The following is a 57,671-nucleotide window of genomic DNA, read 5'->3' as shown; positions in this document are numbered from 1 at the left end:
GCCCCGCCCCTGCGGGCCACGGCGCAGCAGGTCGCGCAACGCCTGCCGCAGGCTGCCGCCGGCCAGCACCTCGGCGCCGACCGCGTCCACCGCCGCTCGCACGTCGTACGGGGGTGCCAGCGGATCGGGGCCGCCGTTCCACTGGCCGTACCGGAACCGGTTGCCGGCCACAGTCAGCCCCGGCCGCCGTAGACGGTGCGCCCGGATTCGGTGACGTCCTTGCCGAGCCGGCGGGTCAGGTGCAACCCCTCCAGCACGAACTCCACGGCCGCCGCGGCCTCCTCCGGGGTGGGCGCGTCGCCCAGGCCGAGCCGGTCGAGCACCTTGGCGAGGCCGGGCACGGTGCCCACCTGCCGCAGCAGCTCGGCGGAACCGACCAGTTCGCCGGTCTCGATCGCCGTTCCGTCCTCGACGAGGGCGGTGAACCCGGACAGGTCGAGGCCGGCCAGGTGGGCACGGAACGTCTCGGCGGTCGCGGTCCGCAGCAGGTGGGCCAGGATCTCGACTTCCCGTCCCTCCTCGCCGCTCTCGAACTCCACCTTGCCGCGCAGCGTGCTGGTCACCGACACCGCGTCACCGACCCGGGCCACCGGGGCCTCGGGTCGACCGTCCGGCTCGGCGGAGGCGGCGAGCAGGCCGGCGCGGCGCAGCGCGGCGCCGGCCACCGTCTCGGCGGCGGCGATCGCGAACCGGGCGGAGACGCCGGAGCGCGGGTCCACCGACGGGGATTCCCGTACGGCGCGGGCGAAGCGGGCCAGCACCTCCAGCACGTGCTCCGGGACGGCGGCGACCAGGTCGGCCTCCTGGCGGATCAGCGCCAGCTCCAACTCCAGGTCGACCGGGTAGTGGGTACGGATCTCCGCGCCGAACCGGTCCTTGAGCGGGGTGATGATGCGGCCCCGGTTGGTGTAGTCCTCCGGGTTGGCGCTGGCCACCAGGAGCAGGTCCAGCGGCAGCCGCAGCTGGTAGCCGCGGACCTGGATGTCCCGCTCCTCCAACACGTTGAGCAGCGCCACCTGGATGCGTTCGGCCAGGTCGGGCAGCTCGTTGACGGCGAAGATGCCCCGGTTGGTACGCGGCACGAGCCCGAAGTGGATGGTCTCCGGGTCACCGAGGGTGCGGCCCTGGGCGATCCGGATCGGGTCGACGTCACCGATCAGGTCGCCGACGCTGGTGTCCGGCGTGGCGAGCTTCTCGCCGTAGCGCATCGAGCGGTGCAGCCAGCCGATCGGCAGGTCGTCGCCGGCCTCGGCGACCTGGGCGACCGAGGCGGGGGTGAGCGGGCGCATCGGGTGTTCGTTGAGGACCGAGCCGGCGATGACCGGGGTCCACTCGTCGAGCAGCGAGCCCAGGGCGCGGATCAGTCGGGTCTTGCCCTGGCCGCGCTCGCCGAGCAGCACCATGTCGTGCCCGGCGAGCAGCGCACGCTCGACCTCGGGCAGGACGGTGTCGTCGTAGCCGACGATGCCGGGAAAACGGGTCTCGCCGGAGCGCATCCGGGCGAGGAGGTTGTCGCGGAGTTCCTGCTTGACGGTGCGGTACTGGTGACCGGCCGCCCGCAGCGCGCCGAGCGTGCCGGGCAGGTCGGCCGGTGGAACCGGGATTACCGGGGTAGGCGCAGTCACCCGAGTAACGCTAGCTCACATTTTCGGGGGCGCCGCCGGCTTCGGGTGGCACCCCCACGGCCACCGTCAGCCCCGGCCGCAACGCCGGCAGGCACCCCGGCGGCGCAGGTGATACGCGTACGCGGCCGCGCCGAGTGCCACGCCCCACAGCGGCCAGAGGAGCATCGGCGCCCCGGTCAGACTGGTCCCGCCGGTCAGCTCCCAGAACTTGGGGTTGCTGAGCAGGCCGAGGCTCGCGGCGGTGACGGAGATGGCGACCAGGGTGGCCGGCACCACGGCCAGCTTCACCGGCACCCGCCGACCGGCGAGCCCGACCATCCAGCGGGGGAACCGCTCCCCCCAGCGCTGCACCAGGCCGAGGGTGAGGATCGCACCGACGGTGGCGAAGGCGGCCAGCCCGAACCCCGCCCAGACCAGTCCGTCGTCCTGCATCTCGGTCAGGAATTCCCGGGAGATGCCCAGCGGGATGCCGGCCGCCCAGGCGAACCGGACCACCGCGTACGTCAGTGGGATGATCGCGGCGATGCCGGCGGCCCACCGACCCCAGCGGGCGGCGGCGGGCGGGGTGGTCCAGCCGCGGTCGGCGTCGTCCCGTCCGCAGGCAACGCAGCTCCCGGCGGTGCGGCGTTGCCAGGCGAGCACCGCCCCGGCCAGCAGCAGCCCGCCGAGCAGCGCGGCGAACCGGCCGAACAGGGCCCAGTTGAAGACGTCGGAGTAGTCGATCGGGGGCCAGCGGAACGGCGCGCCGACGATCAGGATCGGCAGGTAGCCGAGGACGACCAGCACCCGCGCGTCGGGGACGACCACGGCGAGCACGAAGGCGACCGCCCAGCCGTAGCCGGCGAGCAGCGCCCGGAACGGGCCGGGCGGGCGGACCGCCGGGCGGCTCATGGCCAGGGCCGCCACAGCGGCGGTCAGCAGGACACCGGCGAAGAGCGGAGTGGCGACGTCCACCGGCACCAGGCGCAGCAGGTTGACGTCGCCGCCGTGCGGGTCGTTCGCGCCGAACGGATAGCCAGCGCCGGTGAGCGTGCTGACCAGGGCGAGTACGCCCCACAGGCCGAGCCAGCCGGCGGCCAGCGGGGCGAGCCGGTCGGGCCAGCGGGAGTCGGTACGGACTCGAAAGTCATCGATCGTCGTCATGCTCCCAGCCTCGACCGATCGGCGGCCGGTTCCCTCCCGGGCGGCGGTGAACCCGCTCCCCCGGCCGAGGGAACGGCCGGGGGAAGCGGCGGGGGAACCGGCCGGTCAGCCGGACGGGGTGACGAAGCCGGACTCGTAGGCGGCGATGACGGCCTGGGTGCGGTCGCGGACGCCGAGCTTGGCCAGCACGTTGCCGACGTGCGTCTTGACCGTCTCCACCCCGACGACCAGGTGCGCGGCGATCTCCGGGTTGGAGCGGCCGGTCGCCATCAGCCGCAGCACCTCGGCCTCCCGCTCGGTGAGCCGCGCGGCGCGCAGCCGGTCCCCACCCACCGGCCCGTACGCCCCGACGAGCTGGCGGATCGCCGCCGGGAACAGCAGCGACTCCCCGGCCGCGACGACCCGTACCGCCTCGACGACCTCCGCCGGCCGGGCGCGTTTGAGCAGGAAGCCGGACGCACCGGCGCGCAGCGCCTCGTAGACGTACTCGTCGTTGGCGAACGTGGTCACCACCAGCACCCGGGGCGGGTCGGCGGAGGTGGCCAGCAGGTGCCGGGTGGCCTGGATGCCGTCGATGCCGGGCATCCGGACGTCCATCAGCACCACGTCGGGGCGGTGCCGGGCGACCAGGGGCGGCACCTCGGCCCCGTCGGCGGCCTCGGCGAGCACCCGCAGGTCGGGTTGCGCGTCGATGATGGCCCGCAGTCCGACCCGGATCAGCTCGTCGTCGTCGACGATCAGCACGCCGGTGGTCATCGCGCGTCCTCGTACGGCAGTCGGGCCTTGACGAGCCAACGGTCGCCGTCCGGGCCGACGCTGAGCCGGCCGCCGAGCAGCAGCACGCGTTCCCGGATGCCGTCCAGCCCGCGCCCGCCCCGGCCGGGCTCGGAGCGGCGCTGTCGGCCCAGGGCGTTCGCCATCTCCAACTCCAGGGCGTCCGGTTGCAGGTCCAGCCGCAGCGTCACCGGCCCGTGCCCGTGGCGGGCGGCGTTGGTCAGTCCCTCCTGGACGATGCGGTAACCCTCGCGGGAGACCACCGCGGGCACCACCGCGGGATCGCCGGCGCGGCTGTCGTAGACCGTCAGCCCGGCCGCGCGGGCGTCGGTGACCAGCCGGTCCAGGTCGGCGAGCGTACGCTGCGGTGCCACCGACGGACGGCCGGACCCGGTCTCGCGGAGCAGCCCCAGCACGTGGTCCAGCTCGTCCATGGCGGTCCGGCCGGCGTCCTCGATGGCGGTCAGCGCGCGCCGGACGAACTCCGGATCGGTGTCCAGCACCTCGCGGGCCGCGCCCGCCTGCAGGGTCGCCACGGTCAACGCGTGACCGACGGAATCGTGCAGTTCGCGGGCCAGCCGGTTGCGTTCGGCGAGCCGGGTGGCCCGCGCTTCCAGGGCGGCGATTCGCTCGGCCTGCGCGGGGCCGAGCAGCACCGGGGCCATCGACACGGCGAGCGCGCCGAGACCGGCCACGGCGTAGCCGAGCCCGACCAGCAGGGCGACCCCGGCCAGCGTGAGCCACCCGCTGTCCCGACCGTTCAGCGGCCCGAACCGTTCCTGGCTGGTCAGCTCGTCGCCCACACCGAACTGCTGCGCGATGAACGCCAGCGCCATCGGCAGGGCGCTGAACAACGCGGTCATCACCACCGCGCCGACGATGAGGTGCGTGGCGATCCAGAGCGCGCTGCGCAGGCGGCTCTCCCGGTCACCCCGGTGCCCCGGCGCGGGGTCGGGCAGGTCGACGCCGAGCAGCGCCCGTACGGCGGCGATCTCCAGCGCCCGGCTGCCGTCCAGCAGCAGCGGCACCACGGCGATCAGCGCCGCGACCACCAGCAGGACGTAGACCAGCGGGCGGGGGATCTCCGAGTCGGTGAGCATCTGCGCGAAGGTCACCGCGAGGACCCCGTACGGCAGCGCCAGCACGCCGCCGAGCAGCAGGAACACGCCGCGTCGCCAGGTGCTGCCGGCGACCAGCGGGGCGAGCGCCGCGCGGAGGGTCATCCGGTCATTCTGCTGGCGTGGACCGGGTACGCGACTCCCCCGCAGCGGGGAGATCTCAGCGGTGGTCGGCCACGTACCCCTGCGGGTCCTTGTCGCGGAACGGCAGGTCGCGCCCGTTCTTGTGCTCGCCGTAGAAGGTCAACCAGCGCTGGCCCAGCTCGGCGCGCAGCTCGAAGCTGGCGTGCCGGCGGAAGTCGGGCAGCGCCTCGTCCTCCTCCTCGGCCAGGTGCTCGCTGTTCTCCCGCCGAGCCGTGCCGACCGCCTCCCACCAGGGCTTCGAGCCGACCGGGTGCAGTTTGGACTCGGCGATGGCGTCCCGGATCTTGTTGTGGTCGCCGATCGCGTCCTCGGTCTCGTCCTCGCCGTCGTCGCCGTGCTTGACCAGGTGCGGGTAGAGGATCGCCTCCTCCGCCTCGGCGTGGATGTCCAGGTGCAGGGCGAGGGCGTCCCAGATGGCCAGCAGCTCCTGCTCGTCGCGGGCGTCGTCGAGGCGGGCGAAGCCGCGCCGGAAGGCGGCGTGGTCGTCCAGGATCAGTGCGGTGATGTCGTCCACGTCGCTCACTTTCCGCGGTGCTGGGCCGGTCGTCGGGTCGAAACTACCCCGATGTCCGGCTTTCCACGCCCGATCTCGGGCAGGCCGGACCGGGGCTAGGCTCATGATCGTGACCTACCTCGCCGCGGAAGACCGCTACGACACCATGACCTACCGGCGCAGCGGACGCAGTGGCCTGCGGCTGCCCGCCGTCTCCCTCGGGCTCTGGCACAACTTCGGCCCGGACCGCCCGTACGAGCGCCAGCGCGACATCGTCCGGCGCGCGTTCGACCTCGGCGTCACCCACTTCGACCTGGCCAACAACTACGGCCCGCCGCCCGGCTCGGCGGAGGAGAACCTCGGCCGGATGCTCGCCACCGACCTGAAGCCGTACCGGGACGAGCTGATCATCTCCAGCAAGGCCGGCTATCTGATGTGGCCCGGCCCGTACGGCGAGTGGGGCTCGCGCAAGAACCTCATCTCGTCGCTCGACCAGTCGCTGCGTCGGATGGGCCTCGACTACGTCGACATCTTCTACTCGCACCGGTTCGACCCGGACACCCCGCTGGAAGAGACGATGGGCGCGCTGGACGCGATCGTCCGCTCCGGCAAGGCGCTCTACGTGGGCATCTCCAACTACAACTCGGAGCAGACCGCGCGGGCCGCGGCGATCCTGCGCGAGCTGGGCACGCCGCTGCTGATCAACCAGCCGTCGTACTCGATGCTCAACCGCTGGACCGAGGACGACGGCCTGCTCGACACGCTGGAGCAGGTCGGCGCGGGTTGCATCGCGTACAGCCCGCTGGCGCAGGGCCTGCTGACGGACCGGTACCTGAAGGGCATCCCGGCCGACTCGCGGGTGCGCACCAGTGTCTTCCTCAACGAGAGCGACCTCGGCGAGGAGAAGATGGCCACCATCCGGGGGCTCGGCGCGGTCGCCGAGCGGCGCGGTCAGTCCCTGGCCCAGCTCGCGCTGGCCTGGGCGCTGCGCGACGCGCGGATGACCAGCCTCATCATCGGGGCGAGCAGCGTCGAGCAGTTGGAGACCAACGTCGCCGCGGTGCACAACCTCGACCTCGACGCCGAGGACCTGGCCGAGATCGACCGCCTGCTGGGCTGACCGCCGGGTCGCGGGCGGGCCGGGTCACCAGATCCGGCGCCGCCCGGCCCGGTGGTTGCGCACCTCGCACCGTGGTCCCGTCGGCGCGACGGTGTCGCGCCGCCGCCGACCCACGCCGACCAGCACCGCCACGACCAGCACGACGGCGACGCCGGCCAGCACCGGCCACCGGCCGTCGAGGTCGCGCACCGACGCCACCGGCACGCCCGGGTCGGCCGCCGCCGCCACCGCCGACTCGGTCGCGACCGGCCGGCTCGCGGGGGTACGCGCCGACGCCTTCGCCGACGCGCGCGTCCCGGTACCGCCCGGGGCGGCGAAGACCACGTCCGAGCAGGAGTAGTAGGTGTCCGGGGTGGTGGAGTTCTGCCAGATCGTGTAGATCAGGTGCCGGCCGGTGCGGCCCGTCGGCAGCCGCCCGGCCAACTGGTACGCGCCGGCCCGCACCGGCGGGTCGGTCCGGGTCAGGAACGGACGTGGCTCCAGATCGGCCCAGGTGAGCCGTTTGCGAGGGTCGTAGTCGGGCGTGGTGACGTAGAGCCGGAAGGTGCCCCGGTGCTCGATGGTGGTCCGGTACCGGAAGGTGAACGTCGCGCCGGTGGTCAACCGGGTGCTCGGCCAATCGGTACGCGGCAGGTCCAGCCCTCGGTACGCGGAGAGCCCTCCGCTGCACAGCTCGCCGTCCGGGATCCGTTCTCGGTCCCGACCGTTGATGGCCGCGACGCGTACGTTGTCCCATTCGCGCACCGCCGCGCCGGCCGCCACGGCCGCCCGACAGGCGTCGGTGGACGCGTACCGGCCCTCCGGCCCGCAGGCCGCCGCCCGGCTGACCGGGTCGGTGGGGGCGCCGTGCGCCCAGCCGGGCACCGCGCCCAGCGGTGCCGCCGCCACGGCGACGAGCACCACGACGAGCATCCGACGCACGCTCATGGCTTGAACCTCCCGCGCACTGGTACGGGCGCGGGAGGGCAAAGGTTCGACGTCGGGGGCCGGGGAATCGCGCGGGGGTCCCCGGCGTTCCGATAACCGGTACCGATACAGGCCAGACCCCAGGCCGAGGAGGCAGACATGAAGGTACGTAGCTCGTTGCGTTCCCTGAAGCAGAAGCCCGGTTCGGTGGTGGTCCGTCGTCGCGGCCGGGTGGTCGTGGTGAACCGCGCGAACCCCCAGTGGAAGAGCCGCCAGGGCTAATTGGCATCTTAACGGACAGACCGTCGACAACGCCCCGACCGGGACCATCCGGTCGGGGCGTTTCGCGTTCCGGTCCTCGCCGCGCGAAGCGGCGTCGTCGATGGCATCATCCCCCTTGATCAAGCATGTTCATCGATCGAGGGGGCGACGGTGCACGGAGCAGACAGAAGGGCCACCCGACGGCGTACGCGACAACTCGCCGCCGGTGTGGTCGGAGCGTTGGCCCTGCTGGCGGCCGCTCCGGCACCCGCGTGGGCGGCCACCTGGTCGCCGATCCAGGTGGTGTCGGAGCCCGGCTGGAGCGGGCTGGACCAGCCCTTCGTCGCGGTCGACCGGCAGGGCGACTCGCTGCTCGCCTGGGCGGGCTGCGACAACAACGCGAGTAGCTGCAACGACCAGGTGCAGGCACAGCTCGTCGCGGTCGACGGCACGGCCGGCCCGGTCCAGACGCTCTCGCCGCTCGGCCCGTCCGCCTTCTGGCCCAAGGTCGCGTCCGACGACGACGGTGACTCGGCGGTGGTGTGGACACAGGACGGCCTCGTGGCCGGCCGGCGGGTGTCCGCCAGCGGCGAACTTGGTCCGTTACAGATGATCGCCACGTGGCACGGGGCCAGTCCGGCCGTCGCCGTCGACCCGTCGGGACTGGCGCTGGTCACCTGGACCGAGATCCGGGACGGCACGTACACGACGAAGGCCCGCTACTTCGGCGCGGACAGCTCCCTCGGCCAGGAGCTGACCCTCGGTGTCGGCGCGGACCAGCCGGTCGTGGGCATCGACCGCACCGGAACCGCCGTCGTCGCCTGGACGGAGAGCTACGAGCGGGTCGTCGCGCGCCGGGTGCGCCCGGAGGGGGTCGGGCCGCTGCGCGTCATCGCTGGGCGGGCCACCGACGTGCGGTACGCCAGCGTCTCGCTCGCCGTGGACACCGACGGCGACGCGGTGGTCAGCTACCGGTGGTCAAAGGCCGGTGAGCCACCCCGCCTGCGCGCGCGGCACCTCAGCCGGACCGACACGTTGGGCAGCGTCCTCAGCGTCTCGCCGGCCGCCCACGAGCTGAGCCTCTTCGACGAGCTCGCCGGCGACCTGGACGGCGACGCGGTGCTGACCTGGGGCCGCTGGACTCCCGAGGGCCGGCAGGTCTTCGCCCGCTCGATCTCCAACACCGGAGTCCTCGGCACGGTCACCCGGCTCGGCGACGGTGACTGGCCGAAGATCACCTTGGACGACGACGGCGACGGCCTGGTCACCTGGCAGGCGCCCAGCCCGGACTTCTCCACCACTCAGGTGCATGCCCGGACGATCGGGCAGGACGGCACGGTTGGGGCGGACGAGGTCATCGCCCCCGACGGGCGCTACGCGCAGCCGGCGACGAGCCCGACCGGTCGCTTCTCGGTGATCTGGCAGAAGGCCTCCTACGAGTACGACATCCGGGCGCGCTTCGGCCAGTAGCCCGGCGAAGAGACGCCCTGACCGCCGCCTCGGTCAGGGCGTCTCGCACAAACCCCGCTACCGGAGCTGACTCTTGTCGGGTTTGCCGCTGGCGGCGAGTGGGACCCGGTCGATGACCGTGACGGTGCGCGGCACCGCGAGGTCGCCCACCTGCGCGGCCACGAGCTTGCGCAACAGCTCCGGATCGGGCGTCCTCCCGGCCGCCGGCACCACGAAGGCGTGCACGGCCTCGCCGGTCACCTCGTCCGAATCGCCGACGACGTACGCCTCGGCGATCGCGGCATCGGAGGCGAGCGCCCGCTCCACCACTCCGGCGTGGACCAACTGCGCGTTGACGATGATCACATCCCGGGTACGACCGAGCAGCCGCAGGTAACCGTCGGCATCGAACTCACCCAGGTCCCGGGTCCGCACCCAGCCGTCCACGAACACCTCGGCCGACTCGTCCGGGTCCTGCCAGTACGACGATGCCTGCGCGGGTGTGCGGACGTAGATCTCCCCGTCGTGAAGGGAGACCTCGACGGCCGGACGACCGACAGTGGCGAGCGTCGCCGCGTTCGTCACCATCTCGGCTGGCGTCACCATGGCGATCATCGACGTCTCGGTCTGGCCGTAGCCGTGGAAGAGCACCGGACCCAGCACGTCGAGGGCCTCCGCCAGTCGGCCCGGCTGAAGTGGCGACCCGGAGACCATCAGCGCCCGCAGGTGGCGCAGGTCCACCGGGTGGGCGCGCTGGTCCCGAATCAGCTGGTGCAGCTTGCCGACCGTGATCACGCTGGCCGTGGCCCGGTGTTCGACCAGGGCGTCCGGGAAGACCGGTCGGGGCGCCACGACCAGGGTGCCACCCGCCACGAGGGTGAGGATGCCGTACTCCAGCATCACCTGACTGGCCAGCGATCCGAAGACCAGGTAGCGCTGCATCCGGGTGGCCAGTTCGGCGATGGCCGGAGGCCACCGGTCCGGGTAGGGGACCCAGGACGCCGACATGGCGGCGTACGTCTGCACCACACCCTTCGGAGTTCCCGTGCTCCCGCTGGTCCAGATGACCCGTGCGGGATCCTCGGCCCGTCCCGCCGCGACGAGAGGCAGCCCGTCGTCCGGCTGCTCGATGAACGAGGCCAGCCGAGCCGGGTCGACCACGAGGGATCCGGACAGTTGGGCCGGGCTCAGGTCGGCACGCCAGCCGGACACCCGCGCCCCCACGGCGAAGGCGGCGAGCGTGGCGGCGAAGGCTGTGGCGGTCACCGGCAGGTCGAGCGTGACACCCACGCCGGGTCCGGCGCCGGACGAGCGCAGCCCGGCCGCGATGCGCCGGACCAGGCCCGCCATCTCCGACGCGGTCGTCACGACCGACCCGTCCTCGAAGACCGGCCGGTCCCCGCCGACGCTCAGGAGGTCGAGGACGGGCTGCGGCCAGACGTCAGCGGGCATCGGCGAGGACGCCCTTGACGAACACCTCGAGGGGTTGCTGGTGCACGGTCGGCAGGTTCCAGGTGTTCTCCAGGTTCTCGGCCAGGTGGTGCTCGGCGACGACCTGCCCGGAGCGCCAGACCCGCACCACGGGGTGGAGATAGGTGGCGTCGTGGGCGGCTGTCGCGTCGTTCTCGGCCGGGCGCGGCACGGTGATGTCGAACGGGTCGACGTTGTCGTGGTCCGGGCCGTACTCGAGGGTGACCACGAACGCGAACACGTCCGGCTCCGCGTCCCGCAGATAGGCGACCGGCACCTCCTCCCGATAGCGGGCGGCCTCCCCCTGCACCGTGATGACGTCGCCCAGCACCGCGAACTGCTGCCACAGCGCCGAGGTCACGTTGATCCGGGCGATGATCGAGTCGGCGATCGCCTCCGGCGTCAGCGGGATCTGCCGGGACGGCCAGGGCTCACCGTGGTGTCGCTCGCGGATGATGTGGTGCAGTGCCCGGGTCGCGTAACGGAACCCGTGGATGAAGCCGTTCGTGGACTTCTTGAAGTCCCGCTGCTGGCTGAGGGTGCCGGCGAAGTAGAGGCCGGGAACGTTCACCGACTCGAAGGCCGCGGTCTGCGCCGGGAACCGGTCGTTGATCACCAACTCCGGCCGGGCCGACTCGGCGAAGAGGGACGCGTCGAAGCGGAACCCGGTGCAGAGGATGATCCGGTCGTACTCGAGTTCGCGCAGATTCTCGACCGTCCGGGCGTACCGGAAGAGCACCCGGTACCCGCCGCCCTCCCGCTGACTGATCCGCTCCACCGTGCCGTCCAGGACGGCGTTCTGCGACTTCAGCTGATAGGTGTCCAGGAAGTTGTTGTTCACCGCGCGCAGGTGCCCGACGTAATGGGTCTGCCAGGCCAGCCTGATGGAGTGCGGTCCGGCGACATGAATCGTCGCGGCGGTCTCGATCAGCGCGTCGGCGGTCTCGAAGGCCGAGTTGCCCTTGCCGACGATCAACACCCGCTGGTTGACGAAATCGGCGGGGTCGACGCTCACGGTGTCGTACCGCTCGGCCATCTCCACACCCTCGATCGGCGGCACGTAGAGCTGGGAGACGCCGGTGGCCACGACGACCCTGTGGGCCGTGAAGACCTGGTCGCCGGCCTGCACCGTGAAGACGTCACCGGTCTTCGACACCGCTGTCACCCGGGTGTCGTAACGGACGCGCAGCCCTCGCGCGAAGTCGGCGAGGTACCGCAGCAGATCGTCGGCGGCGGGGAAGTAACGCGTGCTGTAGTTCTTGAACAGCAGCGCCGGATCGTCGGACAGCAGCGAGTTCCAGTCCGACCGTAGATTGAACTCCGGGTCCTCCGAGCCGGTCCACACCTTGTTGATTGAAATCAACTGGCGGTGCCGGGGATACGTCTCGAAGAACATGCCCGGCCGGGGGCCGCCCTCCAGCACCACATAGTCGTGACCGTCGCGCTCGAGCAGGGCCGCGAGCTGCAGACCCGCCGGCCCGGCTCCGATGATCAGGCAATCGTGCGTCATGCGGCGCAATGTACTGAGGCGATTTCAGAGCGCTCTGAGAAACTGTTTCTAGCATCCGCTTCCATGACGATTCAGGTGGATCTGGCAGCACCGCTGCACCCCGCCGACCTGCGCCTCGCGGCCGGCCCGGTCACGCTCGTGATCAGTGACGAGGTGCGCGGCCGGGTGACGAGCGGCCGGACGTTCCTCGGCAAGGCACTCGGCGACGACCGGGCCATCTACGGCGCCACGACCGGCTTCGGGGCGCTCGTGGGGTACGCGGGCCGAGCCGACCAACGCGACCAGGCCGACAACACCCTCGCTCACCTCGGCGCGGGTCAGGGACCCGACCTCGCCCCGGATGTTGTACGCGCGACGCTGCTGGTCCGCGCCTGGTCCCTGGCCCGGGGCGCGTCGGGAGTCTCGCCGCACGTCATCGACGCGCTCGCAGCCATGCTCGGCACGACGTTCACCCCGGCGATGCCCCGGCTGGGCTCGGTCGGCGCCAGCGGTGATCTGATTCCGCTCGGTGCGGCCGCCCAGGCGCTGCGCGGGCGTGGACACGCCTATCTGGACGGTGTCCGGATGCCTGCCGCAGCTGCGCTGACCAGGGCCGGGTTGGAGCCGCTGCCGCTCGACGGGCGGGACGCGCTCGCGCTCGTCAACGGCACGTCGCTGACCACCGCGGCGCTGACCCTCGCCCTGGACCGGGTCCGTGCCTCGCACCGTGTGGTGCAGACGCTGACGTGCCTCCTCGCCGACCTGCTCGGCAGCGACCCGCAGTTCCTCGACCCCGCCCTGCTGGCCGCCTACGGTCACCGGGGCGCCATCGACGTCGGCGCCGCGATGCGGGCGACCTGCGTCGGCCTGCGGCCGTCCGGCAGCAGACCGTTGCAGGAGCCGTACAGCCTCCGCTGCGCGCCGCAGTTGCTCGGGGCGGCCGAGGATGCCCTGCGCTACGTGGACGGCGTGGTGGCGGCCGACCTCGGCGGGGTGAGCGACAACCCGCTGTTCTTTCCGGACGACGACAAGGTCGTGCACGGCGGCAACTTCTTCGGCCAGCCCGCCGCCTTCGCCGCCGACGTCCTGTCCATGGTGATCGCCCAGGTCGGCAACCTCGCCGAACGCCAGCTCGACCTGCTCGTTGACCCGGGTCGTAACGGCGGGCTGCCGCCGATGCTCGCGGCGGGACCGGGCCAGCAACACGGGCTACAGGGCGTCCAGCTCGCGTCGACGGCGCTCATCACCGAGATCCGGCGCGACACCGTGCCCGCGAGCGCGCAGAGCCTCCCCACCAACCTGCACAACCAGGATGTCATCCCGCTCGGCACGCAGGCCGCGCTCCGCGCCCTGGACCAGGCGGAACTCCTGCGGTTGATCACCGGCTCGCTCGGGCTGGGGCTGCGCCAGGCGGTGCACGTGGGGGCACGCCGTCCCACGGCGGCGGGGTGCGACCGCGCACTCCGTGCCCTGGAAGAGGCAATCGCGCCGATCGATCCGGACCGACCACTCGACGGCGACGTGCGAACTGCGGTCGCGATTCTGGAGGAGCTTGAAAAATCTCTGATTTCCCGCTCGTACGGTGAGCGCCGTGATGCTTGATTACCTGATCATCGGGGCCGGGCCGGCGGGTCTTCAGCTCGCGGCCCTGCTCGAGGCCGACGGCAAGCGCGACTATCTGGTGCTGGAGGGTGCCGACGGGCCGGGGGCCTTCTTCGCCACCTATCCGCGGCACCGGACACTCATCTCGATCAACAAGCCGCACACCGGCACGGACGATCCGGAACTGAACCTGCGGCTCGACTGGAACTCCCTGCTCACCGACGATCCGGCGCTGCTGTTCACGCAGTACACCGAGCGGTACTTCCCGGACGCCGACGTGATGGTGCGGTACCTCGCCGACTTCGCGGCGAAGACGGGCGTCAAGGTCAGGTACGGCACCCGGGTGACCCGCGTGTCCAAGCACGACGACGTCTTCACGGTCGAGGCCGACGACCAGCGCTGGGCGGCCCGCGCGGTGATCGTCGCCACCGGCGTCTCGAAGACCTACGAGCCGGACATTCCCGGGTTCGAGCTGGCCGAGGGGTACGACGTGATGAGCGTCGAGCCGCGTGACTATCTCGACCAGAAGGTCCTGATCATCGGCAAGGGCAACTCCGCCTTCGAGACCGCCGACAACCTCATGGAGACCACGACGCTGATCCACCTCGCCGGGCCCAGCTCGGTCCGGATGGCGTGGCGTACACACTACGTCGGGCACCTGCGCGCGGTGAACAACAACTTCCTGGACACCTATCAGCTCAAGTCGGCGAACGCGATCCTCGACGGCACGATCAAGAGCATCGAGCGCGACGGTACGGGCTACAAGGTCACCTTCAGCTTCTCCCGGGCCAACGAGGTCGTGAAGGAACTGCACTACGACCGGGTGCTGGCGTGTACGGGATTCCGCTTCGACGCCTCGATCTTCGACTCCTCGGCTCGACCCCAGCTCGCCATCAGGGACCGCTTCCCGGCGCAGACCGAAGCGTGGGAGTCGGTGAACGTACCCGGGCTGTTCTTCGCCGGAACGATCTCGCAGGAACGCGACTTCAAGAAGTCCACGAGCGGTTTCGTGCACGGCTTCCGCTACGCCGTACGCGCTCTGCACCGGATCCTCGCCCGCCGGTACGACGCCACGGACTGGCCGTCGGACAAGCTCGCCGCCGAGCCGGCGGCGATGACCGCGGCCGTCATCGAGAGGGTCAACCGCAGCTCGGCCCTGTGGCAGCAGTTCGGATTCCTCGCCGACGTGCTCACCGTCGCCGGCCCGGAGGCCCGCTACCACGAGGAGGTACCGGTGGACTACCTCGTGTCGACCGGCCTACACACCACCGACCACGAGTACGACCAGGCATTCGTCGTCACGCTGGAGTACGGGCCCGAGCACGACCAGGTGGACCCGTTCGACATCACCGTCACCCGCGTCGCCCAGGATGCCGTGGGGCAGGCGCACGACGCGGCGTACCTGCACCCGGTGGTGCGTTACCGCCGCGCGGGCCAGCTGATCGGCACGCACCACCTCGCCGAGAACCTGGAGAACCGGTGGGATCGGCCCGACGTCCACGTACGGCCGCTACAGGAGTTCATCGGTCGTTGCCTGTCCGGTGCCGAGGGCTGACGTGGACCCCGTCCACCGGGACTTCTTCGAGGGCGGTGCCGGGCGGGAGCGCACCCTGGCCGCCAACGAGGAGGCCTTCGCACGACGGTGGCTCGTGCCACGGGTGCTCCGGGCGACCGGCGAGCGCGACCTGCGGACCACGGTGGCCGGCACGTCGCTTGCCGCACCGGTGCTGGTCGCTCCGACGGCCTTCCATCGGCTCGCGCATCCCGAGGGCGAGGTGGCCACCGCGCGGGGAGCTGCGGCGGCCGGCACGACCATGGTGGTGAGCATGGCCGCCACCCGGCCGGTCGAGCAGATCGCGGCGGCCGGCGGCACGCTGTGGTTCCAGCTGTACGCGCAACCCGACCTCGACTTCACGGAGTACGTGGTCAAGCGCGCCGAGTCGGCGGGCTGCCGGGCGCTGGTGCTGACCGTGGACTCCCCGGTGTTCGGGCGACACGAGCGTGACCTGCGCAACGGCTTCACGGACCTGCCGCCCGGCTACGCCTGCGAGAACATGCGCGACGCGACTGGCCGAGTGCGTTCGATCGCGATGGACGCGACCGCGGGGTGGGACCGGATCGCGTGGCTGCGCGGTGTCACGGGACTACCGATCCTGCTCAAGGGCATCCTGCATCCCGCTGATGCCCGCCTCGCGGTCGAGCACGGCGTCGCCGGCGTGATCGTGTCCAACCACGGCGGACGACAACTCGACGGCGCGGTTCCCACGCTCGACGCGCTGCCAGCGGTGGTGGAGGCCGTGCAGGGGCAGCTCCCGGTGCTGCTCGACGGGGGTGTGCGCGGCGGCACCGACGTACTGATCGCGCTGGCGCTCGGGGCGCGGGCGGTGCTGGTGGGGCGTCCGGTGGTGCGCGGGCTCGCGGCGGGCGGATCGGCGGGCGTACGGCAGGTTCTCGAACGACTCACCACCGAACTGGATGAGGCCCTCGCGCTGGCCGGAGCGCGGCGACCGGCCGACCTGACGCCCGATGCGGTGGTGACCAGGTGAAGGCCGTGGTCGACCTCCGGGAGTGGATCTTCGAGCGGGTCAACGGGACCGAGGGCATCGCGGTGCCCGGGCCGCTGGTGGGGCCGGAGGACTTCGAGCGGGTCTACAGCCACCCGGCCGCCGACGGGCGCAGCCGCGGGGCCGGCCTGTCGGACCTCTTCTGGTACTGGCTCGCGCCCGGTCCGCAGATGCACCAGGAGCACCTCGAGCCCGGCGAGTCGTACCGGACGGTCGCGCGGACGACACGTCAGGTCCTGGCCGTCCCACACGCGCGCTCCGACGAACTGGCGACGGCCGCGACCCGGCGGATCCTCGACCCGCTCCCGACCGACCGGATCAGCCACGTACGACTCCGGGACCTGATGATGCCGATCTGGGCCGAGGTCTCGTACGAGTTGGTGTTCGGCGCATCCTGCCCGCGCGACGTGCGGGAGCTCATCGTGGCGAACGCGGACGACGTGGTCACCGCGCTCAAGGGCATGAGTCTGCGGCACATGTCCCGGCGGGATCGCCTGACGCGCTACCTGCTGGACCGGATCGACGCGGGAACCTGCCCGGTCGTGCTGCCGCCGCCGTTCACCGCCCTGGAGACCGCCTGGTACCTCCAGGGCGCGTTCTTCAACACGGCCGTGGTGCAGATGTCCGAGGCCATGACGCACATCCTGCTGTGCGCCCGGTCCGTCGAGGACACGTCGGACGGATCCCTGGACCGGGTCATCGACGAGACGCTTCGCATGTACCCGCTGTTCGGTATCGCGCACCGGATCACCTCCGGACCCATCGCCGTGGGCGATCACGTCCTGCCCACCGGATCGGTGCTGCTCTTCAACTACCGGGCCTACCAGCGCACCGGCCCCGCCGCCGACGACGAGTTCAACCCGGACCGCTGGCTGTCGCTGCGTCGGCAGGACGCGCACTTCATCCCGTACGGCGTGACCGCCAACCGGGCCTGTCCGGCGCGCGGTTCGGCGCCGGTCCAACTCCGCGCGGCGACCCGGGAGGTACTGCGGCGCTTCTCGGTCGCGTCGTCGGCAGCGCACACCCGTTCGTTGCCGAGTCGCGGTCCCGCGTACCTGACGCCCCGGGGTGTCCCCGGTCCCGGCCGCCGCCGGCTCGCCCTGATGCGGCAGCGCGACCGGATCTTCGACGTGGGGCGCTCGCTCACGCAGTTGGTCTGCGGTACCTGGATGGTCGTCGACGCCCGGCGACAGAAGTTGTGCACCCGATTCTTCGAGGAGGCAGGCGCGTGACCCCCACTGAGCTCGCCCCGCGGTTCTTCATCGCGGTCGCGGTCATTCTGCTCTTCTGCAAGCTGGTCGCCTGGCTCCTCGGCAAGGTGGGCCAGCCCCCGGTGGTGAGCGAGATGCTCGCCGGAGTGCTGCTCGGTCCGTCGCTGCTCGGTCTGCTCTGGCCGGGTGCGCAGGCCGCGCTCTTCCCCGCGCCGCTGCTGCCGATCCTGTACGTGGTCGGCCAGGTCGGCCTGGTGCTCTTCATGTTCCAGGCCGGGTACGCCTTCACCTCGCACCGGGTCACCGGGCTCGCCGGCACCGCGGGAGCGGTGTCGCTCGCGGGTGTCACCGCTCCGCTGGTGCTGGGAATCCTGCTGGTCGTGGGCATGGCGGGCTTCGTCCCGATCCGCGCGGAAGGCGTTTCGCTCGGTGTGTCGGCGGCGTTCGTCGGCGTGGCGCTGGCGATCACGGCCTTCCCGATGCTCGCCCGGATCATCACCGAGCGCGGCCTCGCCGGCACCCGCTTCGGGTTGCTCGCCCTGGCCAGTGGCGCGGTCGACGACATGGTCGCGTGGATCATGCTGGCCGTGGTGCTGTCGTTCGCCTCGGGCGCCGTCGGGCCGGCCCTGGTCACCGCGGGTGGCGCGGTGCTGTTCGCGGTGGCGCTGTGGCTGGGTGGACGGCGGGTGACCGGGTACGTGATGGGGTTCCGAGGCGACCGCGCGCGGCTGCTCGGCACGGTGGCGCTGCTCTTCCTGGTCGCCTGGTACACCGACGAGATCGGGCTCTACGCGGTCTTCGGCGCCTTCGCGGTGGGCGTGGTGATGCCGCGCTCCGAGCAGACCGACAAGGTGGTCGACACGCTGACACCGATCGCCGCGACGGTGTTCCTGCCGCTGTTCTTCACCTACTCCGGGCTGCGCACCGAGTTCGCGCTGCTGGGCAATCTGGCCGTGCTCGGCTTCGCCGCCGCGTGCGTGGCCGTGGCGATCGTCGGCAAGTTCGGTGCCTGCTGGGCTGCGGCCCGGATGCGCGGTGAGCCGAACCGGGTCGCGCTGCGCGTCGGCGCGCTCATGAACGCCCGGGGCCTGATGCAGCTGATCGCGCTCAACGTGGGTCTGGAGGCGGGCATCGTCAACTCGTCGCTCTTCACGGTGCTGGTGCTGGTCGCGCTCGTCACGACGCTGATGACGACACCGCTGCTGAGCTGGATCGAGCGACGCGAGACCCGCGCTCCCGCCGCTGAACCGTCGCTCGTGACCGCCGGCGTCCCGTAGATTGTTTGTTTGAGGCGACAAGTTTTCCGATACATAGAGACTTCTCGATGTCTCGGTGTCACTATCTACCCATGACTCGACTCCTGCTCGTCGAGGACGACTCGGAACTTCGCGGCATGGTGGCCGAGACGCTCACCGGCGAGGGATACGTCGTCGACCAGGCCCCCGATGGCCAACGCGGCCTGCACCTGGGGCTCACCCGGCCGTACGACGTGATGGTCATCGACCGCCGCCTACCCGCCCTCGACGGGCTGGACCTGGTCGTCCGACTGCGCTCCCGAGCGGTGGCCGCCCGGGCGCTGCTGCTGACCGCGCTCGGCACCGTCGAGGACCGGGTCGCCGGCCTCGACGCGGGTGCCGACGACTACCTGACCAAGCCCTTCGACCTGGACGAGCTGAGTGCCCGCGTCAGGGCACTCTGCCGCCGGATCACCGACGCCACCGAGGTGCTGCGATTCGGGGCGGGCCAGCTGGACCTCTCCGCGCGCGACGCCGTCCTACCCGACGGCACCCGGATCGCCCTCTCCGCACGCGAGTTCGAGCTGCTCCGGGTGCTCGCGGCCCGGCCGCTCACCGTCCACTCCCGTTCCGAGCTGCGCAGCCGGGTCTTCGACGAGGCCGCCGCGGCGTCCCTGGTCGACACCTACGTCTACTACCTGCGTCGCAAGCTCGGCCGCTCGGTGATCCGGACCGTCCACGGCCTCGGCTACAAGCTGGGAACGCTGTGAGCCCCGAGGACACCATGCTGCGCCGCGCCAGGGCGCGGGTCAGCCTGCTCGTCGGACTCACCATGACGGCGCTGCTCGCCCTGGGCGCCGCCATCTCCTACGCCGCCCTGCTCCACAACCAGCAGGAACAGATCGAACGCGAGCTCAGCTACGGCGTGACCCACGGCACCATCGACGGGCCGCCCGCCTGTAGCTGGATCATCCTGTACGACGGCGGCCGCACCGACGTGGGCCGGAACCCGCCCCCACCCGGCTTCCCCCTACGGTCCGCCATCGACGCGGCGGCCCTCGACCGACAGGTCCACAGCGACAAGGTCGACCGCAACGGCACGACCTACTACGTCCGCACCCAGCCCCGGGGCACGGGGGTCGTGCAAGCGGTGTTCGACGCGCGTTTCCAGCTCTCCGACCGACGTCACCTGCTCGCCGCCTTCCTCCTCGCCGCGATCGTCGGCCTCGCCGCGGCAGCGCTCACGGGCATCGCCGTGGGCCGCCGGGCCGTGGCACCGCTCGCCGAGGCGCTCGGCCGGCAACGCCGGTTCGTCGCCGACGCCAGCCACGAATTGCGCACCCCCATCGCCCAGGTCCACACCCGCGCGCAGATCCTGGCCCGCCGCGCCGGTGCCGACCGCGCCGAATACGACCGCCTGCTCGAGACCACCGGCCGGCTCGGTGAGATCGTCGACGAACTCCTGCTCTCTGCCCGCCTCGCCGCCACCCCGGTCGACCGACAACCCTCCGAGCCGGTCGACCTGGCCCTTCTCACCGCCCAGGCCGTCGACTGCGAGGCCGACCGCGCCGCAGAGCAGGGCGTCCAGCTGCACATGACCGTCCCGGACACCCCGGTCCTCGTCCCCGGCATCGCCTCGGCCCTACGCCGCGTGGTCGGCGAACTGCTCGCCAACGCCCTCACCCACACCCCGACCGGCGGACGCATCGACGTCGCCCTGCACACCGCCCGCCGGAGCGCGGACCTGGTGGTCACGGACAGCGGAGCCGGCTTCGACCCCGCCGACGCACCTCACCTCTTCGACCGCTTCCATCGCGGCGCCGGGGCGGCGGACCGCCGCTTCGGTCTGGGGCTGGCCCTCCTGCGCGAGGTGGTCACCAGCCACGGCGGGACGATCTCCACCGACAGCCGGCCGGGTGCCGGGGCGACCTTCACCGTCCGGCTGCCGACAGTTCCCCCGCCGGCACCCCTGACCGCCTCGATCGGGCGGGAGGTACGACGCGAAACAGCTCAGCGGCCTGACCGGTATTCCCGACCAAGCCGCTGAGCTGAACAAACAAGGGTGGAGCCGAGGGGACTCGAACCCCTGACCCCCACACTGCCAGTGTGGTGCGCTACCAGCTGCGCCACGGCCCCTTGCCGTCGTCCCGGTCGCCCGGGCACTCGGAAACTATACACAGACCCGCCGGCATGGTCATCTCGCGGGGTCCCCACCCGGTCGGGTCAGTTCAACGCCACGTCCGGCGGGAAGTGGGCGACGGCGGCCATCATCCCGCCCTGCCGGCGCAGCACCATCGGCCACAGGTCGTCGGGGCGGTCGACGAAGGCGTCGCCAGGCAGGGCGTCCAGCACGAACCAGGACCCGTCGGCGATCTCCTGTTCCAACTGGCCGCTGCCCCAGCCGGAGTAGCCGGCGAACACCCGGATGCCTCCGATGCTCTCCCGCAGCTTCTCCGGGTCGACGGAGAGGTCGATCGTGCCGACCGCCCCGGACACCTGGTGGAAGCCCTTGAGTCGCCGTAGCGGTTGCCGCATCCGGGCCAGGCAGATCGCCGAGTCGGGTTGCACCGGGCCGCCCTCGAAGAGCACCGCCGGGTGGCGAGCCAGGTCGCTCCAGTCGCCCAGCACCTCGGCCACCGGCACCTCGGTCGCCCGGTTCAGGACGACGCCGAGCGCGCCGCCCGTTTCGTGGGCGACCAGCAGCACCACCGTACGGTCGAAGTTCGGGTCCTTGAGCGCCGGAGTCGCGACCAGCAGCCGCCCGGTCATCGACTCCATCGCTCGTCCGCCGATCGCCTGGCCCTCTCCCTGCATCCCACCTACCCGTCAGCCGTGAGCCCGCACCCGGGATCCGTCATCCGCCGCCTCCGCACGGTGCATCGGTATCAGCCGCGCTGTCAACGCCATGCCTGGCACCATAGCCTGCGTCCCGGGCGCTGGCTAAGGTCTGAGCGGCGGGTGATCCGACAGTTGCGACGGAGGTTCAATGGCACCGAAGGCGGACCTCGCGGTGATCGGCGGCTCGGGTCTGTACGCGCTCCTCGACGGCACCCCCCATGAGCTGGGCACCCCTTACGGTCCACCGTCCGATGCGGTGACCATCGCGGAGGTGGCCGGGCGACGGGTCGCGTTCCTGCCCCGGCACGGTTCCGACCACCGGTATCCGCCACACCGGATTCCGTACCGGGCCAACCTGTGGGCGCTGCGCTCACTGGGCGTACGCCAGGTGTTGGCCCCGTGCGCGGTCGGCGGACTGCGCCCGGAGCTGGGCCCCGGCACGTTCGTGGTGCCGGACCAGCTCGTCGACCGCACCAGCGGACGGGTGCAGACCTACTACGACGAGGGTGCGGTGCACGTGCCGTTCGCCGACCCGTACTGCCCGACGGGCCGCCACGCCCTGCTCGCCGCCGCGGCCGGACGGGACGTCACGGCGGTGGACGGCGGGACGGTGGTGGTGGTCGAGGGCCCCCGGTTCTCCACCCGCGCCGAATCCCGCTGGTACGCCTCGGTCGGCGGCACTGTCGTGAACATGACTGGCCACCCGGAGGCGGTGCTCGCCCGGGAGTTGGCGCTCTGCTACTCCTCCATCGCGCTGATCACCGACCTGGACGCCGGGGTGCAGGCGGGCGAGACGGTGACCCAGGACGAGGTGTTCCGGGTGTTCGCAGCCAACACCGACCGGCTGCGGGACGTGCTGCTGGACGCGTTGGCCGCGCTCCCCGCCGAGCAGGACTGCGCGTGTGGGCGGGCGTTGGACGGCATCAAACTGCCCTTCGCGCTCCCCTGAGCGCTCCCGGACGATCTCCTCGGACGCCGGAAAAGCCCGAAAGGTCTGTCACATCCCGATAGATTCGGCTGATCGGGAGGGCGGCCACGGTCGCCCCTGCGCGTGAGCGGAGGCAGGCGACGATGGCAACGGTCCGGGACGCGACGTACGACGTGCTCCGCACCCTGGGCATGACCACCGTCTTCGGCAACCCCGGCTCCACCGAGGAGCCCTTCCTGCGGGATTTCCCGGCCGACTTCCACTACGTCCACGCGCTGCACGAGGCCACGGCCGTGGCGATGGCCGACGGGTACGCCCAGGCCGCCGGCCGGCCCGCGCACGTCAACCTGCACACCGCGCCGGGCCTGGGCAACGGCATGGGCAACCTGGTGACCGCCTGGCACAACAAGACGCCACTGATCGTCACCGCCGGGCAGCAGACCCGGGAGATGCTGCTGCTGGAGCCCCGACTGACCAACCGCCGGGCCGTCGAGCTGCCCGAGCCGTACGTCAAGTGGAGCTACGAGCCGGTCCGCGCGCAGGACATCCCGGCGGCGCTGCTGCGGGCGTACGCGACCGCCGTGCAACCCCCGGTCGGGCCGGTCTTCCTCTCCCTGCCGATGGACGACTGGGCCAAACCCGCCGAGGCGCCGCCCGCGCCGCGCTCCGTGGCGACCCGCTTCGGGCCGGACCCGCAGCGGTTGGAGATGTTCGCCCGGATGCTGGCCGACAGCCGCGACCCGGTCCTGGTGTTCGGGCCCGGTGTGGACCGTTCCGGCAGTTGGTCGGCCGCCGTCGCGCTGGCCGAGCGACTTGCCGCACCGGTCTGGTCGGCACCCGCACCCGAACGGGCCGTCTTCCCGGAGGACCACCCGCAGTTCCGGGGGGTCCTGCCGTTCGCCATCGGGCCGTTGGCCGAGGCGCTGCACGGGCACGACACCGTCCTGGTCGTCGGTGCCCCGGTGTTCCGCTACTACCCGCACGTGCCGGGCAACCACCTGCCGGAGGGGGCGCGGCTGCTGCACGTCACGGACGACCCGGACGAGGCCGCCCGAGCCCCGGTCGGGGACAGCCTGCTCGGCGACCCCGGACTGGCCCTCACCGCCCTGCTCGACCTGTTGCCCGCCGCCGGCCGGCAGCCCCCGGCGCCCAAGGCCGTCCCGCCGCCGCCGGAGGTCACCGTGCCACTGAGCGCCGACGCGATGTTCGCCGCGCTGGCGGCGCACTGGCCGGCCGACGGCGTGCTGGTCCAGGAGTCGCCGTCCAACCTGGCCGCGCTGCGCCGCAATCTGCGCATCACCCGACCCGCCTCGTACTTCACCATGGCCAGCGGCGGCCTCGGTTACGGTCTACCGGCCGCGATCGGCGTGGCCCTGGCCGAGCGGGACACCGGGCGCGGCCGGCCGGTGGTCGCGGTGATCGGCGACGGCTCGTTCCACTACTCGGTGCAGGCGCTCTGGACCGCCGCGCGCCTGTCGCTGCCCGTTGTGGTCGTCGTTCCGATCAATCAGCAGTACGCGATCCTCAAGGCGTTCGCCGAGCTGAAGGACACCCCTGGCGTACCCGGACTGGACCTGCCGGGCTTGGACGTCACGGCGATCGCGGCCGGCTACGGCTGCGCCACCGAGGTGGTACGAACTCCCGACGAGTTGGGCGCGGCCCTGGCGGCCGGGCTGCGGGCCGGGGGTCCCACCGTGCTGCCGGTGCCGATCAGCACCGACGTGCCCACGATCCTCTGACCGAACGCCCGGGGCCGATCACCGTGGGGCGATCGACAGCGGGGCGCCACTGACCACGTCCAGCACGGGCCGGGCCGCCAGCGGCGCGTCCAGGGTGACGGTGACCGGTTGCAGCTTGAGCATCATGTTGCAGACGCCGGTGGCGCGGGTGACCGTGCCGCCGATGACCACGACGTCCGCCCGTTCCGACACCAGTGGGGTGATGCCGGTGTCACACGAGCCGACGCCCAGGTGGACGGTCACCCGCGCGCCGTCCACCGCCGCGAGGTCCTGTGCGGCGACCACGCCGTCCGGTGGCGGCTGCGTCGGCGGGGCCACCGAGGGGACCGGCGTGACCGCCGTCGGCGCGACGGCGAGCTGGGCCACCGGTGTGGCCAACTCCTCCACCGTGAACAGCCACGCCGGGACCTGCGCCTCGCCCCGACTCGTGCGGACGGGCACGGCACCGAGGGTCACCCCGGTGACGGTCAACGGGAGGCAGGCCGTCTGCGTCGTGCTGGTGGCCCACCCGTCCGGCCCGGGCTCGACCGTGGGACCGCCGGGGCTCGGCAGTCCGGGACGCTTCGGCCGCCCCGGGCAGGGCAGCGGATCCCCCTGGGCTAGCTGCCGGTACGCCTCGGCGGCGCTGATGAGCGGCAGCGTCAACCGACCGTCCGGGAAACGGATCTCGCCACTGCCGGCCGTCGACGGGATGGCCACCTGCGCCCGGTACCAGCCGGACCGGAAGGCCGTCTCGGTGTCGGGGGTGAAACGCGGATCACCGGTGAGCACGGTCGGCCCCTGGAGGGGGACGTACCCGTCGCTCCAGCCGGGACCGGGCCGCCAGGCTGCGGCGACGGCGGCGGCCCGGTCGTCGAACGCACGATGGGCCAACGTGGTGGGCCTGAGACCGGGGGCGGGGTCCGCAGCGGGCGCGGCGCAGGCCGCCATGGACAGCAGGGGCAGGACGAGCAGCAGGACCGGTCGACGCATGCCGGGTTCGACGGTGCCGCCGCGCCGTCGGTTCCGGGGTCGACTCACGTCCATCGCCCCCGGATCCGTCCGGTACGCCTGACCGACGCGGTGCGCCTCAGCGGTGTCCGTCCGCCAGTCGCCGCAGTTCGGCGGCGACGGCGCGGACGTCGGGCGTGGCGTCGGGTCCAGTCGCGGTGAACGCGTCGGCCAGGGCGCGCAGCTCGGACGGCGGCAGAACGGGCAGACCCATGCCCCGCAGCGGGATCGTGGCCCGCTGCGTGCCGGCTCGATCGGTGACGACGATGGCAGACGGGCCACCACGGCCCTGCGGGTCGCGGTACGACGCGGGGTCGACGCGGGCGGTGGCAAGATCGACGGTACGGCTGTGCAGCGCACCTCGTACCAGCACCCGGGTGCCGTCCAGCCATGCGGCCGTCCGCAGCACCCGCAGCACGAGGTAGACGCCGAGCAGCACGAACGGGAGCCCACACAGCCCGAGGAGGAGTCCGGGCTGCTCCGAACCGCTGGCGGACTCCCGTAGCGCGGGCGGGCGCATTCCGGGCGGCAGGTCGCGGGCCTCCTCGTAGGAAGCGAACCCGTCACCCGGGCCGGTGAGGCGACGCACCAGCCCACCCGCGATCACCGGCCCGAGCACGAAGGCCGCACCAACACCCGCGACGAGCACCCCGGTCACCACCGCGAGCGTGCGTTGACCGGCTGAGGCGCCGACCGACAGGCGCAGTCCCTCGTTCGTCACAGCGGCAGCCTAGGCGGCAGCGCCGGCGCCGGCGCAGGCAGCGGCGTCCCGTCGGCGCGGGCAGCGGCGTCCCGTCGGCGCAAGCGGCGGCGCAGCGGCGCAGGCAGCGGCGTCCCGTCGGCGCAGGCGGCGGCGCAGCGGCGCAGGCAGCGGCGTCCCGTCGGCGCAGGCGGCGTCAGCGCAGCGGCGCAGGCGGCGGCGTCGCGTCGGCCCAGGCGGCGTCAGCGCAGCGGCGCAGGCGGCGGCGTCCGTCAGCGCAGGCAGCGCGTCCCGTCGGCGCAAGCGGCGTCGGCGCAGCGGCGCAGGCGGCGGCGCAGCGGCGCAGGCGGCGGCGCAGCGGCGCAGGCGGCGGCGCAGCGGCGCAGGCGGCGGCGCAGCGGCGCAGGCGGCGGCGTCGCGGCGCAGGCGGCGGCGTCGCGTCGGCGCGCGGTCCGCGATGATCGACTCCAGATCGGCGAGGTGGGCGTATCCGGACGTCGGGATGCCCCCACATCGGCGCAGTGCAGCTGATCAACCGCCCCGCCGCCGGGCATCACGCCTCTGGCGGCGGGCCCGCGCCGAAGCCACCCCCGGCACCGCCCCGATGAGCGTGATGCCTCTGCGTCATCTTGATGACCCACAGGCATCACACCTCTAGCGTCGCGCCTGCCCCGGGGCCACCCCTTCGACAAGCGTGATGCCCGGGGGTCAGCTGCCAGACGGGGAAGTGACCGAGGTCTGGACATGCGCCGATGGCCGGCACCCCGTTCACGGGGTGCCGGCCATCGGTGTGTTGTCAGCTGTTCCAGTTGTGGGCGACCAGGTCGGTGGCCTGCTGCTCCCACTGCGCGTACGCGTCCGGGTAGGCCGAGACCTGCACGGTCTGCGCGGCGTCGGTCAGCGGCATGTCCTGCCAACCGTCGACCTGCTTGAGGCCCTTGAGGAACGCCGTCGTCGAGTACTCGGGGTTCGTGATCTGCTCCGGCGTACCCCAACCGGACGACGGGCGCTGCTGGAACAGACCCAGCGAGTCGTGGTCGTTGGCGTCGCCGAGGTGGCCCAGGTTCTCCAGCTTGGACTCCTGCAGGCTGGTCGCGATCGAGATGACCGCGGCCCGCTCGGGCAGGCCGGCCTTCTTCGTGGCGGCGATGATGGCCTTGGCGTTGGCGACCTGCTCACCGTTGAGGTCGATGTGCGACTGCTCGCCCTGCGGCTTCGGCGCGGCAGTCTGCACCGCGACGGCGGCCGGCTTGGCATCGACCGGGTTGGCGTGGGCGGCGATCGGGCCGGCGAAGATGCCACCGGCGAACGCGAGACCAGCAACGGACAGCATGCTCTTACGGAAGATCGTGTTCATCAGGGTTGCTCCTTCGGGGGTAGGAAACACCCACACGCCGCCCGTTCGGGGGGATCAGGCGATGCGGGGTGTCAGCACCTCGTCCGGGCGCTTGTGCAAAGTCTTCGGGGGGCGGCCTTCAAGCGGGGGCTCGTGGCGGCCGGTCCGTGTGTAACGACCGGCGGGCCGGGGTCATTCCCGGGGCCTGGCGGCCTGCGAGCGGATCGCTCGTGGCGGCCGGCCGGTGTGTAACGACCGGCGGGCCGGGGTCATTCCCGGGGGCCTGGCGGCCTGCGAGCGGGGGCTCGTGGCGGCCGGTCCGGGTGTAACGACCTGCCGGTCGGGGTCATTCCCGCAGGCAGGCGGCCCGTGGGGCGTCGTGGCCGGTCGGTGTGCAACGGCCGGCGAGCCGGGGACATTCCCCGGGGCCCTTTGCTCTGCTTCAACCGAGGAAACACCTGCCGTCCGATAATCGGACACCAAGTGTCTCCTGGGCTGAAGCAGAGCAAAGGACACGACATGGGGGGCGCGGCCCGCAGGCGCGAGCGGGTCGACCCCGCCCGCGATGACTCCGGCCGGCAGGCGCGGCCGGTCACCACAGGCACCCCAGGACCGGACATACCAGCCAGCCGAGGTGCGATCCGCGCGGTGATCCACACGAGATCGCCGAAGTCGGGGTATCCGGGACCCGTCGATGGCCCCACATCGGCGAAGACGTGTCGATCACGACACCGCACACCACGTCGGCAAGTTTGGCTGTCACCTGTTGCGCGGATTCTGCCCGAGCAGACCGATCCAGGCGGCGGCGGACGCCTTGGCCGGATACGACGATGCGCCCCGGCCGGTGGGCCGGGGCGCATCGTTTCGAGGTGGTGGAGGTGCCGGGAATCGAACCCGGGTCCTTCGCCGGTTTGTCAGGGCTTCTCCGAGCGCAGCTCGCTATGCCTCTACTCGGCCCCACCGCTCACGCGAGCAAGTTGGTGTGACGGGCCCAGTCGCTGATTGATCTCGCCGCACGGACCCCGCGACCGGGTCCGATTGGCCAGCCTTCTAGCTGATGCCGGCTAACTGGGACGAAGGCGTTCCCAGGCCGACAGACTCACTACTCGCCTCAGGCGGCGAGAGCGAAGTCAGCGCGATTGTTCTTGGCGCTTATTGGTTTCCGACGACCGATTCTCGAGACGACGTCGGCTTCCTCGGCTCGCTTCCCCTGTCGCTGCGTACGAAGTCGAAACCAGTCACCCCCTCGACAGGCCGCCTTGTGGCGGCACTGACAAGACTAACGCCTGCCGCAACGGCTTTCATCCCGAGGCCCGGTCCGGCACGCCGACCCGGACAAACGGGACGAACTAGTCGTCCATCCCCTTGCCGCGCCGACCGGACACCCGGGCGATCTCCCGGTCCGCGTCGCGCTTGGCGAGATCCTGACGCTTGTCGTACGACTTCTTGCCCTTGGCCAGGGCGATCTCCACCTTGGCCCAGCCGTCGGAGAAGTAGACCTGCAACGGGACGATGGTCAGACCGCCCTCGCGGGTCTTGCCGACCAGCTTGTCGATCTCACCACGGTTGAGCAGCAGCTTGCGGGTACGCCGGGGCTCGTGGTTGGTCCAGGTGCCCTGGGTGTACTCCGGGATGTGCATCGCGTGCAGGTACAGCTCGCCGTCGCGTTCCTGGGCGAACGCGTCGACAAGCGACGCCCGCCCGGCCCGCAGCGACTTGACCTCGGTGCCGGTCAGCGCCATGCCCGCCTCGTACGTGTCGAGGATCGAGTAGTCGTGGCGTGCCTTCTTGTTGGAGGCGACCACCTTGCGCCCCTTTTCCCGTGGCATCGGCGCCACCCCCTTCCCAGGTCGGTCCGACGCCGGGCTCACCCCGCTCGGACAACCGATCATGCTACCGGAACAACAAGGACCCTCCCGCGCCGTTTATTTCCGGTACGCGGAAGGGTCCCTGTCAGCAGACGAACCTGACTAGACCCGCAGGTAGAAGCGCAGGGTGATCCAGGCGGTGGCGGCGCTGACCAGGCCACCGACGACGGCCATCAGCGGGAAGACGACCAGGATGTCGCCCCAGCTGATCGGCGACAGCAGACCCTGCAACGCCTTGAGTGACCCGTCGAAGAGCAGGTATTTCGCTGCCACCAGGGCCACCAGGCCGAGCAGCGCACCGATCAGACCGGCCACCACGGCCTCCAGCACGAACGGCGCCTGGATGAACCAGTTGGACGCGCCGACCAGCTTCATGACCGCCACCTCGCGTCGCTTGCTGTAAGCGGCGACCTGGATGGTGTTGGCCACCAGGAGCAGCGCGGCGATGGCCATCACGATCGCAGCGGCCAGAGCGATGTTCTGGATCGCGGTGAGGACGTCGAAGATCTTGTCCAGGAGCCGGCTTTGGTCGACGATCTCGTCGACACCCTCGGTCTCCTTGTACTGGTCGTAGATGTTCTTGTACTGCTCCGGGTTCTTCAGCTTGAGCCGGAACGACTCCGGGAGCTGATCCGGCTTGACCGCGTTCACCAGGTCCGGCGCGTCCTGGTACATCTCCTGGAACTTCTTGTACGCCTCGTCCTTGTTGACGTAGATGACGTCCTTGACCAGGGGGTCGTTCTTCAGCTTGTCGTTCAGGTCGGTGCGCTGCTGCTCGCTCACCTCCTGGGTCAGGAAGATCGAGACCTCGATGTTCTTGTAGTAGAGGTCCTTCATGTCGTCAACCTGGCGGTACATGAGACCGCTGGCGCCGAGCATGGTCAGCGAGACCGCCATCGTGATGATCATCGCGATGGTCATGGTCACGTTGCGCCACAGTCCGACCAGTACCTCGGACAGGACGTATTTCACGCGCATCGGGATTTCCTCCGGGTCTCCGGCATGAGGTGTTCGTCGTCAGGCTGCGAGAGGGGTGAAGCGCCGGCTCACCCGTAGACGCCGCGAGCCTGGTCACGCACGATGCGGCCGCTCTCGATCTCGATGACGCGGCGGCGCATCTGGTTCACGATGTTGGAGTCGTGGGTGACCATCACGACGGTCGTGCCGGTGCGGTTGATCCGGTCCAGCAGACGCATGATCTCGATCGAGGTGTCCGGGTCCAGGTTTCCGGTCGGCTCGTCCGCCAGCAGGATCAGCGGACGGTTCACGAACGCCCGGGCGACGGCGACCCGCTGCTGCTCACCACCGGAGAGCTCGTGCGGATAGCGGTGCTCCTTGCCACCGAGCCCCACCAGCTCCAGCACCTCCGGCACGACCCGGCGGGCGACCGCCTTGGTCTTGCCGATCACCTCGAGAGCGAACGCCACGTTCTCGTAGGCGGTGCGGTTCGGCAGCAGCCGGAAGTCCTGGAAGACGCAGCCGATCGAACGCCGGAAGTGGGGTCGCTTCCAGGAGCGCATCGACGTGACGTCCTTGCTGTTGACGATGACGCGTCCCTTGTTGGGGGTCACCTCGTGCAGCAGCATCTTGATGATCGTGGACTTGCCGGAGCCGGATGGACCGATGAAGAAGACGAACTCGCCCTTCTCGATCGAGACGGACACGTTGTCGAGCGAAGGCCGGGACGCCTTCGGGTACGTCTTCGTCACTTGCTCAAGCTGAATCACGGGTGGTGAGTCTACGCGGTGTAACAACTGAGCCAAGCCCCACGCCCCGCAGATGGCGCGCGCGTCGTCGAATCAGGCTCTCACCTGGAGATCGACGACGCGCTCCGCCCGCGAGTCGTTACGCACCGTCGCTGGCGAGCTGCCGCTGCTTGCGCCAACGGATACCGGCCTCGATGAAACCGTCCAGCTCGCCATCGAAGACCGCGCTCGGATTGCCGGTCTCCTGCTCGGTTCGGAGATCCTTCACCATCTGATACGGGTGCAGGACGTACGACCGCATCTGGTCGCCCCACGAGCCGGCCGCGTTCTCCTTCAGGCCCTCCAACTTGGCCTGTTCCTCCTGGCGCTTGCGCTCCAGCAGTCGGGCCTGGAGCACCCGCAGCGCGGAGGCCTTGTTCTGTAGCTGGGACTTCTCGTTCTGGCAGGTCACCACGATGCCGGTGGGGATGTGGGTGAGCCGGACCGCCGAGTCGGTGGTGTTGACGCTCTGCCCACCGGGGCCCGACGAGCGGTAGACGTCGGTCCGTACCTCGTTCTCCGGGATGTCGATGTGGTCGGTCTGCTCGGTCACCGGCAGCACCTCGACGCCCGCGAAACTGGTCTGCCGCCGGCCCTGGTTGTCGAACGGGCTGATCCGGACCAGCCGGTGGGTACCCGACTCGACGCTGAGCGTGCCGTACGCGTACGGCACCTTGACCGCGAAGGTGGCCGACTTGAGGCCCGCCTCCTCGGCGTACGAGGTGTCGTAGACCTCGGTCGGGTAGCCGTGCCGTTCGGCCCAGCGCAGGTACATCCGCAGCAGCATCTCGGCGAAGTCCGCCGCATCCACACCGCCCGCGCCGGCGCGGATGGCGACCAGCGCCTCCCGGGAGTCGTACTCGCCGGAGAGCAGGGTGCGGACCTCCATCTCCTGGATGGCCTTGGTCAGCCCGGTGATCTCCGCCTCGACCTCGGTGAGCACACCCGGGTCGGACTCGGCCTCGGCCAACTCCAGCAGCACCTGGGCGTCGTCGAGCCGGCCGCGCAGGCTGCCCAGCTTGCTGATCTCGCCGTTGACGTACGACAGCTGAGAGGTCACCTGCTGAGCCTTGGCCTGGTCGTCCCACAGGTCGGGGGCGGACGCCTCCTGCTCCAGACGGGCCTTGTCCTCGTGCAGCCGGTCCAGATTGAGGACGGCCTCGATGTTGCGCAGGGTCGCGTCGAGTTCCTTGAGCTGTTCGGCGTAATCGGCAGCGGTCACGACAGACAAGCGTACTGCGTCGCGGAAGCCGCAGCTCGTTCCGTGTCCGTGAACCCGCCGACGGTCACCCGGCGGGGGCGGACTTCAGCCACGACAGGGCTGCCCGGTGATAGGCGACGGCGAACTCCAGCGCGCTGGCGTCGTACGTCTCGCCGTCCCGTTTGGCGTTCTTGACCTGTTCCCGTACCTGGGCGAGGGCCTCGGTGTGGTATTCGTTGGCCGAGGCGTACAGGCTCTTGAGCTGGCTTGACGAGTGGAGGTTGCCGAAGGCCATCCGGAGCGCGATCGGGTTGCGGATGGTGTCCCGCCCCGGGTTCTCCGCCAGCCAGCGGGAAAACGTCCGTTTCCCGCTGGCGGTCAGCGCGTACGGCTGGCTCATTCGGGGGCCCGGCTTGCCGAGCCGCACGTAGCCCCGCTCGGCCAGGACCGGCAATTCGCGGTAGACCTGACTGCGTGTCATCGACCAGTAGGGCGCCAGCCGGCGCTCTGCGGCGGCCATCAGCTGACCGCCCGTCATGGGACCCTCGTGGAGCAGCCCGAGAAGGGCCGCCGCCGTGGGGTTGACTCCGGATTCCGCCATGCCCGTTACGCTGCCACTTTGCGCTGCCGGCGTCCAGGATTTGGCGGTTTGCCACCCAAGAAGGACTTCCTATGTGCACTGTCGGCGGCAGACTGTCCGTTGAGGACTATCGATGTATTGCCGCTCTCGGCCGACCGCCGGCGGCGCTACGTGCGCCGCCGGCGGGTCACCGCAGGTCAGCCCATGTGAGGGTACGTGTGGTCGGTCGGCGGCACGAAGGTCTCCTTGATCGTGCGCGGCGACACCCAGCGGACCAGGTTGAGCCAGGAGCCCGCCTTGTCGTTGGTGCCGCTGGCGCGGGCCCCACCGAAGGGCTGCTGCCCGACGACCGCGCCGGTCGGCTTGTCGTTGATGTAGAAGTTGCCGGCCGCGTACCGCATCCGCTCGGCGACCGAGTCGACCACCTGCCGGTCGGTGGCGAACACCGAGCCGGTCAGCGCGTACGGGGCGATCGACTCGGCCTGCGCGACCACCTCGTCGAAGCGGGCGTCGTCGAACACGTGCACGCCGAGGATCGGCCCGAAGTACTCGGTGGTGAACGTCTCGTGCGCGGCGTCGGAGCACTCGAAGAGCGTCGGCCGGACGAAGTAGCCGACCGAGTCGTCCGCCGTGCCACCGGCCAGCACCCGGCAGCTGCCGTCCCCGTTGATCAGCTCCAGCGCGGCGGTGTGCCGGGCGAACGCCTTGTCGTCGATCACCGCGCCCCCGAAGTTGCCGAAGTCGGCCACGTCGCCGTAGGTCAGCGAGTCGGCGGTGGCGGCCAGCCGGTCACGCAGGCCACCCTCCCAGATCGAGCGCGGCACGTACGCCCGGGAGGCGGCCGAGCACTTCTGGCCCTGGTACTCGTACGCGCCACGGATCAGCGCGGTGTGCAGCGCGTCCACGTCGGCGCTGGTGTGCGCGACCACGAAGTCCTTGCCGCCGGTCTCGCCGACCAGCCGCGGGTAGCCCCGGTAGCGCGCGATGTTGTCGCCGACGGTCTTCCACAGGTGCTGGAAGACCTTCGTCGAACCGGTGAAGTGGATGCCGGCCAGGTCCGGGTCGGCGAGCACGACGTCGGAGACCTCCTCACCCCGACCCGTCACCATGTTGATCACGCCGGGCGGCAGGCCGGCGGCCTCGAAGAGCCGCATGGTGAAGTGCGCGGCGAACTGCTGGGTCGGACCCGGCTTCCAGATCACGGTGTTGCCCAGCAGCGCCGGCGCGGACGGCAGGTTGCCGGCGATGGCGGTGAAGTTGAACGGGGTGACCGCGTAGACGAAACCCTCCAGGGGCCGGTGGTCGAAGCGGTTCCACACGCCGGGCGCCGATGCCGGCTGCTCTTCCAGCAGACGCCGCGCGAAGTGCACGTTGAAGCGCAGGAAGTCGATGAACTCGCAGGCCGAGTCGATCTCGGCCTGGATCGCGGTCTTCGACTGGCCGAGCATGGTGGCGGCGTTGAGGGTGTCCCGCCACGGGCCGGCGAGCAGTTCGGCGGCGCGCAGGAAGATCGCGGCGCGCTCCTCGAACGGCAACGCCCGCCACATCGGGGCGGCGTCCTTGGCCGCCCTGATCGCGGCGCGGGCGTCGTCGTGGGAGGCGTGCGCGGTCACGCCCAGCACGTGCGCGTGCTTGTGCGGCTGCACCACGTTGATCGGGTCGCCCGCCGCCATCCGCTGCTCCCCGCCGATGGTCATCGGCAGGTCGATGCGCTCGGCGGCCAGCTCGGTCAGCCGCCGCTGCAGCCGCTCCCGGTCTGCGCTGCCCGGCTCGTAGTTGCGAACCGGCTCGTTGCGCGGCTCGGGAACGGAGAACACGGCATCCATCAAGGCTCCTGGCGATCTCGACAGCAGTGGCGAAACCGGACCCGCGGGCACCGACCGGATAGCCGGGTGCCGGACGCCGCGCGGGGTAGCCGAGCAGCGGCGGGACCTCCCGCGATTGTTTCACGCGAAGGTGCTGGCCCTGCCGCCGCCGTCACCCGATCGCAAAGGACCGATCGGCTCTCCTCTCCTTACTGGCCCGCGGCTCGCGGTGGTGGGGCTGGGGCGAGCGTCCGTCGCGCTTCCTCCTGAGGTACGCCTCGACTCCTTCTTGGATACGCCTCGACGCGCCGCCGCGTGTGGTGGAGTTGTGACCCCTGCCCCTGAGCAGTTGCCGCCCCTCGACTTGTCCTGGTGGCTTGGCTGGGCCGGCTGGGGCGTACCCGTGGGTGTGGCTCGTTCGGTGGGGGGCGCGGCGGCCCGCGTACCCTGAATGGTCGGTGACCTGGCACCTCGAAGGGGAGACGATGACCAAGCAGCCCGGCCGCGACTCAGCCGCGGAGTCGGACCAGCCGGCGGTCGACGCGAGTACCCCGACCGGCCGGCCTTTCCTGGCGCCCGGAGCGGCGGTCCTCGCGCTGCTGGCGCTCGGCTGGCTGGCCGCCATGCTCTGGTCGACCCGGGAGGCCATCACCTCGGCGGCGGCCGGCATCACCGCGATCAGCCTGTCCGCCTTCGCCCTGCCCGGCGTGATCTCGGCCGCGCTGGTGGCCGGCGCGGCCACCTCGCTGGCCTTCGGCAACCTGCTGTCCCGCCGGTACGGCGACGGGACCACCCTGCGTTTCGTGGGCGCGATCGGGGCCGGGATGCTGGTCGGGCTGCTCGCCGCGGTGGCGATCAACCTCACCTACTTCGACACCTCGACCACCAACGTGATCGCCGGCACCACCGCGGCCGCCGCGATCATCGGCGGAGCGGTCGCGGGTGCCCGGACCGCCCCGGCGGTCGGCGCGGTGGTGACCGCCGCACTGGGCACGCTGGCCTTCGTGGTGGCGTTCAGCCGTGCCCGGGACCCGCTGTTCGACCTCTTCGGCGCGGGCGACACCCAGCAGTCGCTCGTCGACGCGGCCAAGTGGGTGTCCCGCACCGAGTCGCTGCTCGGCGGCCTGCTCGCCGGAGTGCTCGCCTTCGGTTACCTCACCTGGGCGCGGCGTCGAGCCCTGCGGCACGATCCGCAGACGCCCGCGCTGCGCTGGCCGGCGTACCTGCTCGCCGGCGCCGGACCGGGCCTGCTCCTGCTGCTCGCCGAAGTGATCATCCGGATCGGCGGCCGCTCGCTGTTGGACCTGGCCAGCGCGCTCAGCGAGGCGGACGCGGTGGCACAGACGTCGCTGGGCACCTCGCGGGTGGACAACGGCATCTGGGTGCTGTTCGTGGGGGCGCTGACCGCGCTCGTCGCGTTCGGTCGGACGCTCGGCCCGGGGCACAGCGACGACGAGCCGGCCACCGACCCGGACTCAGCGGCTCCGGCCACCGCGACGGAGGCCGAGGACGCGCACGCAACGGAGCCGGCGGCTCAGGACGCGCCCGACACCGACCCGGCACCGGCTTCGCCGGCTGCCGCCGACCCCGCACCGGCCGACCCGACCCGCTGACCGACCGGCCTCAGGGCTCCCCCCAGCCCACCCCGACGACCCGAGAGATCGTGGAATCAATCGGTCCCTGAAGGGGCGGTTGTCAGGTGGCGGCGCGCAGCAGGATGTCCAACTCCGACACGTCGTACCACTCCAGCTCGTGATCCTCGGCCCCGTCGACGGTGAACTGCGCGTCCGGGTCACCGGCGGCGGCCTCGGCCACCACGTCGGCCGCCGCGGCGACCTCCTCGACGGCGTCCGTGCCGTCCACGTGGATCGCCGCGACAGCCCCCACCGGCACGGTGCCCGTCACCGTCACCAGGCTGGAGCCCAGCTCGCCGTCGCCTCGACCGAGCGCGGCGGGCGACAGGTCGACCGAGACGACCACGCGGCGGCGGGGCGCGGCCGGATCCTCCCGGAGCAGGTGCAGCGCGTCCTGGGCGGCTCGGGTGAACGCGACGTACTCCAACTCCTCCTCGTCACCCTCGGCGTACCACTCGCGCAGTGCGGGCGTCACCGCGTGCGCGGTGTCGACGGTCAGCCCCTGCTCGCGCAGATGGGCCAGCATGGGTACGGTCGCCGGCACGTACACCCGGACAAGCTCGTCGGTCACCGGTCGTCTCCCCGCTCGATTCCGTGCCGGCGGTAGCCGGCACGGGCGCAGATCATGCCGCACGCCGTGACCGTCATACACCTCGCCTCCGGTCGGTGGAAGTTTCCCGTCGGTGTGTCCGACACCGATGGCCGCAGCGATGTTGGGCGGTCAGCAATGTCGGTGGCAAACTGAGGCAAACGACGTCAACCCCGGGAGTTCCTGTGGAGCCGAGGTTCCTGCTGCTCTCCGACGTGGCCGCTGAGCTGAACGTGTCGGACTCGCAGGTCTACCACATGGTCCGCAGCGGGGAGCTGCCGGCGATCAAGATCGGCGGGCGCGGTCAGTGGCGGGTCGAGCGGGCCCGACTGGAGGAGTACATCGCGCAGAAGTACGCCGAGACCGCCGACTGGGTACGTGGGAACCCCCTCGTCGACCGCGACCCCGAGTAGCACCCGGCACGACGTGCGCCCCACGGGTTGATCCACTCCAGATCCCCGAAGTGGGGCTGTTCCTGCCATCGGGATACCCCGACTTCCGCGATCTGGAGTGGATCATGCCAGCCTGCGCGCCGTCTGCGCGCTCGTGGCATTGACCGGGGACGCTCTTTCGCCGAGAATCGAGCCAGTCGGAGGCAAACGAAGGCAAACGCAAGATCATGGGAGGCAGCGATGAGCGAGCGGCGGCCCGGAGTCTCCCGACCACCCGTGCGCCTGCGCCCCGTTCCGCCCATCGATCCTCCGTACCAGGACGAGACGTACTGGCCGGGGCCGACCCAGGGTCAGCTCGCCCTCGACCTCTTCGCCTCGACCCGACCGGATCCCGTCCGGCCTCCGGTGCGCCGCACGGCCCCACGCCGTACGCCCGCGCATCCGGCCAACCACCCGGGCGCTCCCCTGCCGCCGACGACGGCGTCCGAGGCCGCCCGGGCCGCGCACCGCTTCGTCGGCACCTGCCTTGAGGTGGTCAACGGCTACCGGTCGCCGGCCCAGGTACGTCCTCTGCTCGACCCCGGCCGGGCGACCGACCTCCTCACCGAACTTGCTCGCGCCACTGGGCGGGCCGGTCCGACGCGGCGTCGGGCCACCCGGCCGGTATTGCGACTGCTTCGACTGCGGGTCTGCGAGCCCAGGGAGGCCGCGGTCGAGGCGGCCGCCGTGGTGAGCGGTCCCGGTGGCCGCAGCTGGGCCATGGCCCTGCGCTTGGAGCACCGGCGGGGCCGGTGGTTGTGCACTGCCCTGCACGTGCTGTGAGCCGCCCCGCCGTGCGCTGATCGACTCGACGTCCCGGAAATCGGGGCATCAACCGGCCGCCGACACACCGACTTCCCGAAAGCGGAGTCGATCTCACCGCCGGGCCAGACGCCGGCTGGGCCGAAGACGCCGCACCGCCAGGCCGAAGACGCGAGGCCGAAGACGCCAAGCCGACCGAGGCCAAGCCGACCGAGGCCAAGCCGACCCGGGCCGGAGACGCCGATGGGCCCTGGCCTTGCCGGCCGGGGCCCATCGGGACGCGGTGTCGGTCAGTTGCCGCCGTTGGGTGCGCCGTGGCAGCGCTTGTACTTGCGACCCGAGCCGCACGGGCACGGCGCGTTGCGGGACGGGCCGTTGCCGCCGTCGGCCTGGTTGGGGGCCGGACGCCGGGACCCCGCCGTCGGGAGGGTCGGGCCACGCAGCCCCGATGCCGGCCGCTGCGGTGCGGACGGCGCGCTCTGCCCGGGTGCGGCCGGAGCGCCCTGGGCCGGGCGGCCCACGCCGAGCGCCGGCGCCTGCTGCTGCTCCTGTTCGAAGGCGACAGCACCGGGGCTGGCCTCGCCGTCGATGGTCGGAGCGGAGTACTGCAGACCCTGCCGCTGCGGCGTACGGTTCAGACCCTTGGCCCGGATCTCCACTGGCTTGTCGAGCAGCTTGACCTCTTCCGAGTCGACCTCGGGCTCCGGCTCGGTGACCTGGACGTCCACGTTGTAGAGGAAACCGACGGTCTCCTCCTTGATGCCGTCCATCATGGTGGCGAACATGTCGAAGCCCTCGCGCTGGTACTCCACCACGGGGTCGCGCTGGGCGTACGCCCGGAGGTTGATGCCCTCCTGGAGGTAGTCCATCTCGTAGAGGTGCTCGCGCCACTTGCGGTCGATCACCTGGAGCAGCACCATCCGCTCGAGCTGGCGCACCCCCTCGGTGCCGAGCTGCTCCTCGCGACGGTCGTACGCGGCGTTCGCGTCCTCCTTGAGGCGGGCGACCAGGAAGTCGGCGTCCATGCCGGCCCGCGACCCGCCGGTCTCCTCCTCCAACTCCTCGATCGTCACGGCGACCGGGTAGAGCTGCTTGAGGCTGGACCAGAGCTGCTCAAGGTCCCAGTCCTCGCCGTAACCCTCCGAGGTGGCACCCCGCACGTACGCCTCGACGGTCTCGTCGATCATGTTGCGGACCTGGTCGGAGAGGTCTTCACCGTTGAGCACCCGCAGCCGCTCGGCGTAGACGACCTGGCGCTGCTTGTTGAGCACCTCGTCGTACTTCAGGACGTTCTTACGGATCTCGGCGTTCTGGCCCTCGATCTGGGCCTGGGCGCTCTTGATCTGGCGGGTGACCATCTTCGACTCGATGGGCACGTCCTCCGGGATGTTGAAGCGCTCCATGACGGCCTCGACCGCGCCGGCCCGGAAGCGGCGCATCAGCTCGTCCTGCAGGGACAGGTAGAACCGGGACTCACCCGGGTCGCCCTGCCGGCCGGCGCGACCGCGCAGCTGGTTGTCGATCCGCCGGGACTCGTGCCGCTCGGTGCCCAGCACGTACAGGCCACCGGCGGCGGCGACCTCCTCCGCCTCGGCGTCGCAGGCCTGCTTCCAGGTGGGCAGGACCTCCTCCATCGCCTTGTCGTAGTCCTCCTCGTTCTCCAGCGGGTCGAGGCCGCGCTGGCGCAGCTCGTTCGCCGCCAGGAACTCGGGGTTGCCGCCGAGCAGGATGTCCGTGCCACGGCCGGCCATGTTGGTGGCGACGGTGACCGCACCCTTGCGCCCGGCCTGGGCGACGATCTCCGCCTCCCGGGCGTGGAACTTGGCGTTCAACACGTTGTGCGGGATGCCCCGGCGGCGCAGCAGCTGGGAGAGGATCTCGGAATTCTCCACCGAGACGGTGCCGACGAGCACCGGCTGACCCAGCTGGTGCCGCTCCGCGATGTCCTCGATGACGGCGTTGAACTTGGCCTTCTCCGTCTTGTAGATGACGTCCGGCCGGTCCTCGCGGACCATCGGGCGGTGGGTCGGGATGGTCACGACGCCGACCTTGTAGACCTTGTTGAACTCGCTCGCCTCGGTCTGCGCCGTACCGGTCATGCCGGACAGCTTGTTGTAGAGGCGGAAGTAGTTCTGGAGGGTGATCGTGGCCAGGGTCTGGTTCTCCTGCTTGATCTCCACCCCCTCCTTGGCCTCGATCGCCTGGTGCATGCCCTCGTTGTAGCGACGGCCGTGCAGGATGCGACCGGTGAACTCGTCGACGATCAGGACCTCGCCGTCGCTGACGATGTAGTCCTTGTCGCGCTTGTAGAGCTCCTTGGCCTTGATGGCGTTGTTGAGGTAGCCGACCAGCGGCGTGTTCACCGACTCGTACAGGTTGTCGATGCCGAGCCGGTCCTCGACCTTGGCGACACCGCGCTCGGTGACCGCCACGGTCCGCTTGGAGTGGTCGACCTCGTAGTCGCCCTCGCCGTCGGTGCCGGGCTGGAGCCGGGCCACGACGCCCGCGAACTCGCCGTACCAGCGGGCCGAGTGCTCGGCCGGGCCGGAGATGATCAGCGGGGTACGCGCCTCGTCGATCAGGATGGAGTCGACCTCGTCGACGACCGCGAAGTTGTGGCCCCGCTGGACCAGCTCGTCCTTCGACCAGGCCATGTTGTCGCGCAGGTAGTCGAAGCCGAACTCGTTGTTGGTGCCGTAGGTGATGTCGCACTCGTAGGCGGCCTTGTGCTCGGCGGCCGGCCGGTTGGGCAGCACCACGCCGACGGTCAGCCCGAGGAACTCGTGCACGCGACCCATCCAGGCCGCGTCGCGCTGGGCGAGGTAGTCGTTGACGGTGACCACGTGCACGCCGTCGCCGGAGAGCGCGTTGAGGTAGACGGCCATGACCGAGGTCAGCGTCTTGCCCTCACCGGTCTTCATCTCGGCGATGTTGCCGAAGTGCAGTGCCGCGCCGCCCATCACCTGGACGTCGTACGGCCGCTGGCCGAGCACGCGGGCGGCCGCCTCGCGGGCCACCGCGAACGCCTCCGGCAGCAGGTCGTCGAGGGTCTCACCGTCGGCGAGCCGCTCGCGGAACTGCTCGGTCATGCCGCGCAGCTCCTCGTCGGTGAGGTTGACGTAGTCGTCCTCGATCGAGCTGACGGCGGCGGCGATGGCCTTGAGTCGGCGCACCATGCGGCCTTCGCCCGCGTTAAGGACCTTTTCCAGAATCGACACGGATCAACGCTCCCCTAGACAGTCTCGAACCATCGTAGGCGCAACATCGGCGCGATGGTCACTGGTGGCGGCGGTCCGCTTCACCGAACCCGACATAACACGCGCGCAGGCCGTGCCCGGGACGTTATCCGGTTACGCCCAGGGCGAACGTTCCGGCACGATGCACGGGTGGAGCCTGTGGAGATCATCGAGGACGGCATCCTGCTGCGACCCTGGCGGGAAGCCGACGCCGACGGCGTACACCGCGCCTGCCAGGATCGGGACATTCAGCGCTGGACCACCGTTCCGCGCCCGTACCGTCCCGAACACGCCCACGATTTCGTCACCGGGGTGAGCGCACGGGCCTGGGCGGACGGCACCGGAGCGCCGTTCGCGGTCTGCGACGCGGCCACCGGCGACCTGCTCGGCTCGTGCGGGCTGGTCGCCATCGACAGCGCCGGCACCGGCGAGATCGGCTACTGGACGGCCCCGTGGGCGCGCGGCCGGGGGGTGACCGTGCGGGCCGCCCGGGCGGTGTCCCGCTGGTCGTTCGAGAAGCTCGGGCTGCGCCGGCTGCTCTGGCAGGCGGAGGTGGGCAACCACGCCTCCCGGCTGGTCGCGCTCCGGGCCGGATTCCGGATCGACGGCCGGGTACGGCTGGCGAACCCGGCACCGGACGGCGGCGTGGACGGCTGGATCGGCTCGCTGCTGCCGGGCGAGGTGCCCGAAGCCGGGTCGACCGGGCCGGCCGCCCGAAGCACCCTGGCGGCACGCCGGGCCGCTGTCTTCGGCCGCCCGCAACCCGTCCTCTTCGCCGCCTCGGCGAGCGGCGAGCTGCGGCTCCGGCCGATGGAGGAGCGTGATCTCGACGCCGTGGTGCAGACCTGCCGGGATCCCGAGACGATCCGCTGGACCACGGTCCCGGATCCGTACGACCGCTCCGACGCCGAGGGCTACCGGGGTTACGCCCAGGATGCCTGGGCCCGTGGGGACTCCGCCTGTTTCGTGATCGCCGACCCCGACGACAGCTACGTCGGCACTCTGGACCTGCGGCTCTCCCCCGCCGACCCGCTACTCGGGGACGTGGGCTTCATGGTCGCCCCGGCGGCACGCGGGCGGGGCTACCTGCCGGCCGCGCTGCTGGCGCTCAGCGCCTGGGGCTTCACCACCCTGGGTCTGGCCCGGATCGAGTGGAAGGCGAACGTCGGCAACACCTCGTCCCGGCGGGCCGCCGAGAAGGCGGGCTTCACGGTCGAGGGGACCGCCCGGGGTGGGGTACTGCACCGGGGTGAGCGGGTCGACGCCTGGGTGGGCGCGCTGCTCGCCGAGGACCTGACGTGACGGGCACGCCGCCGGTCGTCGAGGCGTACGGGGTACGGCTGCGGCCGTTCCGCCCCGACGACGTCCCGGACCTGGTCGACGGCTGCGCGGACCCGCTCACCCAGCGGTTCGTGTCCGCCATGCCGTCCCCGTACACCGAGGTGGACGCCCGCTGGTGGATCGAGGCCGGCGCACCGGCGGTCTGGGCCGGCGGCGGCGCCGCGTACGCCATCGCGGACCCGGCCACCGACCGGCTGCTCGGCGCAACCGGCTTGAGCGACCTGATGCCCTTCCGGAGCCAGGCGAACATCGGCTACTGGCTGCGGCCGTCGGCGCGCGGACGCGGCCTGGCCACCGCCGCGACCCGGGCGCTGAGCGAGCACGCCTTCGACGCCGGGGCGGCCCGGCTGGAGTTGCACACCGAGCCGGAGAACGCGGCCAGCCAACGCGTCGCGCTGGCCGCCGGCTTCCGCTACGAGGGCCTGCGCCGGTCCGCCGGTCAGGACCGCAACGGCAGCCGGTACGACCTGCTGGCGTGGGTACGCCTCGCCGGAGATCCCCCTGGCCCGACCCCTCGGCTGCTGCCGGACCTGCCCGACGGGATGCTCACCGACGGCGTGGTGACGCTGCGCAGGCGCGGCCCGGACGACGCAGAGATGATGTACGCGCTGCACAGCCGGCCGGACACGGTGGCCAACCAGGCCCCTCCGGTGCCCCCGACACGGGAGTCGGTCGAGCGGCTCTGCCGGCTGGCCGAGAGCGCGTGGCTGACCGGTGACATCGCCCGGCTCCTGATCGTGGACGCGGCGACCGGCGAGCCGGCGGGCAGTTGCGGGCTGTCGTACACCGACGTGGCAGCCGGGGAGGCGTCGGTGGGCTACGCGCTGCTGCCCGAGTGGCGCGGCCGGGGGTACGCCACCCGTGCGCTACGACTGCTCGTCGACTGGGCGTTCGGGCCGGTCGGCGTGGCTCGGCTGACCGCCGGGACGGTGCCGGAGAACACCGCCTCGCACCGCGTGTTGGAGCGGGTCGGCTTCCGGCGCGAGGGCCTGCAACGCGGTCGCCTGCCCGGCCTGAACGGCACGCGCGTGGACGACCTGACCTTCGCACTGCTGCCGGGCGACAGGCGCTGACGAGACGGGGAGTCGCGCCGGGCGACAGGCGCTGGCGGAAGCGGGGAGTTGCGCCGGACGTCCGGCGCAACTCCCCGCTCGACGTGGTCGAACCCCGGTCAGGTGTCGAGGGAGATGATGCCGTAGTCGTAGGCGTGACGTCGGTAGACGACGCTCGGGCGGCCGGTCTCCTTGTCCTGGAAGAGGTAGAAGTCGTGACCGACCAGCTCCATCTGGAACAACGCGTCGTCGATGGTCATGGGCTCGGCCGGGTGCACCTTCTCCCGGGCGAGGTGCCACGGCTGGTCGTACTCCTCCTCGGCGCGCTCCGCCACGGCGGTGCCGGCGCGGGCGCCCGACGCGGAGAGCGGGGCGGCCACCAGGTCGGTGACCGGCAGGTCGGCGGTGGCGGCGGCCACGGAGATCGGCGCGTGCCGACCGCGGTGTACGCGCCGACGGTCCGCCGCGCGGCGTAGCCGGGTGTCGAGTTTCGCGATGGCGGCGTCGAGCGCGCTGTAGAAGTCGTTCGTGCAGGCCTCGGCCCGGATCACCGGGCCACGCGAAACACAGGTGATCTCCACCCGCTGGCAGTGGTCGGCCTGGCGCGGATTGCGCTCGTGAAACAGCTCGACATCGATGCGAATAATCTTGTGGTCGTAGCGTTCGACCTTTGCGAGTTTCTCGGCTACGTGTACCCGGTAATGGTCCGGCACTTCGACGTTGCGGCCCTTGACCACGATGTCCACGTGACCTCCCTTGTTCGGACGTCTTCGATCCGGTTTCCCGGTCGCACGCCGTAGGAAGACCCGCTGGCGTCGACCGGTCAGTGCGGCTACGCCTCCTCTCACCGCCAGGGGCGGGATGGAACGACCTCCTACCCCCGACAGCGAAACGCTAACTCCTGTTCGCCCGGCAGTCACCCCTTGTTGCCAAGACCGCCCGGTATTTTTCGCACCTCATACACCAACGGGTGAAACGGAAACACGGTCTGTTACAAGTGCAGTCTTTTCTCGGTCGCGGCGAGCACCGCGGCGACATCTGGTCGCCATCCGGTCGCGGTCAGCACCCGGGCCGCCGCGGTCAGTGTCACACCGGTGGTGACGATGTCGTCGAGCAGCACCACGGTCGGCCCGCCATCCGACGGGTCGGGACCACCCGACGCGCCGGAACGGGGACGGAACGCCGCCTCGGCGGCCGCCGCACGGCCCGCGCTGTCCAGGGTCACGGAGTCGGGCCGGGGCAGGGCACGCAGCGGCCGGTGCACCCGTACGGGCCAGCCGGACCGGCCCAGCCGGGCCGCGCAGTGCCGGGCCAGCCGGTCCAGGTGGTCGCCGTAGCGGGCCCGCGCCGCAGCCGCGGTGTCCGGCACCGGCACCAGCGCCAGCGGACGCACCTCACCGACCGCCGCAGCGACCACCTCGGCCAGCAGCGCGCCGAGCGGACGGGCCAGACCGTGCCGGCCGTGGTCCTTGTACGCCAGCAGCGCCTCCCGCAGCGGACCGTCGTACGGGCCGAGGGCGACGCAGCGCGGCAGGCCGACCGGGGCGGGGGTGGGGCGGGTCACCCGGGGCCGCAGCGCGCTCAGCCTCGTGACGCAGGAGGGGCAGACCCCGTACCGCAGCCGTTGGTGCCGCTCCCGGCAGCCGGCGCAGTCCGCGGGGAGGACCAGGTCGGCGAGGTCCACCCAGAGCCCGCGCACGACGTCAGTAGAGGAAGAACGGGGCCGACGGGTTGCTCGGGCGTACTCCGGCCGGCGGCGTGGGAACATCGCGGACCTGCTCGGGCGCGATCCGTTCGAACGGGCTGCTGCGGTACGCCACCTTGTTCGCCTCGTACATGTACGCCCCGGTGGGCACGCGCACGCTGCGGTTGGTGGGGTACGCCGTCAGGTGGTTGACCTTGGCGCCCACATCGGTGCGCAGCGGCGTCTCGAGGGCACCGTCCACGCTGATCTCGTAGATCGCCGGTTGGCCCGCCGAGCCGGCCACCACCAGCCGGTCCTCCCCGATCCAGTCCACCGCGCTCAGGTTGGTCAACGAGGTGACCAGCGCCCGGGGCGGGCCGATGGACAGGCCGCTGCCGGAGCCGTCGAGGTTCAGCGCCGCGACGTAGAGCCGCCCACCGGCGATCAACGCGATCCGCTGACCGTCCAGCGCGGAGGCGACCGCGGTGACGTCCGGCGCGGGAAGGTTGAGCGGCACCTGCGACATCCGGGCGGCCTCGTCGAAGCGGTAGAGGCGGCCGTCGGCCACCACCAGACCCTGCGCCGGACGCGTGTCGGCGGTACGCAGCCAGACCGGGCGGCCGATCGAGGCGTACTCCCCGGCGCTGCGGCCGAGCGCGGCCACGGTGTCCGAACCCGCGCCCACCGCGAGTCGCTGCCGGTCCTTGCCGCTGGTCACCACCAGAGCGGCGAGCACCCGGTCGACGCCCCGCGCGAGACCGGCCGACACGATGGCGCGGTTGAGCTCGGGCGTCAGGGGCACCGCGCCGCTGGGCTCGCCGGCGAAGTCGAGCGGGCGGATCGCGCCCTCGTAGACGCCGTACCGCTGCGGCTCCTCCCGGACGGGGTAGAGCTGCTGGGCCTTCCGACGCTCGTCGAGGTCCTGCACGGGCTGCGAATTGTTCCGGATCTTCAGCTCCAGCTCGCCCGGCAGGTCGCCCAGCGACCAGGCGAGCTGCGTGATCACCTGGTCGACCCGGCTCTGGTCGTCGCCGGACATGTCCAGGTTGACCTCCCACCGGTTGTTCGCACCGGTGGCGTTGTTGATCAGCTCGGTGCCGTCCGGCAGACCGACGACACCCGGCCGCAGCCAGTCGGACGGGCCGCCCACCAGCCACCGCACGACCTCGTTGACCCGGCGCTCGTCCGGCACCGCGTACGGCAGGTAGCGCTGGTCGGGCACCAGCCGGGTGCGGTCGGAATTCCAGAAGTAGATCGACTCGTCCTGGTAGTACTGCTGGAGGGCGACGTCGCTGAGCAGTAGCACGTTCGGCGGGTCGAGCAGGTACTGCCCGGCGCGCTCGTCGCTGCCGACGCCGCCGAGGCCCCCGCTGCGCAGCCGGAACTCGTACTGCGTCTCGGTCGCCACCGGGGGCGCCAGGGTTCCGTTGGTCCGCAGCACGCCGATCTGCTGCACAGTGATCTTGACGGTGGTGGTGGAGTCGCTGTTGAAGGTGAAGACCGTCTCGCCCAACCGCACCACGGTCAGCGCGACCTCGCTGCCCTTCTTGTCCTGCAGGCGAGGCCGGTGCTCGGGGGCGATGAACGCCTTCACCCGCTCGTACGCCCGGTCCGGCTCGCCCGCAGCGGCGGACAGGAAGTTCCGCACGAAGGCCGCGTTGTCGCTGCCGCTGGCGGTCCGCGACGGCGGTTCGCTGCTGCGGCCGTTGCTCGATCCGGCCTCGGTCGCGGTGCCGGCCTTGCCGTCGACCCGCACGTCGGACGAGGCCGGGATGCCGCACCCGGCGCTGAGCAGCAGCGCCGCACCGAAGGCGCCGAGCAGTGGTCGAGCCCTCACGAGCGCACCTCCTCCCGCTCGTCACTGCCGGCCGACGCCGGGCCGATGGCCAACGCTCCGCCGCTGCCCGGCCCGATGGCCAACGGGCCGCCGTCGCGCGGACCACCGAACGGCAGCGCCGCGTCGGCGGGCACCAGCCGCAGCGGCGACGTGGTGAGCCGGTCACCGGCGCGGGCCGGCAGGGTGAGCCGGAACTGCGCGCCCTGACCCGGCGCTCCCCAGGCCTCCAGCCAACCACCGTGCAGACGGGCGTCCTCCAGGCTGATCGACAGGCCCAGCCCCGTGCCGCCGGTCTGGCGGGCCCGCGACGGATCCGCCCGCCAGAACCTGTTGAACACCAGCTTCTCCTCGCCCACCTTCAGGCCCACCCCGTGGTCCCGGACGGTGATCGCCACGGCGGTCTCGTCGATGCCGAGGGTGATCAGCACCGGGCGGGCCTCACCGTGCTCGACGGCGTTGCCGACCAGGTTGCGCAACACCCGCTCCACCCGGCGGGGGTCGACCTCGGCGATGACGGGGGTGCCGGGCAGGTCCAGCTCGATCTCCACGCCCACCCGCTCGGCCAGGCCGGCCAACCGGTCGACGACCCGGTGCACCACCGGCACCAGGTCGGTCGGCTCGGCGTCCAGCATGGCGAAGCCCGCGTCGAACCGGCTGATCTCCAACAGGTCGGTGAGCAGCTCCTCGAAACGGTCCAGCTCGGCCTGGAGCAGCTCGGCGCTGCGCGCCACCGCCGGATCGAACTCGTCGCGCTCGGCGAAGATCAGGTCGGCGGCCATCCGGACCGTGGTCAACGGCGTCCGCAGCTCGTGCGACACGTCGGAGGTGAACCGGCGCTGCAACCGCGACATCTCCTCCAGGCGCAGGATCTGCCGTTGCAGGTTTGTCGCCATCTGGTTGAACGAGGCGGCCAGCAGCGCGAGGTCGTCCTCGCCGTTGACCACCATCCGCTGGTCGAGGAGGCCGGCGGAGAGCCGCTGCGCGGTCCGTGCGGCGACCCGGACCGGGTTGACCACCAGCCGGGTGACCAGTGCGGCGAGCAGCCCCAGCAGGATCACCAGGGCGATGCCGGTGCCGACGACGGTGGCCCGGGCGTCCGCGGCGGTGGTGTCCTGACGGGTCAGCGGCACCAGGTAGTACAGCTCGATCTGGCCGAAGCGGGTCGGCACCGGCGAGCCGTAGACCAGGTACTTCGTCGGCTCGCCGGTAAGCCGGCCGGTCTGGATCTGGCTGGCCACCTTGCCGCTGGCGACCGCGGCCCGCAACTCCTTGCTGATCAAGGGCTGGACGTTGACCGCCGGCGCGGTCCGGGTCTGGATCATCGTCGGGTAGTCGGCGGCGGTGATGGCCACCACCACGCCACTGGTCTGCTGGGGGTCACCCCCGGCCAGGTAGTTGACCGTGCCGTCGATGGTCTCCTGGAGCTGCGCCTCCTGCGGCTGGCCGTAGAGGGAGACCTGCTTGGCCGCGTACCCGGCGCCGCCCTTGAGGCGCAGTTGGACGTCGGTGCGCGCGTTGTCGAGCAGGATCGTCGTGATCTTGTCAGCGATCAGGTACGCGAAACCGCCCACCAGCAGGCTGGAGGCGACCAACGTGATGGTGACCACCCGGACCTGGAGCGAACGCCGCCAGGTCTGGTGCGACCGCGCGAGCAGCCGCGCGACCCGGCCGCTCAGCACACGCCAGACCTCCCGAACGGCAGCGAGCCGACGGGCTGTGGTGTTCTGCGGAGGCGGGGAGGTCGACACAGTGCGACCAGGCTATCCGGTGCCCGCCTTGTATCCCACGCCCCGCACGGTGAGGATGATTTCCGGTCGCTCCGGATCTGGCTCGATCTTGGCGCGCAACCGTTGCACGTGCACGTTCACCAGTCGGGTGTCGGCCGCGTGCCGGTAGCCCCAGACCTGCTCCAGCAGCACCTCACGGGTGAAGACCTGACGCGGCTTGCGGGCGAGCGCGACCAGCAGGTCGAACTCCAGCGGCGTCAGCTTCACCTCCTCGTCGTTGCGACTGACGGTGTGGGCGGGCACGTCGATGCTGATCTGGTTGCCGGGCGGCCCGATGGTCAGCATCTCCGGCGCGACGTCCTCGCCGCGGCGCAGCCGGGCCCGCATCCGGGCCACCAGTTCCTTGGGCTTGAACGGCTTGACCACGTAGTCGTCGGCGCCGGATTCGAGCCCGAGGACGACGTCCACGGTGTCGCTCTTGGCGGTCAGCATGACGATCGGCACGCCCGACTCGGCACGAATCGACCGGGCCACGTCGATACCACTCATTCCGGGCAACATGAGGTCGAGCAGGACGATGTCCGGCCGACTGTCACGAAACGCGGCCAACGCCCGCTCACCGTCGGCCACGAACGAGGGCAGGAAACCCTCACTGCGCAGCACGATGCCGAGCATCTCGGCGAGTGCGGGGTCGTCGTCGACCACCAGTACCCGGGCTCTCATGGGATTAATATTGCATCCCCGTTCAGTTCGGTGGGACCGGCGTCACCCGGCACGGACAGCCTCATGATCCCCCCTCGACGCGGTCCGCCGCCACCACAGCTCGGACGGGTCGCGTCGCCGGTCAGCCGAAGAGCACCCGGCCCCAGTGGTCGCCACCGTCGCGTACGCCGGGCGGGCAGGCGAACAGACCGCTGGAGACGTGCCGCAGATACTCGTTCATCACGTCGTGCCGGGCCAACTGGGTCTGGATCGGCACGAACTGCTTGCGCGGGTCCCGCTGATAGGCGATGAAGAAGAGACCGGCGTCGAGCCGGCCGAGACCGTCCGATCCGTCGACGAAGTTGTAACCCCGGCGCAGCAGGTGCGCGCCGTTGTTGCGGCTCGGGTGGGCGAGGGCGACGTGGGCGTGCTCGGCGATCAGCGGCTTGCCGTCGTCACCGCGTGCCGCGAAGTCCGGCTCGTCGAACTCCGTGCTGCGCCCGAGCGGAGCGCCGCTGCCCTTGGTCCGGCCGACGATCTCCTCCTGCTCGGCCAGCGAGGTCCGGTCCCAGGTCTCCACGAGCATCCGGATCTTGCGGGTGACCAGGTACGACCCGCCCGTCATCCAGTCCGGCCCGTCACCGGGCTGCACCCACAACTGGTCGCGCAGCAGGTCGGTCTCCTCGGCCTTGAGGTTGGCCGTGCCGTCCTTGAAGCCGAACAGGTTGCGGGCGGTCGCCTGGTCGCGGGAGGTCGACGAGGTACGACCGAAACCGAGCTGCGACCAGCGGACGCTGACCACCCCCATGCCGATCCGGGCCAGGTTGCGGATCGCGTGCACCGCCACCTGGGGATCGTTGGCGCACGCCTGCACGCACAGGTCGCCGCCGGAGATCGGTGCCTGCAACGCGTCGCCGGGAAACTTCGGCAGCTCCGCCAGGGCGGCCGGGCGGCGGTCGGCGATGCCGAACCGGTCCCGCCCGTCGGCGTCACGGAACAGCGTGGGCCCGAAGCCGATGGTCAGGGTGAGCTGCGACGGCGGGAGGCCGAGCGCCTCACCGGTGTCGTCCGGCGGGGCCTCGGGCATCCCGCCGACCGCACCGAGGACACCGGCGTCACGGCCGGCGGTCATCCGGGCGGCGGCGGCCGTCCACTCCTCGAGCATCCCGACCAGGCGGGCCCGGTCCTTCGTGATGACGTCGAACGCGACGAAGTGCAGCCGGTCCTGGGCGGGGGTGACGATGCCGGCCTGGTGCTCGCCGAAGAACGGCACCGCGCCCGCCGGGTGGTCGCTGGCCGCCGCCGGGCCGCGCGAGTCACCGACCAGCGCGCCCGCGCCGGCTGCCACCCCCGCGACTCCGGCCACCCCGGCGCCGGCGAGCGTGATAGCCCGCCGGCGGGTCAACCTGCGTACGCTCATCGACTCGACTCCCCCTGCGTCCCGGTCACTTGGCGACGACTGCGGCAACCTTGCTGATCGGCTCGGCGAGCGCGTTGATGCCGTCCGAGAGCTCCTTGAGCTCGGCCTTGCTCAACGCGGTGTGCAGCTTCCACCCGTCGCCGTCGCGGTGCTTGCCGAGCTGCGCCTCGACGTTCGCGAATTCGGTGTCGAGCTGCTTGACCAGTTCCGGCGAACGCTGCTCCAGCGCGGGCCGCAGGGCCGACAGGGCCGCCTTGGAACCTTCCAGGTTGGCGGCGAAGTCCCACAGGTCGGTGTGCGAGTAGCGGTCCTCCTCGCCGGTGATCTTGCCGCTGGCGACCTCGTCGAGCAGCTCCTTCGCGCCGTTGGCGAGCTGGAGCGGGGAGAGCTTCTCGGCGTTGGCCTTCGCCACGATCTCCTTGACGTCGACCAGCAGCCGGTCGGCGATCGGGCCGTCCTTGCTGATGTCGCCGGACTGCCAGAGGTCCTTCTCGATCCGGTGGAACCCGGTGAACTCCATCCCCTCCTCGATGACCTCCTCGCGGCCATCGATCTTGGGGTCGAGGTCGCCGAAGATCTCGGCCACCGGCTCGATCCGCTCCCAGTAGGTGCGCGCGACCGGGTACAGCGTCTTGGCCTTCGCCACGTCGCCGGCCTTCACGGCGGCGACGAACTCCTCGGTCTTCTCCAGCAGCGCGGCGGTCTGGCTCTTGACGTACCGCTGGTAGTTGTCGGTGGCCCCGGCCAGGGCGGCGTCGGCGGTGAGCGGCTGCGCGGACCCGCTGACCTTGAGCGCGCCCCGGATGCCCTTGCCGCTCATGCCCGGCTTGCAGGCCGTCTCGTACGTGCCGGCGGGCAGTTCGACGTGCAGCTCGCGGCTCAACCCGGGGGCGATGTTCTCCACCTCGCCCATCACCCGGTCGCCGGAGGCGTACACGTAGAACTCAGTGACCTTCGCACCCGAGTTGGTGATCTTAAAGGTGGCCGTTCCGGCGCCGAGGTCGGTCGTGGCGACGTCACAGGCCGTGTCGGTGGCCTTGACCACGATCGGGCCGCCCGCCGCGTCCGACTTGTCGGAGTCGGCCTTGGAGCAGGCGGCGACCCCGGCCGTCGCCAGCACGCCGGCAGCGGCCAGCGCGAAGAATCGGGTGGTACGCATCTGTGCTGTCTCTCCTCGTGGGGTCAGGCACGCTGCGGCGCGGATGCCGCCTCTGCCTCGGCGCCGGTGTCGGCCCCGCGTTCGGTGACGGTGGTGGTGGAGGGCGACGTGCGCTCGGGCGTCGCGGCCACGCCCGCCGCCGCCGGGCCCGTCGTGGCCGCTCCCGCTGCTGGGGTACGCCGAGTCGGGCGCAGGAAGAGCGCCAGGACGGGTACGGCGTACCCGATCCAGGCGATGGTCTCGAGCACGGTGGGCGCGGGGGTCACGTTGAACATGCCGGCCAGCAGCGCCGCGTACCAGGTGCTCGGGTCGAGCACGGTGGTGATGTCGAACGCCAGGTCGCCAAGGCCCGGCAGGACACCGGCCTCCTGGAAGTCGTGCACGCCGTACTTCAGGATGCCGGCGGCGACCAGGATCAGCAGCGCGCCGGTCCAGGTGAAGAACTTGCTGAGGTTGATCTTGAGGGCGCTGGCGTAGAGCAGCACGCCGAGGACCACGGCGGTCACGATGCCGCCGATGAGCGCGAGCAGCGGTCCGCTGTCCCCGGCCGCGCCCTGGGCGGCGGAGTAGAAGATCAGCGCGGTCTCCAGGCCCTCGCGGATCACGGCGAGGAAGGCCATTCCGGCGACGGCGAGCGACCCGACGGCGAGCGCCTCGGTCAGCTTGCCGCGCAGTTCACCCGCGATCGTGCGGGCCGCCTTGCGCATCCAGAAAATCATCCAGGTGACGAAGACCACGGCGGCGACGGAGGTGATCGCCTCGAACAGCTCGCGATCCTCCGAGCGGGCCAACAGCGAGGTCGAGGTGTACTCGATGAGCCAGCCGAACAGCACGGAGAGCGCCACGGCCAGGCCGACGCCCGCCCACACCTGGGGCAACCGGTCCCGGCGCTGCGACTTCACCAGGAAGGCGACCAGGATGCTGACCACCAGGGTCGCTTCCAGGCCCTCCCGCAGGCCGATCAGGTAGGTGGCGAACATCCCCGCTCCGTGTTCATTAGGCACGCCTTCACTAACTTAGGGCAGCCATACCTTCCTCCTGTTCACAGGCCTCGTCAAGTTGTTCTTGCCAAGCTCACTCTCCCCGTGACCTGGTCTTCGACCAGCAGCCGCATACCGTTCACCGTCCGACCGTGCGAGGATCCCGGGCGTGAAAGCCTTCCTGCCGTGGCTCGCGGTGTTGGCCGTGGTGCTACTGCTCAGCGCGCTACGCCAGCGAACGCTGGCCACCGTCGTGTCGCTCGGCTGGCTGGCCTGGTGCGCATGGACCTGGCTCCGCCCCACCCCCCGCCGCTGACCCCCGCGCCCCGCGCCCCGCGCCCCGCGCCCCGCGCCCCGCGCCCCGCGCCCCGCGCCCCGCGCCCCGCGCCCCGCGCCCCGCGCCCCGCGCCCCGCGCCCCGCGCCCCGCGCCCCGCGCCCCGCGCCCCGCGCCCCGCGCCCAAGATCGTCACAGTTTCAGGGATATTGCTGCATCAGACGCGCCGGAGGCAGCAACATCCCCGAAGTTGCTGCCATCCCCCGCCCCGCTCGCCCCCAGGCCCGCGCGATCTTGCGCTTTCTGTGGGGACATAGGGGTCGAGGGGCGCAAATCACCAGCCGAAACCGCAAGATCGCGGGGCGGAGGGCGAGGGGCGAGGGGCGAGGGCGGGGCGGGGCGGGAACTACGGAACGGGCCGGCTGTGTGCAGCCGGCCCGTTCCGATGACGTGGATCAGTAGCGGTAGTGGTCCGGCTTGAACGGGCCCTCCGGGGAGACGCCCAGGTACGCGGCCTGCTCCTTGGTGAGCGTGCTCAGCTTCGCGCCCAGCGCGCCAAGGTGCAGGCGGGCCACCTTCTCGTCCAGGTGCTTGGGCAGCACGTAGACGCCGACCGGGTACTCCTCGGTCTTGGTGAACAGTTCGATCTGGGCGATCGTCTGGTTGGCGAACGAGTTCGACATGACGAAGCTCGGGTGCCCGGTGGCGTTGCCGAGGTTCAGCAGACGCCCCTCGGAGAGCACGATGACGGCGTGCCCGTCGGCGAAGCGCCACAGGTCGACCTGCGGCTTGATGTTGACCCGCTCGACGTCGGACCGCTTGGCCAGACCGGCCATGTCGATCTCGTTGTCGAAGTGGCCGATGTTGCCGACGATGGCCTGGTGCTTCATCCGGGCCATGTGCTCGTTGGTGATGACGTCGAAGCAGCCGGTGGCGGTGATGAAGATGTCCGCCTGCTCGACCACGTCGTCCAGGGTGGCGACCTGGTACCCGTCCATCGCGGCCTGCAACGCGCAGATCGGGTCGACCTCGGTCACCACGACCCGGGCGCCCTGACCGCGCAGCGACTCGGCGCAGCCCTTGCCCACGTCGCCGTAGCCCATGACCACGGCCATCTTGCCGCCGATCAGCACGTCGGTGGCCCGGTTGATGCCGTCGATCAGGGAGTGCCGGCAGCCGTACTTGTTGTCGAACTTGCTCTTGGTCACCGAGTCGTTGACGTTGATGGCCGGGAAGAGCAACGTGCCGGCGCGGTGCATCTCGTAGAGGCGGTGCACGCCGGTGGTGGTCTCCTCGGTCACGCCCTTGATGCCGGCCGCGATCCGGGTCCAGCGCTGGCCGTCCTCGCCCAGCGAGCGGTGCAGCAGCTCCAGGATGACCGCGTACTCCTCGGAGTCGGCGGACTCGACCGGCGGCACGACGCCGGCCTTCTCGAACTCGGCGCCCTTGTGTACGAGCAGGGTGGCGTCACCGCCGTCGTCGAGAATCATGTTGGGGCCCTGGCCGTCCGGCCAGAGGAGCACCTGCTCGGTGCACCACCAGTACTCCGGAAGCGTCTCGCCCTTCCAGGCGTACACCGGAACGCCGGCAGGGGCTTCGGGGGTGCCGTCCGGGCCGACGACGATCGCGGCGGCGGCGTGGTCCTGGGTGGAGAAGATGTTGCAGGACGCCCAGCGGACCTGCGCGCCGAGGGCGACCAGCGTCTCGATCAGGACGGCGGTCTGGATGGTCATGTGCAGCGAGCCGGTGATCCGCGCGCCGGCGAGCGGCTGCGCCTCGGCGAACTCCCGCCGGATCGCCATCAGACCGGGCATCTCGTGCTCGGCGAGCTGGATCTCCTTGCGCCCGAACTCGGCGAGCGACAGATCCGCCACCTTGAAGTCGCCCTCGGCGAGCGTGCTCGGCCGGGCCTCGGACGGCGTACCGCTGGCGGCCGCCGGGAGGGTGCTGGTCATGAAAGCTCCTGTCGAACGATGTCTGCGCCGATCCTCCACCTTACGCGCGCCAGCGACGACCGCCGGGGGACGGGCGGCGGACAGCGCACGGGGCGGTCGGTGGTGGACAGACCCGCTGCCCGCCTCCGCCCGCCCCGCGCATCCCCCCGGTTTGGTTCCCCGCACGTTGCCGGACCGTCGTCGCGATAACGCTGCGTACTCATAGAGTCACACTCAGGCTATGCCGAGTCAAGCTATTCCGGGAAAGTCGGACTTGCGTCGAGTCAGCGCAGACCCGACGTCGCCACGTACGCCTCGCCGTTGCCGCTGATCCGCAGCGGCTCGCCGGCCGCCGTGCCGATCGCCGCCTCGCCGGAGACCAGCGTCAGGGCGCCAGCCCCGTCGTCGACCGTCACCGAGCCCGCGCCGCAGAGCACCACCCGGGGACCGGGCAGAGTCAGCGTGGCCTCCGGCACATCCGCGCCGACCCGCACCCGGTGCAGCGCGAAGTCGTCCACCGGCACCGCCCAGCAGTCCACCCCCGGGCCGACGGGCCGGGCGGCGCGCACCGGATCGTCGAGCACCTCGAAGCGCAGCACCCGCACCAACTCGTCCACGTCGACCCGCTTCGGGGTGAGGCCGCCCCGCAGCACGTTGTCGCTGGCCGCCATGATCTCGACGCCACAGCCGCTGAGGTACGCGTGCAGGTTGCCCGCGGGCATCCAGATCGCCTCGCCCGGTACCAGCCGCACATGGTGCAGCAGCAGCGCCACCAGCACGCCCGGGTCGCCCGGATAGGCCTTCGCCAGCCGCCGGGCCAACTCGGCGTCCGGGCCGTCGGCCGCCGACGCCACGACGGACCGCAGCAGCCCGTCGCGCCCCGCCGCCGGCCAGCCGAGCAGCGTCCCCACCGCCGTGCGCAGGCCCGCCGGCCCGGTGCGCAGCGCGTCGACCACGGGCCCCAACTCGGGTACGCCGAACGCGGCGAGCGCCTCCGCCGACTCCACCGGATCGCGGAAGCCACACAGCGCCTCGAACGGGGTGAGCGCGACCAACAACTCCGGCTTGTGGTGCGGGTCGGAGTAGTTGCGCTCCCCCGCCGGGAGATGCGCCTCGGCCGCGAAACCCGCCCGAGCCTGCTCGGCATCCGGGTGGGCCTGCAGACTCAGTGGCGAGTCGGCGGCGAGAACCTTGAGCAGGAACGGCAGCCGGCTGTCGAAACGGTCGGCCACCCGTTGGCCCAGCCACTGCCCCGGCTCGTCGCGTACCAGGTCACAGAGGCTCACCCGGGCCCCGGCGCGCTCCACGCTGGCCGGGGCGGCCGGGTGGGCGCCCAACCACAGCTCGGCCTCCGGGCCGGGGCTGGGCACCGGTCGCCCCTGCAACAGCGCAATGGCGGAGCGGGACCCCCAGGCGTAGTCGCGGATCGGTCCGTACAGCGGTTCCACGTCTCAGACCCCGGGTTGCCCGACCGCCTCGCCCGCGGACTCCTGCGGCTGCGGTACGGCGGTGTCGGCAGCGGCGCCGGTGCCGGCCTTGGCGGCGGCGACGCTGTAGATGTCCGGCTCCAGGTAGATCACCCGGGCGATCGGCACGGCGGTACGGATGCGCGCCTCGACCGCGTTGATGCCCCGGGCCAGGTCGTGCGCGCTCTCGCAGGCCGGTACGCCGATCTTCGCGGCCACCATCAGCTCTTCCGGGCCCAGGTAGAGCGTCTTCATGTGGATGATCCGCTCCACCTCGGGGCCCTCGGTGATGGCCCGCTCGATGGCCGCCAGATCCTGCTGCTCGGCACCCTCACCGAGGAGCAGGCTCTTGGTCTCGATGGCCAGCACGATGGCGATGACCACCAGCAGGACGCCGATCATCGCGGTGCCGGCCGCGTCCCACCGGCCGTTCCCGGTGGCCAGCGTCATGCCGACGCCGAACAGCGCGAACACCAGACCGACCAGGGCGCCGAAGTCCTCCAGCAGCACGACCGGCAGCTCCGGCGCCTTGGCCCGGCGGATGAACCGCACCCAGGACTGCTTGCCCCGGATGTGGTTGGACTCCTTGATCGCCGTCCGGAAGGAGAACGACTCCATGCCGATCGCCACCACCAGCACCGCCACCGGCAGCCACTGCCACTCGGTGATGCCCTCCGCGTGCGACCACTTGTGGTACGCCTCGTAGAGGGCGAACAGTCCACCGATGCTGAACAGCACGATCGACACGATGAACGCGTAGATGTAGCGCTCCCGGCCGTAGCCGAACGGGTGTTCCGGCGTGGCCGCGCGCTTCGCCCGCTTGCCACCGAGCAGCAGCAGAGCCTGGTTGCCGGAGTCGGCGACCGAGTGGACCGCCTCGGCCAGCATCGACGAGGACCCGGAGAGCAGGAACGCGATGAACTTGGTGACGGCGATGCCGACGTTGGCCAGCAGGGCGGCGACGATCGCCTTCGTCCCGCCGTTCGCGCTCACGCCGTCACTCCGCTTCGCGTCGTGGTGACGTACATGCCGCGCCGCCCCCTGGGTACGTTCACTGGTTCGACAGCTCCTTCATCTCGGTGATGGCCGGTACGGCCATCGGGTCCAA

General features: G+C 71.4%; 51 protein-coding genes, 1 tRNA gene and 1 other RNA gene (2 of these 53 running past the window's edge). 18 read left to right on the top strand and 35 right to left on the bottom strand.

Features of this window, described 5'->3' with window-relative positions:
* The 6 genes from ACN269_RS24935 to ACN269_RS24910 all read right to left on the bottom strand — a co-directional run.
* Nucleotides 1-171, bottom strand: partial view of a vWA domain-containing protein gene (locus tag ACN269_RS24935; RefSeq protein WP_421474687.1) — the beginning only. It extends 1,782 nt beyond the left edge of the window; the window shows 171 of its 1,953 coding nt (coding positions 1-171); its start codon is at nucleotides 169-171; its stop codon lies off the left edge, out of view.
* A gap of 2 nt (nucleotides 172-173) precedes the next feature.
* Complete coding sequence (locus tag ACN269_RS24930) at nucleotides 174-1,625, bottom strand: magnesium chelatase (protein ID WP_421474686.1); 1,452 nt, start codon at nucleotides 1,623-1,625, stop codon at nucleotides 174-176.
* A gap of 66 nt (nucleotides 1,626-1,691) precedes the next feature.
* Nucleotides 1,692-2,768, bottom strand: coding sequence for a hypothetical protein (locus tag ACN269_RS24925; protein WP_421474685.1), 1,077 nt, complete (start codon nucleotides 2,766-2,768; stop codon nucleotides 1,692-1,694).
* Nucleotides 2,769-2,873: 105 nt separating this feature from the next.
* Nucleotides 2,874-3,524, bottom strand: a complete 651-nt coding sequence (locus ACN269_RS24920) for a response regulator transcription factor (protein WP_421474684.1) — start codon at nucleotides 3,522-3,524, stop codon at nucleotides 2,874-2,876.
* Nucleotides 3,521-4,765, bottom strand: coding sequence for a histidine kinase (locus ACN269_RS24915; protein WP_421474683.1), 1,245 nt, complete (start codon nucleotides 4,763-4,765; stop codon nucleotides 3,521-3,523). The genes ACN269_RS24920 and ACN269_RS24915 overlap by 4 nt, the downstream gene beginning before the upstream one ends.
* Before the next feature lie 55 nt (nucleotides 4,766-4,820).
* The gene (locus tag ACN269_RS24910; RefSeq protein WP_355051984.1) at nucleotides 4,821-5,318 is read right to left on the bottom strand and encodes a hemerythrin domain-containing protein; all 498 of its coding nucleotides are present in this window, start codon (nucleotides 5,316-5,318) and stop codon (nucleotides 4,821-4,823) included.
* 103 nt (nucleotides 5,319-5,421) lie between these two features.
* On the opposite strand from ACN269_RS24910, the gene mgrA reads away from it, so the two are divergent.
* Nucleotides 5,422-6,417 (top strand): L-glyceraldehyde 3-phosphate reductase, encoded by a 996-nt coding sequence (gene mgrA, locus ACN269_RS24905; protein WP_421474682.1) that lies wholly within the window; start codon nucleotides 5,422-5,424, stop codon nucleotides 6,415-6,417.
* 24 nt (nucleotides 6,418-6,441) lie between these two features.
* On the opposite strand, the gene ACN269_RS24900 is transcribed toward mgrA, so the two are convergent.
* Entirely contained in the window at nucleotides 6,442-7,344 is a 903-nt protein-coding gene (locus ACN269_RS24900) for a lytic polysaccharide monooxygenase auxiliary activity family 9 protein (RefSeq protein WP_421474681.1), read from the bottom strand.
* A gap of 138 nt (nucleotides 7,345-7,482) precedes the next feature.
* Between ACN269_RS24900 and ACN269_RS24895 the strand changes: the two genes are divergently transcribed.
* Nucleotides 7,483-7,605 (top strand): 50S ribosomal protein L36, encoded by a 123-nt coding sequence (locus tag ACN269_RS24895; RefSeq protein ID WP_091591861.1) that lies wholly within the window; start codon nucleotides 7,483-7,485, stop codon nucleotides 7,603-7,605.
* A 150-nt stretch (nucleotides 7,606-7,755) separates the two neighbouring features.
* On the top strand, nucleotides 7,756-9,054 hold the full coding sequence (locus ACN269_RS24890; RefSeq protein ID WP_421474680.1) for a hypothetical protein: 1,299 nt from the start codon (nucleotides 7,756-7,758) through the stop codon (nucleotides 9,052-9,054).
* A gap of 57 nt (nucleotides 9,055-9,111) precedes the next feature.
* Here the strand turns inward: ACN269_RS24890 and ACN269_RS24885 are convergent, their stop codons facing one another.
* Both ACN269_RS24885 and ACN269_RS24880 read right to left on the bottom strand, forming a co-directional pair.
* Nucleotides 9,112-10,485: a class I adenylate-forming enzyme family protein gene (locus ACN269_RS24885; RefSeq protein ID WP_421474679.1), complete on the bottom strand. Its 1,374-nt coding sequence runs from the start codon at nucleotides 10,483-10,485 to the stop codon at nucleotides 9,112-9,114.
* Nucleotides 10,475-12,013, bottom strand: coding sequence for an NAD(P)-binding domain-containing protein (locus ACN269_RS24880; protein ID WP_421474678.1), 1,539 nt, complete (start codon nucleotides 12,011-12,013; stop codon nucleotides 10,475-10,477). The genes ACN269_RS24885 and ACN269_RS24880 overlap by 11 nt, the downstream gene beginning before the upstream one ends.
* Nucleotides 12,014-12,076: 63 nt before the next feature.
* Here ACN269_RS24880 and ACN269_RS24875 point away from each other — a divergent pair, with 63 nt between their 5' ends.
* From ACN269_RS24875 to ACN269_RS24845, 7 genes are all read left to right on the top strand, one after another.
* Nucleotides 12,077-13,594 carry an aromatic amino acid ammonia-lyase gene (locus ACN269_RS24875; protein ID WP_421474677.1) on the top strand — a complete coding sequence of 506 codons (1,518 nt, stop codon included), beginning with the start codon at nucleotides 12,077-12,079 and terminating at the stop codon, nucleotides 13,592-13,594.
* Nucleotides 13,587-15,149 carry an FAD-dependent oxidoreductase gene (locus tag ACN269_RS24870; protein ID WP_421476554.1) on the top strand — a complete coding sequence of 521 codons (1,563 nt, stop codon included), beginning with the start codon at nucleotides 13,587-13,589 and terminating at the stop codon, nucleotides 15,147-15,149. The genes ACN269_RS24875 and ACN269_RS24870 overlap by 8 nt, the downstream gene beginning before the upstream one ends.
* A 1-nt stretch (nucleotide 15,150) precedes the next feature.
* On the top strand, nucleotides 15,151-16,140 hold the full coding sequence (locus ACN269_RS24865) for an alpha-hydroxy acid oxidase (RefSeq protein WP_421474676.1): 990 nt from the start codon (nucleotides 15,151-15,153) through the stop codon (nucleotides 16,138-16,140).
* Nucleotides 16,137-17,390, top strand: coding sequence for a cytochrome P450 (locus ACN269_RS24860; RefSeq protein ID WP_421474675.1), 1,254 nt, complete (start codon nucleotides 16,137-16,139; stop codon nucleotides 17,388-17,390). The genes ACN269_RS24865 and ACN269_RS24860 overlap by 4 nt, the downstream gene beginning before the upstream one ends.
* A complete protein-coding gene (locus ACN269_RS24855; protein ID WP_421474674.1) occupies nucleotides 17,387-18,646 on the top strand; it encodes a cation:proton antiporter in 1,260 nt (419 codons plus the stop codon). Before ACN269_RS24860 ends, ACN269_RS24855 begins: the two co-directional genes overlap by 4 nt.
* A gap of 71 nt (nucleotides 18,647-18,717) precedes the next feature.
* Nucleotides 18,718-19,374 carry a response regulator transcription factor gene (locus ACN269_RS24850; RefSeq protein ID WP_421474673.1) on the top strand — a complete coding sequence of 219 codons (657 nt, stop codon included), beginning with the start codon at nucleotides 18,718-18,720 and terminating at the stop codon, nucleotides 19,372-19,374.
* Entirely contained in the window at nucleotides 19,371-20,651 is a 1,281-nt protein-coding gene (locus tag ACN269_RS24845) for a sensor histidine kinase (protein ID WP_421474672.1), read from the top strand. Before ACN269_RS24850 ends, ACN269_RS24845 begins: the two co-directional genes overlap by 4 nt.
* Nucleotides 20,652-20,667: 16 nt before the next feature.
* Here the strand turns inward: ACN269_RS24845 and ACN269_RS24840 are convergent.
* A tRNA-Ala gene (locus ACN269_RS24840) sits at nucleotides 20,668-20,740 on the bottom strand.
* A gap of 87 nt (nucleotides 20,741-20,827) precedes the next feature.
* A complete protein-coding gene (locus ACN269_RS24835; protein ID WP_421474671.1) occupies nucleotides 20,828-21,418 on the bottom strand; it encodes a YqgE/AlgH family protein in 591 nt (196 codons plus the stop codon).
* A 172-nt stretch (nucleotides 21,419-21,590) separates the two neighbouring features.
* Between ACN269_RS24835 and ACN269_RS24830 the strand changes: the two genes are divergently transcribed.
* Entirely contained in the window at nucleotides 21,591-22,391 is an 801-nt protein-coding gene (locus ACN269_RS24830) for an S-methyl-5'-thioadenosine phosphorylase (RefSeq protein WP_421474670.1), read from the top strand.
* A 122-nt stretch (nucleotides 22,392-22,513) separates the two neighbouring features.
* The gene (gene mdlC / locus ACN269_RS24825; protein WP_421474669.1) at nucleotides 22,514-24,109 is read left to right on the top strand and encodes a benzoylformate decarboxylase; all 1,596 of its coding nucleotides are present in this window, start codon (nucleotides 22,514-22,516) and stop codon (nucleotides 24,107-24,109) included.
* Between the two features lie 18 nt (nucleotides 24,110-24,127).
* On the opposite strand, the gene ACN269_RS24820 is transcribed toward mdlC, so the two are convergent.
* The 10 genes from ACN269_RS24820 to pruA form a co-directional block, all read right to left on the bottom strand.
* Complete coding sequence (locus tag ACN269_RS24820; RefSeq protein ID WP_421476553.1) at nucleotides 24,128-25,081, bottom strand: hypothetical protein; 954 nt, start codon at nucleotides 25,079-25,081, stop codon at nucleotides 24,128-24,130.
* 97 nt (nucleotides 25,082-25,178) lie between these two features.
* Nucleotides 25,179-25,820 (bottom strand): hypothetical protein, encoded by a 642-nt coding sequence (locus ACN269_RS24815; protein WP_421474668.1) that lies wholly within the window; start codon nucleotides 25,818-25,820, stop codon nucleotides 25,179-25,181.
* A 775-nt stretch (nucleotides 25,821-26,595) separates the two neighbouring features.
* Complete coding sequence (locus ACN269_RS24810; RefSeq protein ID WP_421474667.1) at nucleotides 26,596-27,156, bottom strand: hypothetical protein; 561 nt, start codon at nucleotides 27,154-27,156, stop codon at nucleotides 26,596-26,598.
* An 849-nt stretch (nucleotides 27,157-28,005) separates the two neighbouring features.
* Nucleotides 28,006-28,381, bottom strand: a transfer-messenger RNA (tmRNA) gene (ssrA, locus tag ACN269_RS24805).
* Nucleotides 28,382-28,484: 103 nt separating this feature from the next.
* A complete protein-coding gene (gene smpB, locus ACN269_RS24800; protein WP_354817929.1) occupies nucleotides 28,485-28,964 on the bottom strand; it encodes an SsrA-binding protein SmpB in 480 nt (159 codons plus the stop codon).
* Nucleotides 28,965-29,105: 141 nt separating this feature from the next.
* On the bottom strand, nucleotides 29,106-29,981 hold the full coding sequence (ftsX, locus tag ACN269_RS24795) for a permease-like cell division protein FtsX (RefSeq protein WP_421474666.1): 876 nt from the start codon (nucleotides 29,979-29,981) through the stop codon (nucleotides 29,106-29,108).
* Nucleotides 29,982-30,049: 68 nt separating this feature from the next.
* On the bottom strand, nucleotides 30,050-30,730 hold the full coding sequence (gene ftsE, locus ACN269_RS24790; RefSeq protein ID WP_007455859.1) for a cell division ATP-binding protein FtsE: 681 nt from the start codon (nucleotides 30,728-30,730) through the stop codon (nucleotides 30,050-30,052).
* A 118-nt stretch (nucleotides 30,731-30,848) separates the two neighbouring features.
* A complete protein-coding gene (gene prfB, locus ACN269_RS24785; protein ID WP_421474665.1) occupies nucleotides 30,849-31,970 on the bottom strand; it encodes a peptide chain release factor 2 in 1,122 nt (373 codons plus the stop codon).
* 64 nt (nucleotides 31,971-32,034) lie between these two features.
* Nucleotides 32,035-32,550 (bottom strand): PadR family transcriptional regulator, encoded by a 516-nt coding sequence (locus tag ACN269_RS24780; protein ID WP_266249116.1) that lies wholly within the window; start codon nucleotides 32,548-32,550, stop codon nucleotides 32,035-32,037.
* A gap of 176 nt (nucleotides 32,551-32,726) precedes the next feature.
* The gene (gene pruA / locus ACN269_RS24775; RefSeq protein ID WP_421474664.1) at nucleotides 32,727-34,355 is read right to left on the bottom strand and encodes an L-glutamate gamma-semialdehyde dehydrogenase; all 1,629 of its coding nucleotides are present in this window, start codon (nucleotides 34,353-34,355) and stop codon (nucleotides 32,727-32,729) included.
* Nucleotides 34,356-34,819: 464 nt separating this feature from the next.
* On the opposite strand from pruA, the gene ACN269_RS24770 reads away from it, so the two are divergent.
* A complete protein-coding gene (locus ACN269_RS24770) occupies nucleotides 34,820-35,947 on the top strand; it encodes a hypothetical protein (RefSeq protein WP_421474663.1) in 1,128 nt (375 codons plus the stop codon).
* 82 nt (nucleotides 35,948-36,029) lie between these two features.
* On the opposite strand, the gene ACN269_RS24765 is transcribed toward ACN269_RS24770, so the two are convergent.
* A complete protein-coding gene (locus tag ACN269_RS24765) occupies nucleotides 36,030-36,539 on the bottom strand; it encodes a DUF6912 family protein (RefSeq protein ID WP_421474662.1) in 510 nt (169 codons plus the stop codon).
* A gap of 203 nt (nucleotides 36,540-36,742) precedes the next feature.
* On the opposite strand from ACN269_RS24765, the gene ACN269_RS24760 reads away from it, so the two are divergent.
* Nucleotides 36,743-36,970: a helix-turn-helix transcriptional regulator gene (locus tag ACN269_RS24760; protein ID WP_053657286.1), complete on the top strand. Its 228-nt coding sequence runs from the start codon at nucleotides 36,743-36,745 to the stop codon at nucleotides 36,968-36,970.
* Between the two features lie 219 nt (nucleotides 36,971-37,189).
* Entirely contained in the window at nucleotides 37,190-37,771 is a 582-nt protein-coding gene (locus ACN269_RS24755) for an Rv3235 family protein (protein WP_421474661.1), read from the top strand.
* Between the two features lie 269 nt (nucleotides 37,772-38,040).
* Here the strand turns inward: ACN269_RS24755 and secA are convergent, their stop codons facing one another.
* The gene (secA, locus tag ACN269_RS24750) at nucleotides 38,041-40,968 is read right to left on the bottom strand and encodes a preprotein translocase subunit SecA (RefSeq protein WP_421474660.1); all 2,928 of its coding nucleotides are present in this window, start codon (nucleotides 40,966-40,968) and stop codon (nucleotides 38,041-38,043) included.
* 168 nt (nucleotides 40,969-41,136) lie between these two features.
* Here secA and ACN269_RS24745 point away from each other — a divergent pair, with 168 nt between their 5' ends.
* A complete protein-coding gene (locus ACN269_RS24745) occupies nucleotides 41,137-42,288 on the top strand; it encodes a GNAT family N-acetyltransferase (protein ID WP_421474659.1) in 1,152 nt (383 codons plus the stop codon).
* The gene (locus ACN269_RS24740) at nucleotides 42,285-43,400 is read left to right on the top strand and encodes a GNAT family N-acetyltransferase (RefSeq protein ID WP_421474658.1); all 1,116 of its coding nucleotides are present in this window, start codon (nucleotides 42,285-42,287) and stop codon (nucleotides 43,398-43,400) included. Before ACN269_RS24745 ends, ACN269_RS24740 begins: the two co-directional genes overlap by 4 nt.
* Nucleotides 43,401-43,498: 98 nt before the next feature.
* On the opposite strand, the gene hpf is transcribed toward ACN269_RS24740, so the two are convergent.
* The 8 genes from hpf to efeU form a co-directional block, all read right to left on the bottom strand.
* Nucleotides 43,499-44,125 (bottom strand): ribosome hibernation-promoting factor, HPF/YfiA family, encoded by a 627-nt coding sequence (gene hpf, locus ACN269_RS24735; protein WP_421474657.1) that lies wholly within the window; start codon nucleotides 44,123-44,125, stop codon nucleotides 43,499-43,501.
* Nucleotides 44,126-44,370: 245 nt separating this feature from the next.
* Nucleotides 44,371-45,078 carry a ComF family protein gene (locus ACN269_RS24730; RefSeq protein WP_421474656.1) on the bottom strand — a complete coding sequence of 236 codons (708 nt, stop codon included), beginning with the start codon at nucleotides 45,076-45,078 and terminating at the stop codon, nucleotides 44,371-44,373.
* Nucleotides 45,079-45,082: 4 nt separating this feature from the next.
* Nucleotides 45,083-46,900 (bottom strand): LpqB family beta-propeller domain-containing protein, encoded by a 1,818-nt coding sequence (locus ACN269_RS24725; RefSeq protein ID WP_421474655.1) that lies wholly within the window; start codon nucleotides 46,898-46,900, stop codon nucleotides 45,083-45,085.
* Complete coding sequence (mtrB, locus tag ACN269_RS24720; protein WP_421474654.1) at nucleotides 46,897-48,648, bottom strand: MtrAB system histidine kinase MtrB; 1,752 nt, start codon at nucleotides 48,646-48,648, stop codon at nucleotides 46,897-46,899. The genes ACN269_RS24725 and mtrB overlap by 4 nt, the downstream gene beginning before the upstream one ends.
* Nucleotides 48,649-48,660: 12 nt before the next feature.
* Nucleotides 48,661-49,350: an MtrAB system response regulator MtrA gene (gene mtrA / locus ACN269_RS24715; RefSeq protein ID WP_355052014.1), complete on the bottom strand. Its 690-nt coding sequence runs from the start codon at nucleotides 49,348-49,350 to the stop codon at nucleotides 48,661-48,663.
* 121 nt (nucleotides 49,351-49,471) lie between these two features.
* Entirely contained in the window at nucleotides 49,472-50,749 is a 1,278-nt protein-coding gene (efeB, locus tag ACN269_RS24710; protein ID WP_421474653.1) for an iron uptake transporter deferrochelatase/peroxidase subunit, read from the bottom strand.
* A gap of 25 nt (nucleotides 50,750-50,774) precedes the next feature.
* Nucleotides 50,775-51,908 carry an iron uptake system protein EfeO gene (gene efeO / locus ACN269_RS24705; RefSeq protein ID WP_421474652.1) on the bottom strand — a complete coding sequence of 378 codons (1,134 nt, stop codon included), beginning with the start codon at nucleotides 51,906-51,908 and terminating at the stop codon, nucleotides 50,775-50,777.
* A 23-nt stretch (nucleotides 51,909-51,931) separates the two neighbouring features.
* A complete protein-coding gene (gene efeU, locus ACN269_RS24700) occupies nucleotides 51,932-52,888 on the bottom strand; it encodes an iron uptake transporter permease EfeU (protein WP_421474651.1) in 957 nt (318 codons plus the stop codon).
* Nucleotides 52,889-53,057: 169 nt separating this feature from the next.
* Here efeU and ACN269_RS24695 point away from each other — a divergent pair, with 169 nt between their 5' ends.
* Nucleotides 53,058-53,204 carry a hypothetical protein gene (locus ACN269_RS24695; RefSeq protein ID WP_421474650.1) on the top strand — a complete coding sequence of 49 codons (147 nt, stop codon included), beginning with the start codon at nucleotides 53,058-53,060 and terminating at the stop codon, nucleotides 53,202-53,204.
* Nucleotides 53,205-53,618: 414 nt separating this feature from the next.
* Here ACN269_RS24695 and ahcY read toward each other — a convergent pair whose 3' ends face one another.
* The 4 genes from ahcY to ACN269_RS24675 all read right to left on the bottom strand — a co-directional run.
* Entirely contained in the window at nucleotides 53,619-55,118 is a 1,500-nt protein-coding gene (ahcY, locus tag ACN269_RS24690; protein ID WP_421474649.1) for an adenosylhomocysteinase, read from the bottom strand.
* 263 nt (nucleotides 55,119-55,381) lie between these two features.
* On the bottom strand, nucleotides 55,382-56,545 hold the full coding sequence (gene manA, locus ACN269_RS24685) for a mannose-6-phosphate isomerase, class I (RefSeq protein ID WP_421474648.1): 1,164 nt from the start codon (nucleotides 56,543-56,545) through the stop codon (nucleotides 55,382-55,384).
* A 3-nt stretch (nucleotides 56,546-56,548) separates the two neighbouring features.
* Nucleotides 56,549-57,556: a cation diffusion facilitator family transporter gene (locus ACN269_RS24680; protein WP_421474647.1), complete on the bottom strand. Its 1,008-nt coding sequence runs from the start codon at nucleotides 57,554-57,556 to the stop codon at nucleotides 56,549-56,551.
* A 58-nt stretch (nucleotides 57,557-57,614) separates the two neighbouring features.
* Nucleotides 57,615-57,671, bottom strand: the 3' end of a protein-coding gene (locus ACN269_RS24675) for an SIS domain-containing protein (RefSeq protein ID WP_421474646.1). Its footprint extends 1,140 nt past the window's final position; only the last 57 of its 1,197 coding nucleotides appear in the window; its start codon lies beyond the right edge, outside the window; it ends in the stop codon at nucleotides 57,615-57,617.

The sequence above is a fragment of the Micromonospora sp. WMMD736 genome (genome assembly GCF_049179015.1).
Taxonomy (GTDB): Bacteria; Actinomycetota; Actinomycetes; order Mycobacteriales; family Micromonosporaceae; genus Micromonospora.
The sequence above is the reverse complement of the archived record's forward strand: the minus strand, read 5'-3'. Positions and strand labels throughout refer to the sequence as shown.

Bases quoted from the DNA above. Each gene is read 5' to 3' on its own strand.
- ACN269_RS24925 (WP_421474685.1), bottom strand. From the start codon at position 2,768: ATGACGACGATCGATGACTTTCGAGTCCGTACCGACTCCCGCTGGCCC.
- ACN269_RS24920 (WP_421474684.1), bottom strand. From the start codon at position 3,524: ATGACCACCGGCGTGCTGATCGTCGACGACGACGAGCTGATCCGGGTC.
- ACN269_RS24915 (WP_421474683.1), bottom strand. From the start codon at position 4,765: ATGACCCTCCGCGCGGCGCTCGCCCCGCTGGTCGCCGGCAGCACCTGG.
- mgrA (WP_421474682.1), top strand. From the start codon at position 5,422: ATGATCGTGACCTACCTCGCCGCGGAAGACCGCTACGACACCATGACC.
- ACN269_RS24900 (WP_421474681.1), bottom strand. From the start codon at position 7,344: ATGAGCGTGCGTCGGATGCTCGTCGTGGTGCTCGTCGCCGTGGCGGCG.
- ACN269_RS24895 (WP_091591861.1), top strand. From the start codon at position 7,483: ATGAAGGTACGTAGCTCGTTGCGTTCCCTGAAGCAGAAGCCCGGTTCG.
- ACN269_RS24885 (WP_421474679.1), bottom strand. From the start codon at position 10,485: ATGCCCGCTGACGTCTGGCCGCAGCCCGTCCTCGACCTCCTGAGCGTC.
- ACN269_RS24880 (WP_421474678.1), bottom strand. From the start codon at position 12,013: ATGACGCACGATTGCCTGATCATCGGAGCCGGGCCGGCGGGTCTGCAG.
- ACN269_RS24875 (WP_421474677.1), top strand. From the start codon at position 12,077: ATGACGATTCAGGTGGATCTGGCAGCACCGCTGCACCCCGCCGACCTG.
- ACN269_RS24870 (WP_421476554.1), top strand. From the start codon at position 13,587: ATGCTTGATTACCTGATCATCGGGGCCGGGCCGGCGGGTCTTCAGCTC.
- ACN269_RS24850 (WP_421474673.1), top strand. From the start codon at position 18,718: ATGACTCGACTCCTGCTCGTCGAGGACGACTCGGAACTTCGCGGCATG.
- ACN269_RS24835 (WP_421474671.1), bottom strand. From the start codon at position 21,418: ATGCAGGGAGAGGGCCAGGCGATCGGCGGACGAGCGATGGAGTCGATG.
- ACN269_RS24830 (WP_421474670.1), top strand. From the start codon at position 21,591: ATGGCACCGAAGGCGGACCTCGCGGTGATCGGCGGCTCGGGTCTGTAC.
- mdlC (WP_421474669.1), top strand. From the start codon at position 22,514: ATGGCAACGGTCCGGGACGCGACGTACGACGTGCTCCGCACCCTGGGC.
- ACN269_RS24820 (WP_421476553.1), bottom strand. From the start codon at position 25,081: ATGCGTCGACCGGTCCTGCTGCTCGTCCTGCCCCTGCTGTCCATGGCG.
- ACN269_RS24810 (WP_421474667.1), bottom strand. From the start codon at position 27,156: ATGAACACGATCTTCCGTAAGAGCATGCTGTCCGTTGCTGGTCTCGCG.
- smpB (WP_354817929.1), bottom strand. From the start codon at position 28,964: ATGCCACGGGAAAAGGGGCGCAAGGTGGTCGCCTCCAACAAGAAGGCA.
- ftsX (WP_421474666.1), bottom strand. From the start codon at position 29,981: ATGCGCGTGAAATACGTCCTGTCCGAGGTACTGGTCGGACTGTGGCGC.
- ACN269_RS24780 (WP_266249116.1), bottom strand. From the start codon at position 32,550: ATGGCGGAATCCGGAGTCAACCCCACGGCGGCGGCCCTTCTCGGGCTG.
- pruA (WP_421474664.1), bottom strand. From the start codon at position 34,355: ATGGATGCCGTGTTCTCCGTTCCCGAGCCGCGCAACGAGCCGGTTCGC.
- ACN269_RS24770 (WP_421474663.1), top strand. From the start codon at position 34,820: ATGACCAAGCAGCCCGGCCGCGACTCAGCCGCGGAGTCGGACCAGCCG.
- ACN269_RS24755 (WP_421474661.1), top strand. From the start codon at position 37,190: ATGAGCGAGCGGCGGCCCGGAGTCTCCCGACCACCCGTGCGCCTGCGC.
- mtrA (WP_355052014.1), bottom strand. From the start codon at position 49,350: ATGAGAGCCCGGGTACTGGTGGTCGACGACGACCCCGCACTCGCCGAG.
- efeB (WP_421474653.1), bottom strand. From the start codon at position 50,749: ATGAGCGTACGCAGGTTGACCCGCCGGCGGGCTATCACGCTCGCCGGC.
- efeO (WP_421474652.1), bottom strand. From the start codon at position 51,908: ATGCGTACCACCCGATTCTTCGCGCTGGCCGCTGCCGGCGTGCTGGCG.
- efeU (WP_421474651.1), bottom strand. From the start codon at position 52,888: ATGTTCGCCACCTACCTGATCGGCCTGCGGGAGGGCCTGGAAGCGACC.
- ahcY (WP_421474649.1), bottom strand. From the start codon at position 55,118: ATGACCAGCACCCTCCCGGCGGCCGCCAGCGGTACGCCGTCCGAGGCC.